Genomic DNA, 56,511 nt, shown 5'->3' on the forward strand with positions numbered 1-56,511 from the left:
TCGCCGCCCTCGGGGTGCGGCAGGTGACCCTGGCCTCCGCCTATCACTCCACCCGCGCGCTGACCCCCCGCCACCCGCGCCACCGCGTGGTCACCGCCGAGTACGCGGCCGTGCTGTACCCGCCGGGCGACCGCTGGGCGGGCCGTGCGCTGCGCCCCCACGCGTCCGGCGCCTGGGCGCCCGGCGACGCCTACGGCGAGGCCGCCGAGGCCCTGGCCGGGGCGGGCCTCGACGTGCACACCTGGGTCGTGCTCGCCCACAACTCCCGCCTGGGCGCCGAGCATCCGGACACCTCCGTGGTCAACGCCTACGGCGACCGCTACCCCTGGGCGCCCTGCATCGCCCAGCCCGCCACCCGCGCCCACCTGACCGACCTGGCCGCCGAGGCGGCGGTCCGGCCCGGCGCGCGCGGCACCGAACTGGAGTCCCTCGGCTGGTACGGCCTCGCCCATCTGCACGCCCACGACAAGACCGGCGGGGTCGGCCTCGGGGAGGCGGGCCAGTACCTGATGTCGCTGTGCTTCTGCCCGGCCTGCCGCCGGGGCTACGGCGATCAGGGCCTGGACGCGGACGGGCTGGCCGCGGCGGTGCGCGCCGCGCTGGAGCCGCTGTGGCGGGGCGAGGCCGCCGACGAGGGCTGGACGGGCGTGGAGAAGCTGCTCGGCGAGTCCGACGCCGCCGCCACCCTGGCCTGGCGCGGGGCGACCGCCCGCTCGCTCCAGGAGGACGCGGTCGCCGCGGTGCGGGCCGCGGCGCCGGCCGGTTTCCAGGTGCTCCTGCACGCAGATCCGGTGCCGTACCACTGCGGCGCCAACGCCGGTGTGGACGCGGCGCACATCCTGTCGGTCTCGGACGGTGTGGTCGTGCCCTGCACCGGCGGCCCGGGGCTGCTGACCCCGTTCGCGGAGCAGGGGCGCGGGGTCCTCGCCGCCAACTTCACCGTCGTCTCCGGGATGGGCGGCAACCCGGCCGGCCTGGCCGAGGACGCGGCCCGCGCCCGTGACCTCGGCGCCACGGAGCTGCGGCTCTACCACGCCGGGCTCGCGTCCGACGGCGACCTGGAACTGGTGCGGGAGGCGCTCGCCGGAGGCTGAGAGGGGTCACCGGAGTCATCGGCGGCGCGGATCGGGCCCCGCCGATGAGTTTCCGTGCCGCGGACGGTCCACCCTGCGAGACGACCGCCGCGGCACGGAGGAACAGCCCATGAGCGACCAGATCATCGACCTCGGACCCCAGACCCTGGTGCTGGCCCGCCTCGCCGAGGGCGTGGTGGACGAGCGGCTCGACGACGCGACGCCGTGCCCGCGGCTGCCGGTGCGCGCGATGCTCGGCCATCTCCTCGGCCTGTCCGTCGCCTTCCGTGACGCCGGGCTCAAGGACCTCGGCCCCACCACCGACACCGCGCCCACCGACGCCGAACCGCAGCTCGGGCCCGGCTGGCGCGAGGAACTGCCGAAGGTGCTCGGCGAACTCGCCGAGGCGTGGCGGGACCCGGCGGCCTGGACCGGTGCGACCCGGGCGGGCGGGGTCGACCTGCCCGGCGCGGTGGCCGGAGCCGTGGCCGTCGACGAGCTGGTCCTGCACGGCTGGGACCTGGCGCGGGCCACCGGGCAGCCGTACGAGCCCGATCCGGCCGCCCTGCGGGTCGCGTACGACTTCCAGTGCGCGTCCGTGGGCGATCCCATGCGCGGTGAGATCTTCGGGCCGGTCGTCCCGGTGCCGGACAGCTCGCCGCTGCTGGACCGGACGGTGGGGCTCAGCGGGCGTGCGCCGGGGTGGCGCCGGGGGTGAGATTGGCGTTCGCGATGTCGCGGGGCGTGCCGTTCCGGTGCGCCCCGCGACGCCGTTCCGGCGGGGTTGTCGTTCGGCCGCGGCCCGGTCGTGGCTGGTCGCGCAGTTCCCCGCGCCCCTGAGCGGCGCTGCCGGACCGCGGCGTTCGACGCACCGCGCGTCGCTTCGGCGAACACACAACGGCCGCACCCCGCGAGCCGAAGGCCGCGGCAGTAATCCCAACTTCCTTTGTCAGAAGCATTGACGAAACACAGAGGCGCTCCTACCTTCAACGCGTCGTACTTCGTACGTCATATATGAGACGCGATATGTGAGATCCGAGAGGCGCGCATGACCTCTGTGCCCACGCCGATCCCCTCCCGCACGCAGTACGTGCTGGAGGAGATCAAACGCCGCATCCTCACCGGGCGGTTGACGCCCGGCCAGGCCCTGGTGGAGACCGAGTTGGCCGCGCAGTTCGGGGTGTCCAAGACCCCCGTCCGCGAGGCCCTCAAGACCCTCGCCGGGACCGGGCTCGTGGTGATGAGCCAGTACAAGGGCGTCACGGTGCGCATGGTCGACGCGGACATGGCGCGCGAGGTCTACGACGTCCGCCTGCTCCTCGAACCCGAGGCGCTGAAGCGGGCCGTGCGACGGGGCGCCTCCCTGGACGACGCCCGCTCCGCGCTGACCCGGGCCGACGAGGCCACCGACACCGCCGAACGCTCCCTCGCCAACCGGGAGTTCCACCGCGCCCTGTACCTGCCCTGCGGCAACCCGCTGCTCGGCCGGATGCTCGACGAGGTCCGTGACCAGGCCGCCCTCGTCTCCGCCGTCGCCTGGGCCTCCTCGCCCTCCTGGGAGCGGGAGGCCGGCGAGCACCGGGAGATCCTGCGGCTCGCCCTGGCCGGCGACGCCGACGGGGCCGCGCGTGCGCTCCACGCCCACATCGCGTCCTTCGTCGAGCGGGCGTTCCCCGGGACGCCGGAACAGGAAGGTCAGGAATGAGCAGCGTGACGTTCGAGACCCAGCGGGCGGCCCTGGCCGACGTGGTGTCGATCCCGGTGACCCCGTTCGCCGAGGACGGCAGCATCGACCAGGACGTCCACCGGGCCCTGCTGCGTCGACTGCTCGACGGGGGGATCCGCACCCTCACCCCCAACGGCAACACCGGCGAGTTCTACGCCCTCAGCCCGGAGGAACGCCGACTGGTCACCGAGATGACCGTCGACGAGGCCGGGGACCGGGGGGTGATCCTGGTCGGCGTCGGCCACGACGTGCCGACCGCCGTGGCCTCCGCCCGGCACGCCCGGGAGCTGGGCGCGGCCATGGTGATGGTCCACCAGCCCGTCCACCCCTATGTCTCGCAGAGCGGCTGGATCGACTACCACCGCGCCATCGCCGAGGCCGTCCCCGAGCTGGGGGTCGTCCCGTACATCCGCAACGCCCAGCTCGGTGGCGAGCGGCTCGCCGAACTCGCCGACCACTGCCCGAACGTCATCGGCGTGAAGTACGCGGTCCCGGACGCCGCCAGGTTCGCCGGGTTCGCCCGGGACGCGGGCCTGGACCGCTTCGTGTGGGTCGCCGGACTCGCCGAGCCCTACGCCCCCTCCTACTTCTCCGCCGGCGCCACCGGATTCACCTCCGGACTGGTCAACGTCGCCCCGGCCGTCTCGCTGAACATGATCGAGGCGCTGCGCTCCGGGGACTACCCGGCCGCGATGAAGGTCTGGGCGCAGATCCGCCGCTTCGAGGAGCTGCGCGCCGCCAACGGCTCCGCCAACAACGTCACCGTGGTCAAGGAGGCGCTCTCCTCCCTCGGCCTGTGCCGCCGGGACGTCCGTCCGCCGAGCCGGACCCTGCCCGAGAGCGAGCGCGCCGAGGTCGCCGCCATCGCCGCGGGATGGTCCATATGAAGGCGCCCGAGCAGCTCAGGAGCCACCAGTGGTGGGGCACCGACGGACTGCGGTCCTTCAGCCACCGCGCCCGCACCCGCCAGCTCGGCTACCTGCCCGAGGAGCACCTCGGCAAGCCGGTCGTCGCGATCCTCAACACCTGGTCCGACATCAACCCCTGCCACGTCCACCTGCGCGACCGCGCGCAGGCGGTGAAGCGGGGCGTGTGGCAGGCCGGCGGTTTCCCGCTGGAGTTCCCGGTCGCCACGCTCTCCGAGACCTTCCAGAAGCCGACCCCGATGCTGTACCGCAACCTCCTCGCCATGGAGACCGAGGAACTGCTGCGGTCCTACCCCGTCGACGGCGCCGTCCTGATGGGCGGCTGCGACAAGTCCACGCCCGCGCTGCTGATGGGCGCGGCCTCGGTCGACCTGCCGGCGGTCTTCGTGCCCGCCGGCCCCATGCTCCCGGGCCACTGGCGCAACGAGGTCCTCGGCTCCGGCACCGACATGTGGAAGTACTGGGACGACAAGCGGGCCGGCCTCATCGGCGACTGCGAGATGACCGAGCTGGAGAGCGGGCTCGCCCGTTCCCCCGGCCACTGCATGACCATGGGCACCGCGTCCACGCTGACCGCCGCCGCGGAGGCCCTCGGGGTGACCGTGCCGGGCGCCTCCAGCATCCCGGCCGTCGACTCCGGGCACGACCGGATGGCCGCCAGGGCCGGGCTCGCCATCGTCGACCTCGTCCACCAGGGCCGTACGCTCGGCGACATCCTCACCCAGGAGGCGTTCGAGGACGCCGTCACCACCGTCCTCGGGCTCGGCGGCTCCACCAACGCCGTCATCCACCTGATCGCCATGGCCGGACGGGCCGGCGTACGGCTCACCCTCGACGACTTCGACCGCATCGCCCGTACCGTCCCGGTGCTCGCGAACGTCAGGCCCGGCGGACAGAAGTACCTGATGGAGGACTTCCACTTCGCCGGAGGCCTGCCCGGTTTCCTCTCCCGGATCCCGGACCTGCTCCACCTGGACCGGCCGACGGTCTGCCACGACAGCCTGCGCGAGCAGATCCGGGGCGCACAGGTCCACGACGACGACGTCATCCGGCCGCGCGACAACCCGGTCGCGAGCGAGGGCGGGGTCGCCGTGCTCCGCGGCAACCTCTGCCCGGACGGCGCCGTCATCAAGCACATCGCCGCCGAACCGCAGCTGCTCAAGCACACCGGTCCCGCGGTCGTCTTCGACGACTACCGGACCATGCAGCGCACCCTGAACGACCCGGCGCTGAACATCACCGCCGACAGCGTCCTGGTGCTGCGCAACGCCGGCCCCAAGGGCGGTCCGGGCATGCCCGAGTACGGCATGCTGCCCATCCCCGACCACCTGCTCAAGCAGGGCGTACGGGACATGGTCCGGATCTCCGACGCCCGGATGAGCGGCACCAGTTACGGCGCCTGCGTCCTGCACGTGGCGCCCGAGTCCTACATCGGCGGACCGCTCGCCCTGGTCCGCTCCGGTGACCCGATCACCCTCGACGTCGCCGCGCGCACCCTGCAACTCCACGTGGACGACGAGGAACTGGAGCGCCGCCGGGCCGAGTGGACTCCTCCGCCCACCCGTTACGAGCGGGGCTACGGCGCGCTCTACAACGACCAGATCACGCAGGCCGACACCGGCTGCGACTTCGAGTTCCTCGCTCGCCCCGGCCAGGTGCCGGACCCGTACGCGGGCTGAACCGCCGTATGCCCCGCCGCATCGCACCCCGCAAGGCCCAGCCGTATCGCACCCCGCAAGGCCGAACCCGTACCGCCCCCGCAAGGCCAAGAACGCATCGCGCAGTGAGAGAAAGCGCTTCACCGAGAACGGAGAACAGTCATGGCCCAAGCCGCAGCCGTGGCGAAACCGCCCGCGCCACCGAGGCGGCGCCGTGCCTCCGCGACCCCGCGCAGGTTGCCGTACCTGCTGATTTCCCCGGCCGCCCTGCTCATGCTGGGCTTCATCGCCTACCCGGTCATCAGCGTCTTCTACTACAGCCTTCAGGACTACAACCCCACGAAGCCCTGGCGGAACGGGTTCGCCGGCTTCGACAACTTCGTCCACGCCTTCACCGAGGACCCGCTGTTCTGGGACACCCTCGTCTTCAGCGCCAAGTGGGTCTTCGTCGAGGTCGGCCTCCAGCTGATGTTCGGCCTCGCGCTGGCGCTGATCGTGAACCAGACCTTCGTCGGCCGGGGGCTCGGCCGCGCGATGGTCTTCTCGCCCTGGGCCGTCTCCGGCGTGCTGACCTCCGCGATCTGGGTGCTCCTCTACAACTCCCAGACGGGCATCACCCGTTACCTCGCGGACATGGGCATCGGGTCCTACGGCACCAGCTGGCTCTCGGACACCTCCACCGTCTTCTCCGCCGCGATCGTCGCGGACCTGTGGAGAGGTGTCCCCTTCTTCGCCATCCTGATCCTCGCCGACCTCCAGTCCGTCTCCAGGGATCTGTACGAGGCCGCCGAGGTCGACGGGGCCGGCCGCTTCCAGCAGTTCTGGCACATCACCCTGCCCCATCTGAAGGACGCCATCATCCTGTCCACGCTGCTGCGCGCGGTCTGGGAGTTCAACAACGTCGACCTGCTCTACACCCTCACCGGCGGCGGACCCGCGGGCGAGACGACGACCCTCCCGCTGTACATCGCCAACACCAGCGTCGACGCCCACAACTTCGGTTACGCGTCCGCCCTGACCACCGTCGCGTTCGTGATCCTGCTCTTCTGCTCGATGGTCTATCTGCGGCTGAGCAAGTTCGGAGGTGAGAGCAAGTGAGCATCAAGGAAGCCACCCCCGTCGTGCCCGCCGCCCGGAGGACCCCTCCCGAGCCGCCCCGGCAGAAGAAGGCCCACCGCGCCTGGGACGAGGTCCCGCGCTGGCAGATCTACCTCCCGCTCGGCATCTACCTCCTCTTCACCCTGATCCCCTTCTACTGGATCCTGCTCTTCGCGCTCCGCCCGGCCGGCTCCACCTCGCTGGTGCCCTGGCCGATGACCTTCGACCACTTCGAGAAGGTCTGGAACGAGCGGAGCTTCGGCACCTACTTCCAGAACAGCGTCTGGGTCGGCGTCGCCACCCTGGTGATGACGACACTCGTCGCGCTGGCCGGCGGCTACGCCCTCGCCCGCTTCGACTTCAAGATCAAGCAGGCGTTCATGCTGGCCCTGCTCTGCTCCCAGTTCGTACCGGGCGCGCTGCTGCTGGTGCCGCTGTTCGAGATCTTCGCCGAACTCCAGATGATCAACTCGCTGGGCAGTGTCATCCTCGCCGAGACCGTCTTCCAGCTCCCCCTGTCGATCATCCTGATCAGCAACTTCATCAAGAACGTGCCGTACTCCCTGGAGGAGGCCGCCTGGGTCGACGGCTGCGGCCGGCTGAGGGCCTTCCGGGTCGTCGTCCTGCCGCTGCTGCGGCCCGGTCTGATCGCGGTCGGCTCCTTCGCCTTCGTGCACTCCTGGAACCACTTCCTGTTCGCCCTGATGTTCCTCAACAACCAGGACAAGCAGACCATCCCGGTCGGCCTGAACACCCTGATGAGCGCGGACAGCGTCGACCTCGGCGCCCTCGCCGCGGGCGGCATCATCGCCGCCGTGCCCGTGGTGATCGTGTTCGCCTTCATCCAGAAGTGGCTGATCACCGGCTTCAGCGCGGGGGCGGTGAAGGGGTGACCTCGTCCCTCGGCACGCAGGTGCCGATCGTCCTTGCGGGCGCCCGCGGCCACGGCCGCTGGCACCTGGAGAACATCCGACGGCTCCAGGAGCTGGGCACGGTCCGGCTCGCCGGGATCTGCGAACTGACGCCGCTGACCGCCGAGGAGATCCCCGACGGGCTCGGCACCCCCGAGCAGTCCTCCGACCTCGGCGCCCTCCTGGACTCCACCGGCGCCCGGATCGCGGTGATCTGCACCCCGATCCCGACCCACACCGACCTGGCCCTGACGGCCGCGGCGCGGGGTGTGCACCTGCTCCTGGAGAAGCCGCCCGCCCCCTCCTACACGGAGTTCCGGCGGATGGCCGACGGGGTCGCCGGGGCGGGCGTCGCCTGCCAGATCGGCTTCCAGTCGCTCGGCTCGCACGCACTCCCCGCGATCCGGCGGATGATCGCGGAGGGCACCATCGGCGACCTCGTCGGCATCGGCGGCGCCGGCGCCTGGTCGCGGCCCGAGTCCTACTTCCGGCGCGCCCCCTGGGCCGGCCGGCGGCGGCTGAACGGCGTCGACGTGATCGACGGGGCGCTCACCAACCCGCTCGCGCACGCCGTGGCCACCGCGCTCGCGCTCGGCGGCGCGACCCGCGCCGAGGACGTCACGGAGGTCGAGACCGAGCTGCTGCGCGCCAACGACATCGAGTCCGACGACACCTCGTGCGTCCGCGTCACCTCCGCCCGGGGACTCCCGGTCACCGTGGCCGCCACCCTGTGCGCCGAGCACCCGGACGACCCGTACGTGGTGGCGCACGGCAGCAGCGGCCGGATCACCTTCTGGTACAAGCAGGACCGGGTGCTGCTCCAGCGCGCGGGCCATGGCCCGCAGGAGTTCGAGTACGGCCGCACCGACCTGCTGGAGAACCTCGTCCGGCACCTCGCCGACGGCACCGCCCTGCTGGTCACGCCCGACCTGACCGGTGGCTTCATGAAGGTCGTCGAGGCGGTACGGCTGGCCCCCGACCCCGCTCCGCTGCCCGCGGAGTCCTGGCACCGGCCGCCCGGCGAGCAGCGCCGGGTGGTGCCCGGGGTGGACGGTCTGGTCGCCGCCTCCGCCGACACCCTCGCCCTCTACTCCGAACTCGGCGCCCCCTGGGCGCTGCCCCGCGGACTCCGTACGGAGGCGAGGACATGACGACCACCCACGACAGCCCGGTCCTGCGCGTCGCGGGCCGCCCGGTCGGCCGGTACGTCACCCGGCCCGAACTGCCCGAGCGGCTCTCCCCGCGCCCCTACCTGCACCCCGTCACCACGCTGGCCGGCACCGCCGTCACCGAGCTGAGCCCGGCCGACCACGCACACCACCTCGGCGTCGGTGTCGCCGTTCCCGACGTCGAGGGGCACAACTTCTGGGGCGGACGGACCTACGTCCGCGACCGGGGGCCGACCGAACTCGCCAACCACGGCGCCCAGCGCCACACCGGCTTCCAGCTGCGCGACCCCGACGGCTTCGTCGAGGAACTGCGCTGGACGGCCGGCGGTACCGAACTGCTGCGGGAGCGCCGTACCGTCGCGGCGACCGGACTCACCGACACCGCCTGGGCGCTGGACCTCACCTTCTCGCTCACCAACGTCACCGCGGGCGGGCTGACCATCGGCAGCCCCGCCACCAACGGACGCCCCGGCGCGGCCTACGGCGGGTTCTTCTGGCGGGCCCGCAAGGAGCGGGACGCCCCGGACGTCCTCACCCCCGACGGTGACGGCGAGGAGCGGGCGCACGGCAGCCGGGCCGACTGGGTCGCCCTGGCCGGCGCCACCTGGACGCTGGTCTTCGCGGGCGCCACCGACCGCACCCGCGAGGACCCGTGGTTCGTGCGCACCGCCGAGTACCCGGGCGTCGGCTCCTCCCTCGCCCACGACCGGCGGCTGCCGGTGCCGCCCGGCGAGACCGTGGTCCGGCGGATCGTCACCGTGGTCGCCGACGGGCGGCTCGACCGGGACGCGGCGGCCCAGCTGGTGCGCAAGGCGGTGACCTCGTGAACGCCGGGAACACCTCGCAGCCTGTGAACACCGGGAACACCCGGAACGCAGGGAGCACCTACGTCAACCCCGTCCTCGACGCCGACTGGTCCGACCCCGACGTGCTGTGCGTCGGCGACGACTTCTACCTCACCGCTTCCAGCTTCGGCCGGGTGCCGGGCCTGCCGCTGCTGCACTCCCGGGACCTGGTCAACTGGACCCTCGTCGGCCACGCCCTCGAACGCCTGGAACCGGACGCCGAGTTCCGCACGCCTCGGCACGACTGCGGGGTGTGGGCGCCCTCCCTGCGCCACCACGCCGACCGGTTCTGGATCTTCTGGGGCGACCCGGACCAGGGGATCTTCCAGGTCAACGCCCCGGGTATCCGGGGCCCCTGGACCCGGCCGCACCTGGTCAAGGCCGGGAAGGGGCTGATCGACGCCTGCCCCCTGTGGGACGAGGAGACCGGCGAGGCGTACCTGGTGCACGCCTGGGCGAAGTCGCGCTCCGGCGTCAAGAACCGGCTCACCGGCCACCGGATGAGCCCGGACGGCACCGAACTCCTCGACGAGGGCAAGGTGATCGTCGACGGCGACCGGATCCCGGGCTGGTTCACCCTGGAGGGCCCCAAGCTCTATCTGCACGACGGCCGGTTCTGGATCCTCGCCCCCGCCGGGGGAGTGGAGACCGGCTGGCAGGGCGCCTTCCGCTCGCGGGGCTTCTTCGGCCCGTACGAGGAACGGATCGTGCTGGAGCAGAAGGACACCGACGTCAACGGCCCCCACCAGGGCGGCTGGGTGCGCACGGGGGCCGGGGAGGACTGGTTCCTGCACTTCCAGCAGCGCGGCGCCCACGGCCGGGTGGTGCACCTCCAGCCGATGCGCTGGGGCACCGACGGCTGGCCGGTGATCGGCGCGGACGGCGCGCCCGTCGCCACGCACCGCAGGCCCGCGCTGCCGCCGCAGCCGCCAGCCGCGCCCGCCGCCGACGACCGTTTCCCCGGCGGCCGGCACGGCCGGCAGTGGCAGTGGACGGCCAACCCGCGCGAGGGCTGGACCACCCAGCACTCCGCCGACGGACTCCGGTTGGCCTGCGTCCGCTCGGCCGACGCGCACGACCTGCGCCGAGTGCCGAACGTGCTCACCCAGCGGCTGCCCGGGAAGCCGGCCACCGTCGAGGTCGGGCTGCGCCTGGACAGCGAGGAGCCGGGCGCGCGGGCCGGACTCGCGGTGCTCGGGGACGCGTTCTGCTGGATCGGTCTGGAGCGGGCCGCCGACGGCACCGTCCAGGTCGTGCACCGGTTCGCCGAGGCCGTGGCCGAACGCGAACGGGACGCGGCACACCCCCGTCCCGCGCCCGAGGGACGGGTCCGGCTGAGGATCGGGATCGGTCCCGGCGCCCGCTGCCGCTTCCAGTACGACACCGGGGACGGCTGGACCCCGTCCGGGCCCGTCTTCGCCGCCACCCCCTGGCGCTGGGTCGGTGCCCTGCTCGGTCTGTTCGCCCTCGCACCGGACGGCCAGGGGCACGCGGGCTCCGCCGACCTCACGCACTTCCAGGTCCTTCCCGCGTAACCCGCCCGCTCCACCCGCCTGTTGGGAGACGCAATGACGCACCCCCGGGGCAAGCGCTTACCGGACGCAGGCGGAGTGGCGCGCGAACCGCACGACCATCACTGACCCCCCACAACTTCACATATCGCTGGATCCAGAAGAAGAGAGCCGACCAATGAAGATCAGCATCCGTAGAAGCAGGCGTGCCGCCCTGGCCGTCGCCCTGGGTTCCGTCCTCGCCCTGACCGCCACCGCCTGCGGTGACGACGGCAGCGGCGGCGGGGACAAGGGGGCCGAGGGGTCCGGCAAGGGCAAGATCGTCTTCTGGGACAACAACGGCGGTGTGCGCACCGACATCTGGAAGGAGATCATCGCCGACTTCGAGAAGGCGAACCCGGACATCGACGTCGAGTACGTCGGCATCGCCTCCACCGAGTACCAGTCCAAGGTCGACACGGCCATCCAGGGCGGCGGCCTGCCGGACGTCGGCGGGGTGGGCGCGGCGATGCTCGCCGGGTTCTCCGCGCAGAACGCGCTGGAGCCGCTCGACGAGCGCCTGGCCGGGTCCTCCCTCAACGGCAAGCTCAACGCGGACATGGTCGCCTCGCTCAAGGCGGCCGGCGGCGGCGAGGACGCGCTGTACTCGATCCCCACCTCCGCCAACAACGGTGTCCTGTACTACCGGACCGACCTGTTCGACAAGGCCGGCCTGGAGGAGCCGTCCACCTGGGACGCGTTCTACACGGCGGCGGAGAAGCTCACCGCGGCGAAGAAGAACGAGTTCGGCTACACCATCCGCGGCGGCGCCGGTTCCATCGCGCAGGCGCTGGACGCCATGTACGGGCAGAGCGGGATCACCGAGTTCTGGGACGGCGACAAGACCACCGTCAACGACCCGAAGAACGTGGCGGCGCTGGAGAAGTACGCGGCGCTGTTCAAGAGGGTCACCCCGGCCGCCGACCTCAACAACGACTTCACCAAGATGGTCGCGCAGTGGGACTCCGGCACCATCGGGATGCTCAACCACAACCTGGGCTCCTACCAGGACCATGTGAAGGCGTTCGGCGCGGACAAGTTCCGCGGCATCCCGCAGCCGGTCGGCGACAGCGGCAAGCGGGTCCAGGTCTCCAACCCGGTCGACGGGCTCGGCGTGTTCCAGAGCTCCAAGAACAAGGACGCGGCCTGGAAGTTCATCGAGTACGCGGTGTCGCACGAGGCGAACTCCAAGTTCAACGAGTCGGCGGGCCAGGTCCCGGCCAACAACGACGCGGCGAAGGACGCCTGGGTGTCCGCGGCCGAGCCGACCAAGCTGGCCGCCGAGGCGCTGACCGACGGCTCCACCACCATCGTGCAGCTGCCGTACTACCTGCCGGACTGGAACACCATCTCCAAGGCCGAGAACGAGCCGAACTTCCAGAAGGTGCTCCTCGGCGACCTGGAGGCCAAGGACTTCCTGGACACGCTGGCCGAGCAGCTGAACGAGGCGCAGGCCGAGTGGAACGAGCAGAACGCCTGAGCGACGGGGGTGCTCGTCCGCGGGGGGACCGCAGGTCCGTGCTGACGGACCGCGCGGCTCCCCGCGCCCCTCGGGAGTCCTTCCTTCCCCTCGGACGAAAGGCCCAGCATGACGCTCTCCCGCAGACAGGTCGCCGGTGCCGCCGTCGCCGCCGCCCTGCCGCTCACCTTCGGCACCGCCCACGCCGGTGAACACCGGCGCCCCCGGACCCTGTTCATCGCCGGGGACTCCACCGCCGCCCAGAAGTACGCGGACGCCGCCCCCGAGACCGGCTGGGGAATGGCCCTGCCGTTCTTCCTCCGCAAGGGGCTCGCCGTCTCCAACCACGCGGTGAACGGCCGCAGTTCCAAGAGTTTCGTCGACGAGGGCCGGCTCGACGCCCTGCTCGCGGACGTCCGGCCCGGTGACTTCCTGCTCGTCCAGTTCGCGCACAACGACGAGAAGACCACCGACCCCACCCGGTACACCGAGCCCTGGACCACGTACCTCGACCACTTGCGGTTGTACATCGACGGCGCCCGCCGTCGCGGGGCCCGGCCGGTGCTCGCCACCGCGGTCGAGCGCCGCCGGTTCGACGCCGACGGCAACGCCCTGCCCAGCCACGGCGACTATCCGGCAGCGATGCGTTCGCTCGCCGAGCAGGACCGGGTCCCGCTCCTGGACGTGCAGGCGCTGTCGCTGGCGCTGTGGCAGTCGCTGGGCGTCGAGGAGACGAAGAAGTACTTCAACTGGACCGCGACCGAGCAGGACAACACGCACTTCAACCCGCCCGGCGCCATCGCGGTGGCCCGGCTCGTGGCACGTGAGCTGCTGCGGACCCGGGTACTGCGCCCGCAGGACCTCAGGCGGCTGGACGAGGAGATCCCGGAGTCCTGGATCACCTGGCCCCCAGCCGCGGCCTGACCGAAACCACCTGACACGCAAGAGAAGAGAGCCGCACCATGAACACACAGAAGTGGCATGGGCATGCCACAGGTAGAACGTTCGCGCTGGCCGGCTGCGCCGCCCTCGTCCTCGGGGTCACCGGTGCCGGTGTCGCCCAGGCAGGGAACTCCCGGGACCTCGGCCGGCAGGTCCTCGGCGCCGGGGACGGCTGGGCCTCCCAGGGCACCGGCACCACCGGCGGATCCGCCGCGGCCGCCGCGAACGTCTACACCGTGACCACCTGGGCGGAGTTCAAGGCCGCCCTCGCCGACAGCCCCGGCGCGCCCCGGATCATCAAGGTCAAGGGCATGGTCGACGCCGTCTCCGAGGGCTGCGACGCGCTCGCCGCCGAGGGCTACGACTTCCAGCAGTACCTCGCCGACTACGACCCCGCGGTCTGGGGCAACGACACCGTCGTCAGCGGCGAACAGGAGGACCTGCGGGCCGCGTCCGCCGCCAACCAGGACCAGATGATCAAGGCGAACGTGCCCGCGAACACCACCATCGTGGGCGTCGGCCGCGACTCCGGCATCCGCGGCGGCAGCCTCCAGATCAAGGCCGTCGACAACGTCATCGTCCGCAACCTCACCATCGAGGCCCCGGTCGACTGCTTCCCGCAGTGGGACCCGACCGACGACAGCAAGACGGGTGCCTGGAACTCCGAGTACGACGGCGTCGTCGTCTACGGCTCCACCCACGTCTGGGTCGACCACAACACGCTCACCGACGGCCGCTACCCGGACAGTTCCCTGCCCGAGTACTTCGGCAAGGTCTACCAGCAGCACGACGGCCTGCTGGACGTCGTCCGGGGCGCCGACTACGTCACCGTGTCCTGGAACTCCTTCGAGGACCACGACAAGACCATGCTGATCGGCAACAGCGACAGCGCGGGCTCCACCGACTCCGGCAAGCTCAAGGTCACCCTGCACCACAACCGCTTCGAGGGCATCGTGGAGCGGGCGCCGCGCGTCCGGTTCGGCCAGGTCGACTCGTACAACAACCACTTCGTGGTCACCGCCGGGCAGAAGTTCGGGTACGTCTTCGGCATCGGCGCCTCCTCCCAGCTCTACGCCACCGACAACGCCTTCTCGCTGGGTTCCGGGGTGAGCACCGGCAAGGTGCTGAAGAAGTGGAGCGAGGCGCCCCTGACCGCGGCGAACAACTACGTCAACGGCAGGCTCACGGACCTGATCGCCGTGCACAACGCGGAGATCCCCGCCGAGACCCTCCAGTCCGGCGCCGGCTGGACGCCCACCCTGCGCACCAAGGTCGACCACCCCCGCGCCGTCCCCGGCATCGTCGACCGGGGCGCCGGCGCCGGCCGCGGCTGCTGAACCACCCCTGGGGGCCGGGGTGTTCACCCCGGCCCCGCCCGCACACCGCCCCCCTTGGAGCACCCGCATGCCCTCTCCCCACTTCCAGCTGCCCCTGTCCAGAAGGGGATTCCTGATGGCGAGCGCCGGCGCCGGCGTCGCCCTCGGTCTCTCCTCCGTCCCCGCGCAGGCCGGCGGGGCCCGTCCGTTCGGCCGCTACGGATCACCGGCCGCCCGTCTCGACGCGACCACCCTCTACGTGGACGCCCGGGGCCGCGGCGACCACACCACCGTCCAGGCGGCCGTGAACGCCGTCACCGCGGCCGGCTGGACCCTGGTCATCGCTCCCGGCACCTACCGGGAGACCGTCTCCGTCGACGCCACCCGCACCGACCTGACCTGGCTCGGCGCCGGCGACGACCCGCGTGACGTCGTCATCGTCTTCGACAACGCCGCCGGCACCCCCAAGCCCGACGGCTCCGGCACCTACGGCACCACCGGCTCGGCCACCACCACCGTGCGCGCCGACGGCTTCACGGCCCGCCGGATCACCTTCGCCAACGACTGGCTGCGCGCCGACCACCCGGGGATCACCGGCACCCAGGCCGTCGCCCTCAAGGTCATGGGCGACCGCTCCGCCTTCCACGACTGCCGCTTCCTCGGCCACCAGGACACCCTGTACGCCGACACCACCTCGCTGACCGTCCTCGCCCGGCAGTACTTCGCCGACTGCTACATCGAGGGCGACGTGGACTTCGTGTTCGGACGGGCCACGGCCGTCTTCGAGCACTGCCACTTCCGCACCCTCACCCGCACCGACCTGGCCGCCGCCCCCTACGGCTTCGTCTTCGCGCCCTCGACGGCTGCCGCCAACCCCTACGGCTACCTGGTCACCGACGGCCGGGTGACCAGCCAGGCCCCGGACGCGTACTACAAACTGGCCCGCCCCTGGGTGCCCAGCTCCGACACCACGGCCCGGCCGATGCTCACCGTCCGGGAGACCTGGCTCGGTCCGGGCATCGACGCGGTGTCGCCGTACGCCAACATGTCCGCCTCCTACCCCTGGCAGAACCAGCGGTTCGCCGAGTACCGCAACAGCGGCCCCGGCGCCGAGATCACCGTCGCCGAGAACCGGCCCCAACTCACCCGCGCCCAGGCCGCGTCCGCGACCCGCGCCGCGTACCTCGGGGACTGGCGGCCCTGGCGGGAGGAGTGCTGACATGCGCCGACGCACCCTGCTGGCGGGACTGACCGCCGGGCTCGCGGCGGCGGGCGCCCCACCCGCGCTCGCCGGCGGCCACCGTGTCCTGCACGTCCGCCCCGGTGACTCCGTGCAGGCCGCCGTGGACGCGGTCACCGGACCCGGCCGGACGATCGTGGTGCACCCGGGGACTTATCGAGAAGTCGTCAAAGTCCCCGCCGAGGCGGCCGGGTTGACCCTGCGCGGCGCCACCCGCGATCCCCGCGACACGGTCATCGTCTTCGACCGCGCCAACGGCACCCCGAAACCCGACGGTTCGGGCACCTACGGCACGGCCGGCTCCGCCACCTTCACCTCCGAGGCCCCCGGACTGACCGTCCGCGACCTCACCCTCGCCAACGACTGGCTGCGCGCCGACCACCCGGAGATCACCGGCACCCAGGCCGTCGCCGCCTGCACCTACGGCGACCGCACCCACTTCGACAACGTCCGGCTCCTCGCCCACCAGGACACCCTCTTCGTCGAGACCACCGCCCTGGACGCCTTCGACCGGCAGTACTTCCACCGCTGCTACATCGAGGGCGACGTCGACTTCGTCTTCGGCCGCGCCACCGCCGTCTTCGACCACTGCCACTTCCACACCCTGCAACGGCAGGTGGACTTCGTCCCCAAGGGCATGGTCTTCGCGCCGTCCACGGCCCGCGCCAACCCCCACGGCATCCTCGCGGTCCGCTCCCGCGTCACCTCCGGCGCCGAGGACGGGGCGTACAAACTGGCCAGGCCCTGGGTGCCCTCGTACGAGACGACCGCGTGGCCCTCCCTGGTCGTGCGGGACACCTGGATCGGCCCCGGCATCGACCCCGTGACCCCCTACACCAACATGCGGGAGGCGTACCCCTGGCAGACCATGCGGTTCGCGGAGTACGCCAACACCGGCCCCGGCGCCGCGGTCACGGTCCCGGAGAACCGGCCGCAGCTCTCCGCCGAGCAGGCCGGCTCGCACACCGCACGCGCCTACCTGGGCGACTGGCGGCCCCATGGGCACCCCTGAGGCGCCGTACCCGGCCCCGTACCCGGCGCTGTACTCGGCGCTGGCCGAGGAGCTGACCTTCCCCCTGGCCTGGGGAACCTCCCCGGTCCGTGACTTCGGGCGGTGGCGGGCGACCGCCCGCGCCAAGGTCGAGGAGTGCCTGCTCGTGCCGGACCAGGACGGGACGCCGTATGCGCCCGAGTACGCCGAGCCGTCCCCGGCCGACGGCTACACCCGGCAGCTCGTGACGCTCTCCCTGACCCGGTACGAACGCGTCCGGGGCGCCCTGCTCACCCCGGACGGCCCCGGCCCCTTCCCCGCCGTCCTGCTCCTGCACGACCACGGGGCCCGCTTCGACATCGGCAAGGAGAAGTGCGTCCGGCCCTGGTACGACGGCACCCGGCTCGCCTCCGCCCAGGACTGGGCCGACCGGCACTTCAGCGGCCGCTTCCCCGGTGACGAACTGGCCCGGCGTGGCCATGTCGTGCTGTGCCTGGACGCCCCGGGCTGGGGCGACCGGGGCCCGATCACCTACGACCGACAGCAGGCGCTCGCCGCCGGCTTCTACCAGCTCGGCTCCTCGCTCGCCGGACTCATGGCCCGGGAGGACGTCCGGGCCGCCCGGTTCCTGGCGGGACTGCGCCGGGTGCGCCGGGTCGCCGCCGTCGGCTTCTCGATGGGCGCCCACCGCGCCTGGCAGACCGCCGCGCTCACCGACGACGTCGCCGCCTGCGCCGCCGTCGGCTGGATGACCGGGCTGAGGGCCATGATGACGCCCGGCCACAACGCCCTGCGCGGGCAGTCGGCGTACTACCTGTTCCACCCCGGGCTCGCCCGGCATCTCGACTTCCCCGACGTGGCGAGCATCGCCGCCCCCAGGCCGATGCTGCTGCTCAACGGTGCGCTGGACCCCCTGTTCCCCGCCGACGGAGTACGGGTGGCCCACGACAAGCTGCGCGCCGTCTGGCGTTCGCGCCACGCCGAGGAGCGGCTCCGCGTGCTGACCTGGCCCGACCTCGGCCATGTCTTCACCGACCGTATGCAGGACGAGGTCTTCCGCTGGCTCGACTCCGTCCTGTGACCCCTCCCCTCCCCACCGACCGGACGAAAGGACCCGCACTCCATGTCTCGTCGAACCGCCCTGTCCCTCGGCGCCGCACTCGCGGTCGGCGCCTCGCTCGCCGTCCTGCCCACCCAGGCCCAGGCCGCGACCGTCGTCGTCGACACCACCGCCGAACTGACCAGCGCCCTCTCCTCGGCCACCGCCGGCACCGTCATCCAGGTGCGCGGCGGCACCTACTACCCGACGGCCACGCTCCAGTCGACCGCCAACGGCACCTCCGCGAGCCCGGTCACGCTCACCGCGTACGGCTCCGAGACCGTGAAGATCGACGGGTCGTCCCTGCCCGACGGCGACTGGATCTTCAAGCTCACCGCCGACTACTGGAACGTCTCCAACCTCACCTTCCAGAACTCCCCGGACAGCGCCGTCGTCTGCCAGTCCTGCACCGGCACGGTGTGGAACAACGTGAAGACCATCAACGGCGGCGACTCCGGCTTCACCCTCACCGGCGACGGAACGGTCAACAACACCGTCCGCAACCTGGACAGTTACGGCCACTACGACGCCGCCAACCACGGCGAGAACGCCGACGGGATCGCCGTGAAGTACGGCTCCGGCTCCGGGAACCTGATCACCGGGGCGCGCCTGTTCAACAACTCCGACGACGGCCTGGACTTCTGGTCCTTCTCCTCCCCGGTCACCGTCGAGCACACCTGGGCCTTCGGCAACGGTGTCAACCGCTGGTCCGACTCCGCCTTCGCGGGCGACGGCAACGGCTACAAGCTGGGCGGCGACGGCGAGGTCGTCGCGCACGTCGTCAACAACTCCGCCGCCTGGGGCAACGCCGGGAACGGGTTCACCGAGAACTCCAACACCGGGGCGATCGTGATCAACCGCACCACGGCGTACGCCAACTCCAAGTGGGGCTACTACTTCGCGACCGGTTCCGCGAGGCTCGGCAAGAACCTCGCCGTCGGCAACGGCAGCGGCCTGGTCAGCAAGGGCTCCTCGGTCGTCTCGGCCGGCAACAACTGGGACTCCGGGATCTCCACCCCGTCCTTCGTCTCGACCAACGCCGCCACCACGTACAACGCCCGGAGTTCCAGCGGCACCCTGCCCGCGACCACGTTCCTGACCACGGGCTCCACCACCATCGGCGCGACGATGGACTGAGTCAGCGCCCCACCGGGCCGACCGACTCCAGGGTCGGCACCACCGGCACGATCGTGCCGTCCGCCGCGAACCGCAGGCGGTCGACCGTCGTCTCCCGGTGCGTGCCGTCCCCGCCCGGCCGGCCCGGCCCGTCCAGGGCGAAGCGGTGGTAGACGATGTACCAGTCGTCGGTGCCGGGCGCGTTGACCACCGCGTGGTGGCCGGTGCCGAGGATGCCGTACTCGGGCCGCTTGGACAGGATCGTGCCCCGCTCGGTCCACGGCCCGAGCGGGGACGGGCCGGTGGCGTACGCGACGTGGTAGTCCTCGCTGCGGGTGTCGTCCTCGGACCACATCAGGTAGTAGGTGCCGTGCCGTTCGATCACGAAGAACGCCTCACGGAAGTTCTCCGGGGTGATCTCGCGGACCAGCGCCGGGTCGAAGGACACCATGTCGGCGTGGAGCGGCACGACATAGCCGTGGGTGTTGCCCCAGTAGAAGTACGACGTGCCGTCCGCGTCGGTGAACACGGCCGGGTCGATCATCTGGCCCGGGTAGGCGTCCCTCGCCACCAGCGGTTCGCCCAGCGCGTCCGTGAACGGTCCGGCGGGGGAGTCGGCCACCGCCACGCCGATCTGCTGCTCGGCGCAGAAGTACAGGTAGTACCGGCCGTCGCGCTCGGCGATCGCCGGCGCCCAGGCGTGCCGGTCCGCCCAGGTCACGTCCCGGCCCAGGTCGAGCACCACCCCGTGACCGGTCCAGTGCACGAGGTCCGCGGAGGAGTACGCCGAGAACCGGGTCCCGCCCCAGCCGGGGAAGCCGTCGGTCGTCGGGTAGACCCAGTACGCGCCGTCCAGGTGACGGACATCGGGATCGGCGGTCAGTCCCGGCAGGACCGGGCTGCGGGTGGGCACCGCCTCGACCGTCCAGGTGCGGGCGGTGCCGTCCGCCGCCGTGACGGTGTACGTCCGCGGAGCGCGGAAGTCGCCCGGCGTGCCCGAGGCGGGGCTGACCGTGGCGCCCTCGCCGGTCCACAGGGCCGGGGCGAGGCGCTCCAGGTCCGTGTCCGGTTCCATCGGCAGGACGACCTCGGCCGTCGCCTCCGTCACGACGGCGTACCCCCGCTGTCCGGGCACCGTCGCGTCGACGATCGAGGCGGGGCCCGCGGGGCGGGCGGCGAGCAGCCGGTCGTACTCCTCCCGGGTCAGCGGCAGGACGCTGCCGTGCCGCGGGTTCGCCGGCAGCCGGTGGTCCGCGCACGGGGTCCACCGGCCGGAGTCCAGGTCGTCGGTCTCGAAGGGCAGGTGGCCCCGCCCGCCGTACTCGTCGATGAACAGGTACCACCGGTCCTCGGTGTTCGACCGGAACACCGTCGGCCCCTCGCCGCGCTCCATCGCGCCGGCACCGATCCGGTCGGCGACCAACTCCCAGGACGTGGACGTCAGTTCACCCGACTTCTCGCAGGTGATGAACTTCGAGCCGGGGGCGCCGGAGCCGGGCTCGCGCTCGTCCTTGGTGAAGCGGTAGTAGGTGCCCCGGTGCTCGACGACCGTGGAGTCGATGACGGAGTGACCCGGGTCGTGCCACACCACGGGCTCGGTGAAGGTACGGAAGTCCCGGGTCGTCGCGTACAGCATCCGGTTGTAGGACGCGCCGGTGTGCCCCGGGTCGTCCTCCGCGTACAGCCGGGACGCCCAGTGGACGACGTACGCGCCGAGCGCCGGGTCCCAGTGCGCCTTGGGGGCCCAGGCGTTGCCCGCGCGGTCGGGGGCGATCCGCACCAGGCGCCGGTCGGTCCAGTGGACGAGGTCGGTGGAGTCCCAGACCACGACGGACCGGCTGCCGTGCCGCTGCACCTCCTCCCAGCTCCCGCCCGGCTCCCCGTGCATGCGCAGGTCGCTGGCGATCAGGAAGAAGCGGTCCCCCTCGGGCGAGCGGACCAGGAACGGGTCGCGCAGGCCCCGGGTGCCGACGTCGGAGGTCAGCACCGGCCGGCCCGCGTCGAGTTCGCGCCAGTGCAGCGGGTCCTCGCCGCGGCTGAGGGCGAAGCGGATCCGCTCGCCGTCGGCGCTGTCCTCACCGGTGAAGTAGGCGAAGAGATAGCCGGCGTACTGGGGTTCGGTCACGGGTGGTGCTCCTGGCTGCTCGATGCCGGACGGTCGGCCCTCGGAGTGTCACCAGCGCGGAAACAGCACGTCAATCGGGATCGGCCGGATCCGGGCGAGCGAAAGTTTCGGTTGTTTTCGCGCCCGCGCGGCAACCTCCCGGCCCTCGGCGGCGACTGCCGGATGTTCCCCGTCCCCCAGGAAAGGAGCGTTCCGTGCGGCAGAGCACCGGACGCCATCGCAGGACCCGCACGCTCGCCGTCGCCGCCGCCGTGGCCGTCGCCGCGGGAGCGGGCGGTGTGTATCTCGGCCTGACGAACGGCGGCGCCGAGGCCGCCTCCGCGACGGTCACCGTCACCAGCACGGCCCAGCTGGAGTCGGCCGTGAAGAACGCGGTCGCCGGCACCGTCATCCAGGTCCGGGCCGGCACCTACACGCCCGCGGCGACCCTGAAGTCCACGGCGAACGGCACCACTTCGGCCCGCATCACGCTCAAGGCGTACAGCGGCGAGAAGGTCAAGATCGACGGCTCGAAGCTGCCCGACGGATCCTGGCTGGCCGGTATCTACGGCGACTACTGGACCGTTCAGGACCTCACCTTCCAGAACTCCCCGGCGCAGGGCTTCGTCGCCACCTCCTCGGTCGGCGGAGTCTTCAAGAACCTCGTCACCGCGAACAACGGCGACTCCGGGTTCACCCTGCGCGGCGACGGCACCACCGGCAACCTCGTGCAGAACCTGGACAGTCACGGCAACTACGACGCCGCCGGGCACGGGCAGAACGCCGACGGCATCGCGGTGAAGTTCGGCTCCGGGACGGGCAACCGGATCACCGGGGCCCGCCTGTACAACAACTCGGATGACGGGCTCGATCTCTGGCAGTTCTCCTCGCCGGTGACCATCGACCACTCCTGGGCCTTCGGCAACGGCAAGAACCGCTGGGGCGACACTGCCTTCGAGGGCAACGGCAACGGCTACAAGCTGGGCGGCGGGGGCGTCACCGTCGCGCACGTCGTCAACAACAACGCGGCCTGGGACAACACCCTGAACGGGTTCACCGAGAACTCCAACCCGGGCGCGATCGTGCTGAACCGCAACACCGCCTACTCCAACGCCGAGTCCGGCTTCTACTTCGCCACCGGCAAGGCGCGGCTCGCACGGAACCTGGCGGTGAGCAACAAGGGCGGTCTGTCGAAGCTGGGTTCGTCCACGGTCTCCGCCGCGAACAACTGGGACAGCGGGGTGACGACGCCATCCTTCAAGTCGGTGGACGCGACCACCGCCTACGGCGCGCGCGCCGCGGACGGCTCGCTGCCCGCGACCACCTTCCTGACCACCGGCTCCACCGCCATCGGCGCCACCATGGACTGATCCACGGGTCACGAGGAAAACGCCCCCGCCGGTCGTCACCGGCGGGGGCGCCTCTCTGCTGACCGAGGGGGGCTCAGGTCAGCAGGCTCTGGGATTACTCGTACGTGATGTCAGACGCACTGAAGAGGCACGACGTTCCGTCCGCGCCCACACCGAGCTGAGTCGGCTCGGCGCCGGTGTTGTTGCCCTTGAACCGGACGCACGTCTTGATCTTCTTGCCGCTGTCCCCGTGGATGCGGACCTTGCGCAGCGAGGCGGTGTCCCCGTAGTTGGAGTTGATGCCCACGATCGAGTTCATCGGCGCGGTGACGTCCACGTCGTTGATGATGACCGTGCGCTTGTACTGCGTGGAGCAGTTCCCGCAGGTGCGCACCAGCTTGCCGGAGTTGGCGACCTGGAACTTGCTCACGACCAGCTTGCCCGCGCCGTTGAACTGGAGGACCTTGTCCGAGCCGTTCTTCGCGCCGCCGCCGTAGACCGTGTACACGGACGAGGCGGACTTGCCCTTGAAGGTCGCCGCGTCCTCGCCGACGTCCAGCCACCACACGTTCTGGAGCGTGCAGGAGCCCAGGCAGTGCACTCCGTCGGCGGCCGGGGTCCCGATGATCACGTTCTTCAGGACCGCGCCGTCGGCGAGCTGGAAGACCGGGTCCTGGCCCTCGTCCTGGCTGTCGCCGCCGAGGGCGCCGCTGCCGTAGAACTTCTTGTAGCCGCCGTCGTAGGTGCCCGACACCTTGATGGTGCTGGACACGGCCTTGCTGCCGGTCGCGGTCGGCCAGCTGGAGGCGGCGCCGGCGGTGGACAGCATCGACGTGGTGACGATCGCCGCTCCGGTGATGCCGAGGGCCGAGGCGCCCGCGATCACCGCGCGCCGCTTGGTGACCCGGCGGCGGTGGCGGACGCGCTGTTCGGCTGGTGCAGTCATGCCCATTCCTTGCGTGGGGAGTTGTGGCTTGCGCTACCTGGTCGCCACGGAACGGGAAAGGGTTGCCGCCGTCCGGAGAATTTTTCTTCCGCGCCTCTTCCGCGGGTTCTACGAGTCGCCGTCGTCGCTGTCGCCGTCCTTGTGGCGGGCGAAGCCGCCCGCCACGGAGAGGTCGTCGCCGTCCGCGCGGGCCGTCGCGGAGTAGCCGTCGGCCGCCGCGTCCCGGCCGCCGCGCTCGTGGTCGTACTGCCCGGCGAACACCCACTCGCCCTCGGGGACCGTACGGTCCTCCTTGAGCACCCAGGTGTAGACGAGGAAGCCGTCGTGCTCCTCGACCGTCACCGTGAAGTCGTCCTCGGGCAGCGAGCGCCAGGCGCCGGTGGAGGTCACCCCGCCGGTCTGCGCGATCCTCAACTCGACCGTCAGCTGCTTGAGTTCTTCGTCGGTCTTCAGGGTCACATTGCTCTGCGCCCAGAACTCGTTGCTGTGCGGGTCGACCGAGCCGTCCGACCACAGCGGCCCGTCCTCCTCGCCGGCGGCGGGCGGCCGCACGGTCTGCGAGGGCCGCGCGGCCGACGGGGACTCACTCGCCTCCCGGGACGGCCCGGAGGCCTCCGGTGTCGGATCCGCCGGGGGAGCGGAGGGCCGGGGCGGGCGGCTCGTCGCGTCCGGCGAGGGCGCGGTGGGCGTCGGAGAGGTGGCCACCGTCCGCTGCGGGGTGTCCTCCTTCACGGCCGAGGCCACCGCGTACCCGCCGACCGCCAGCACGCTCGCCACCGCGGCGGTCGCGCCGGCCACCCGCGCCCAGGCGAACACCGAGGACCGGGTGGCCCGGTGGCCGGTGCGGGCCTCCTCGGCCCTACCCCGCTCGATCCGCGCCAGCATGCGCTCACGGTGGGGCTCGTGCGCCTCGGCCGCCTCGTGCAGCCGGGCGCGCAGCTCGTCGTGCACGTCCCGCCGCCTCGTCATCGGTCCCTCCCCGTGGCGTCACCGGTGGGCGCCATCGCCGCGTGCATCCTCAGCGGTGCCGCCTTCGGGCCGAGCAGTCGCTGCAGTTCCGCCATCCCCTTGGAGGTCTGGCTCTTCACCGTACCCACCGAGACGCCGAGGGCGAGCGCGGTGTCCTTCTCCGAGAGGTCGAAGGCGTGCCGCAGCACCACGCAGGCCCGCTTGCGGAACGGCAGTCTACGCAGCGCCTCCTGTACGTCCACCACGCCCGCTATGTCCGGGTTCTCGGTCTTCTCCTCGCGCTGCGACCAGAACAGGGTGATCCGGCGCCGCTCGCGGACCGCGCTGCGGATCCGGGTGCGGGCGAGGTTGGCGACCACGCCCCGGGCGTAGGCGACGGGGTGGTCGGCGGCACGGACCCGGTCCCAGCGGTTCCACAGGGCCAGCAGCGCGTCCGCGGCCAGGTCGTCGGCCGCGTCCGCCTCACCGGTCAACAGGTGCGCGAAGCGGGAGAGTTCCGCGTAGTGACGTTCGAAGAAGGCGTGGAACTCCACGGAGGCGGCGTCGTCGACGGCTGTGCCCACGGGCGACCTCTCCTGCCTGTGATTGGCATGTGAATGACATGTGAGGGTCCGGCGATCTTGGTGCCGAGGAGCGGAAGCGTAGCAGTGGGCGCGGTCAGGGTTCGTACGGGGCTTCGAACAACGTATGGCCCGCCGCACCTCAGCAGCCCTGATTCCGTAACACGGGGAAAACCTGAGACGAGTTCAACAAGGGAACAATCCAGCCAGCATCCGCACACTGATCCCCCAGGCACCAAGGAGCCGCAGGCATGTCCGAGACGCAAGAGAAGGTCGACCGGCCGGGCGGTCCGGCCCCGGCCGTGAACAGCGTGGACCGCTTCTTCAAGATCTCCGAACGCGGGTCCACCTACGGCCGTGAGATACGCGGCGGCTTCGCCACGTTCTTCACCATGGCCTACATCCTTGTCCTGAATCCCATCATCCTCGGCAGCGCCAAGGACAAGTTCGGCGAGACGCTCGACCCGGTCCAACTCACCACCGCCACCGCCCTGGTGGCCGCGGTCATGACCGTCATCATGGGCATCGGCGGCAACCTGCCGCTCGCGCTCGCCGCCGGTCTCGGCCTGAACGCCGTCGTCGCCTTCCAGATAGCCCCGCTGATGAGCTGGGACGACGCGATGGGTCTGGTGGTCCTGGAGGGCCTGCTGATCTGCGCCTTGGTCCTCACCGGGCTGCGCGAGGCCGTCATGCACGCGATCCCGCAGGCGCTGAAGCAGGCGATCAGTGTCGGCATCGGTCTGTTCATCGCCTTCATCGGCTTCGTCGACGCCGGCTTCGTCACCCGGATCCCGGACGCGGCCAACACCACCGTCCCGGTGCAGCTCGGGGGCACCGGAAGCCTCACCGGCTGGCCGATCCTGGTGTTCTGCCTCGGGGTGCTGCTGACGATCGGGCTGCTGGCCCGCAAGGTCAAGGGCGCGATCCTGATCAGCATCGTCGTGATGACCGTCGTCGCCCTCGTCATCAACTCGATCGCCGACGTGAAGTCCTGGGGCCTGACCACGCCCGAGTGGCCCGAGAAGCTGGTCGACACCCCCGACTTCGGACTGATCGGCCAGTTCAGCCTGTTCGGCGCGTTCGGCGAGACCACCTTCATCACGGTCGTGCTGCTCGTCTTCACCCTGGTGCTGTCCGACTTCTTCGACACCATGGGCACCGTCGTCGGCATCAGCGCCGAGGCGAAGCTGCTGGACGAGGAGGGCAAGGTCCCCAACCTCGGCCGGGTGCTGCTCATCGACGGCGCGGCGGCGGTCGCGGGCGGTGCCTCGTCCTCGTCCTCGGCCACCTCCTACATCGAGTCGGCGGCGGGCGTGGGCGAGGGCTCGCGCACCGGCTTCTCCAACCTGGTGACCGGCGGCCTGTTCGCCCTCGCCCTCTTCCTCACCCCGCTGCTCACCATCGTCCCGCTCCAGGCCGCGGCGCCCGCCCTGGTCGCGGTCGGGTTCCTGATGATGACCCAGGTCAAGCACATCGACTGGGACAAGTACGAGATCGCCATCCCGGCGTTCCTGACGATCGCCGTGATGCCGTTCACGTACTCCATCACCAACGGCATCGGCGCCGGCTTCGTCGCCTTCGTCCTCATCAAGACCGTGCTGGGCAAGGCCAAGGAGGTCCACTGGCTGCTCTGGGGGACCTCGGCGCTCTTCCTGGTCTACTTCGCCATCGACCCGATCGAGCAGCTCCTCGGCGTGTAGGGACCCTCAGCCGGCCAGGGCCGCCTGCATCATCGCCCTGGCCACCGGCGCCGCCAGCCCGTTGCCACTGACCTCGGAGCGGGCGGCGCCGGACTGCTCGACCATCACCGCGACCGCCACCTGCCGGTCCCCGGACTTCGCGTACGAGGTGAACCAGGCGTACGGCGTCTTGCTGTTGTTCTCGCCGTGCTGGGCCGTGCCGGTCTTACCGCCCACCGTCGCGCCGTCGATCCGGGCGTTGGTGCCGGTGCCCTCCGACACCACCGTCTCCATCGCGGACTGCAACTCCCCGGCCGTCGCGGAGCTGACGATCCGCTCGGTGTCCGGGTCGGAGTCGTAGTCCTGGAGGACCTCCCCGCCGCCGTCGGTCACCTGCGCGACCATGTGCGGCGAGACCAGCTTCCCGTCGTTGGCGATGGCCGCGGAGACCATGGCCATCTGCAGCGGCGTCGCCGTGACGTCGAACTGGCCGATGCCGGTCAGCGCCGTCTGCGCCCGGTCCATGTCGGAGGGGTACACGCTGGCGTAGGCCCGCACCGGCACGTCCTGCTCGGTGTCGTTGAAGCCGAACTTCTCGGCCATGCCCCGCACCTTGTCCTGTCCGAGGTCGACGGCCATCTTCGCGAACACGTTGTTGCACGAGTACTGGAGGGCCGTACGGATCGTGGCGTTCTCGCACGGAGCGGACCTGTTCTCGTTCTCCAGCACGGTCGTGGTGTCCGGCAGCGTGTACGGGTCCGGGCTGTCCGTCCGCTCGTCCACCGAGGAGTACAGCCCGTCCTCCAGCGCGGCCGCCGCCACGACCAGCTTGAACGTGGAGCCCGGCGGCAGCGGCTGGCGCAGCGCGCGGTTGGTCAGCGGCTTGTCGGAGTCCGCCTTCAGCTCCTTCCAGGCCGTCCCCGCGGTGTTGGCGTCGGTGAGCGCCGCGGGGTCGTACGACGGCGTCGAGACCACCGCGAGGATCCGGCCGGTCGCCGGGTCGATCGCGACGGCCGCGCCCTTGGTGTCGCCGAGCGCCTCGTAGGCGGCCTTCTGTACGTCCGGGTCGATCGTGGTGACCACGTTGCCCGGCTCCGTCCGCTCACCGGTGACGGTGTCCAGCGGGGACTTCAGCCGGTTGTCGGTGCCGTTGAGGACGTCCTGGTAGATCCCTTCCAGCTGGGTGGCCGAGTACGTCTGCGAGGCGTAGCCCGTCACCGCGGCGTACAGCTCGCCGTCGGTGTAGGTGCGCTTGTACGCGAGGTCTCCGTCCTCGGTCCGTGCCGAGCCGGTGATCGCTTCACCGGCCACGACGATGTTCCCGAGCGGTGCCGCGTACGTCTGTATCGCGTTCCGCCGGTTGTCCTTGTCGTCCGCGAGTGCCCGGCCCTCGTAGAACTGCACCCAGGTGGCCCTGACCAGCAGGGACAGCACCAGGAGCAGCGAGAAGACCGAGGCGCGCCTGATCGTCTTGTTCATCCCACCCGGCAGGACGAGCGGGCCGGGGCGAATCGTTCCTTCTCGTGACGTTTCTCATCGAGTGTTCATGAAGTGCCGCGCGTCCGCGCGGGCCCCGGCGTCAGAGCCGCCGGGTGGCCAGGGTCAGCCGGTCCCGGGCGTCGAACAGGGCGTCCTTGACCATCTGCTCGTGGGCCGGGGTCAGCCGGGCCACCGGCACCGAACAGCTGATCGCGTCCCGGGCCGGGGTCCGGTACGGGATCGCCACGCCGAAGCAGCGCAGACCGAGGGTGTTCTCCTCGCGGTCCACGGCGAAGCCCTGCTCCCGGACCTGCTGGAGTTCCTCGATGAGCCGCTCGCGGTCGGTGATGGTGTTCTCGGTGAGCGCCGGGAGCGTCTCCGGGAGCAGCTTGCGGACCATTTCGTCCGAGTAGGTGCTCAGCAGCGCCTTGCCCAGGGAGGTCGAGTGGGCGGGCAGCCGGCGGCCGACCCGGGTAAAGGGGCGCAGGTAGTGCTGGGACTGGCGGGTGGCCAGGTAGACGACGTTCGTGCCGTCCAGCCGCGCCAGGTGGATGGTCTCGGTGGTGTCGTCCGAGAGCCGGTCCAGCGTCGGCCGCGCCGCCGCGACCACCTCGTCGCCGTCGATGTAGGAGGTGCCGACCAGCAGCGCCCGCACCCCGATGCCGTACCGCGTGCCCGTCGCGTCGGTCTCCACCCAGCCCAGCTCGACCAGGGTGCGCAGCAGCATGTACAGGCTGGACTTGGGATAGCCGACGGCCTCCTGGACCGCCGCGAGGGAGTGCATACCGGGGCGTCCGGCGAAGTATTCGAGCAGTTCAACCGTCCGTACCGCGGACTTGACCTGCGCTCCGCCCCCCGTCTCGCCAGCCGACATCGCCCTTGACCCCTTCGTTCGGCGGGAAATAGTCTCCAACAGCATATTCACCATGAGAGACAGCGTTCAGTATATCGAACGACCTGGTGGATGACCCCGTACTGCGGCAATACATGTGTGGAGGGACCCGCGGTGGCAGCAGCACCAGTCTGGAGTGTCGACCCCCGTACCGGGAAGCAGCGCGAGCAGGTTGCGGTGGAGGCCACAGCCCAGGAGGTGGACACCGCCGTCCGCGCCGCGCACGAGGCGCGCGGCGCCCTGACCGACCGGTCCGTGCGCGCCGCCTTCCTGCGCACCGCGGCCGAGCGTCTGGAGGCCGCCAAGGACCAGCTGATCGAGGCCGCCGACGCCGAGACCGCGCTCGGACCGGTCCGGCTCACCGGCGAACTCGCCCGCACCTGCTACCAGCTGAGGGCCTTCGCCGGCATCGTCGACGAGGGCGCCTTCCTCGACGTCGTCATCAACCACCCCGACGGCACCGCCACCCCGCCCGTCCCCGACCTGCGCCGCTACAAGGTGCCGCTCGGCGTGGTCGCCGTCTACTCGGCCTCCAACTTCCCCTTCGCCTTCTCCGTCGCGGGCGGCGACACCGCGAGCGCGCTGGCCGCGGGCTGCCCCGTGGTCGTCAAGGCCCACCCCGACCACCCGGCCCTGTCCGAGCTGGTCGCCAAGGTGCTGCGCACGGCCGCCGCCGAGCACGGCGTCCCCGCGGGCGTCGTCGGCCTGGTCCACGGCTTCACCGCGGGCGTCGAGCTGATCGAGCACCCGCTGGTCTCCGCGGCCGGCTTCACCGGCTCCGTACGCGGCGGGCGCGCCCTCTTCGACGCGGCGGCGGCCCGCCCCGTGCCGATCCCCTTCCACGGCGAACTGGGCTCGCTGAACCCGGTGCTGGTCACCGAGGCCGCCGCGGCCGAGCGGGCGGAGGCCATCGGCGCCGGGCTCGCCGGGTCGATGACCCTCGGCGTCGGCCAGTTCTGCGTGAAGCCCGGACTGGTGCTCGCGCCGGCCGGTGACGCGGGCGACCGGCTGGTCAAGTCGCTGACGGACGCGGTGAGCGACGTCGACGCCGGGGTCCTGCTCGACCACCGGATGCGGGACAACTTCGTCGCCGGGGTCGCCGAGCGCGCCGAACTGCCCGAGGTCGAGTCCCCGGTGACGCCGGGGGCGGGCGGCGAGCACACGGTGAGCGCGGGCTTCCTGACGGTACCGGCGGCGAAGCTGGCCGAGGAGGGCGCGCACGACCTGCTGCTGGAGGAGTGCTTCGGGCCGGTCACGGTCGTCGTCCGCTACACCGACGAGGCCGAGGCCAAGGCGGTCCTCTCGCGGCTCCCGGGCAACCTGACCGCCACGGTCCAGCTCTCCACCGAGGAGGCCGCGGGCCAGGGCCGCGGACCCGAACTGCTCGCGGAACTGACCCCGCTGGCCGGCCGGGTGCTGGTCAACGGCTGGCCCACGGGTGTCGCGGTCGCCCCGGCCCAGCACCACGGCGGCCCCTACCCGGCGACCACGTCCACCTCGACCTCCGTCGGCGGCACGGCCATCGAGCGCTGGCTCAGGCCGGTGACGTACCAGGGCGCGCCCGAGGCGCTGCTGCCCGCGGAACTGAGGGACGACAATCCGCTGGGTCTGCCGCGCCGCTTCAACGGCCGTCTGGAACGCTAGGCGGATGGACCTCGAACTCCCCGAACTGCCCTTCCCGCTGCGCACCTACGGACCCGACGGCCACTGGTCCCACGAGGACGGTGTGCTCACCGGATGGGCCGGGCCCCGGCAGGACCGCTTCGTCCCGCCGACCGGCGAGAACCTGGACTCCGCCTCGGACGCGCCCCGGCTGCTCGGGGCGCCCGAGGGGGACTTCCAGCTGATCGCCCGGGTCACCGTCGGTTTCGCGGGAGCCTTCGACGCGGGGGTCCTCTACGTCCATGTCGGTGAACGGGCCTGGGCGAAGCTCTGCCTGGAGTACTCCCCGGACGTGCCCACCGTCTGCACGGTGGTCACCCGGGGACACTCCGACGACGCCAACTCCTTCACCGTGGAAGGCAGTTCGGTGTGGCTGCGGGTGAGCCGCACCGGGCGGGCCTTCGCCTTCCACGCCTCCCGGGACGGCGAGCGGTGGACCTTCGTCCGGCTGTTCACCCTCGGCGAGGAGAAGGAGACCTCCGCCGCCCTGGTCGGTTTCCTGGCCCAGTCGCCGCTCGGCGAGGGCTGCGTCGTCACCTACGACCACCTGGAGTTCCGGCCCACCTGGCCCGACGACCTCCGAGACGGAAGCTGAGCAGCCCGGGTCACCGCCGGCCGTCCCGGAGGCGTTCCGGACCCGCTCTCCGGGGCCGTCCGGTCCGCCGCACCGGACCGACCCCGAGCGCCTGCCGGACCCGGTTCGGCCGGATGGGAATGAACCCCGCCGCTTGAACGTTCATGCAGTTTTGCGGAGGGAGTCTCCGTATACGTCCGAGCGGGAGAGAGCCGAGAGAACATGCGCGTCGAGATCTGGAGCGACATCGCCTGCCCCTGGTGCTACGTGGGCAAGGCCCGCTTCGAGAAGGCGCTCGCGGCCTTCCCGCACCACGACGAGGTCGAGGTCGTGCACCGCTCCTTCGAGCTGGACCCCGGCCGAGCCAAGGACGACACCGGACCGGTCGTCCCCATGCTCGCCAAGAAGTACGGCATGAGCGAGGCGCAGGCCCAGGCCGCCGAGGACAACGTGGGCGCCCAGGCCAACGCGGAGGGCCTCGCCTACCGCACCCGCGGCCGGGACCACGGCAGCACCTTCGACATGCACCGCCTGCTGCACTTCGCCAAGGAGCAGGGCCGCCAGGGCGAACTGGTGCAGGCCCTGTACGAGGCGAACTTCGCCGAGGAGGAGTCCGTCTTCGGCGACCACGAGCGGCTCGTCCGGCTGGCCGCCGCCGTCGGCCTCGACGCGGCCGCCGCCCGCGCGGTGCTCACCGACCCCGACGCGTACGCCGACGAGGTCCGCGCCGACGAGCGCGAGGCCGCCGAGCTGGGCGCGACCGGCGTGCCGTTCTTCGTCATCGACCGCAAGTACGGCGTCTCCGGCGCCCAGCCCGCCGACCTGTTCGCCCAGGCCCTCACCCAGGCGTGGGGCGAGCGCTCCCCGCTCACCCTGATCGACCAGGGCGCCGGCGACACCTGCGGCCCCGACGGGTGCGCCGTGCCGCAGCCGTAAAGCCGCAGGTCGGAGCGGACGTATAAGGGCTGCTTAGCGAAACCACGTAATAAATCGCAATGGACGGGGAGTACCGGGCGGCGCAGAGTGGTCCCATGGAGACCTTCGAGAGCCTCGTCCAGGCCGAGTTCGCCCCGGAGACCGTCTACCTCAACACCGCGAGCAACGGCCTGCTGCCGGCCCGCACCGTCGCCGCCGTCGAGCGGGCCGCGCGGCTGCGGGCCGAGGGCCGGCCGCTCGGCTCCCTCTACGAGGACGTGGAGGCCGCCCGCGCCTCCTTCGCCCGGCTGGCGGGCGTGCCGGTCCGGCGGGTGGCGACCGGGGGCTCGGTCGCCGAGTACGGCGGGCTGATCGCCGCCTCGCTGCCCGCCGGAGCCGAAGTCCTCACCGCCGAGGCCGACTTCTCCTCCCTGGTCAACCCCTTCCACATGCGCGGCGACCTCAAGGTGCGGGCCGTCCCGCTGGAGCGGCTCGCCGAGTCCGTCCGCCCCGGCACCGCGCTCGTCGCGGTCAGCGTCGTCCAGTCCGCCGACGGCCGCCTCGCCGACCTGACCGCGGTGCGCGAGGCGGCCCGCGCGCACGGCGCCCGGACCTATCTCGACGCCTCCCAGTCGGCGGGCTGGCTCCCCATGGAGTGCGGCCCCGACGACTTCCTCGCCTCCGTCGGCTTCAAGTGGCTCCTGGGCCCGCACGGCGGCGCCTTCTTCGTCGCCCCCGAGGACTTCGGCGGACTCACCCCGCTGCTGGCCGGCTGGGTCGCCGGCGAGATCCCCTGGGAGAGCTGCTACGGCCCGGTCGCGGAACTCGCCCACTCCGCACGGCGGTTCGACGTGAGCCCCGCCCTCTTCACCTACGCGGGACTGCGCGCCTCCCTGGCCCTGATCGAGGAACTCGGCGTGGAGGCCGTACACGCCCACGACCTCGCCCTCGCCGACCGCTTCCGCGCCGGACTCGCCCGCCTCGGCCACGAACCCCTCCCGGCCCCCGGCTCGGCGACCGTCTCCGTGCCGGGGCTCGGCCACCGCCAGCCCGCACTGAGCGGGGCCGGCATCGAGGTCTCCGACCGGGCCGGCAACCTGCGCGCCGCGTTCCACTTGTACAACACCCCCACGGACGTCGACCGGTTGCTCGACGCCCTCTCGGCCTGAACCCCTGGCGCGGGCCCCGCCGGGACGCTAGGAAGGGAAGGAGGCCGCGGGTGACCGACCACGAGGACCTGCGCGAACTGCTGGCAGCCTGGGCCTTCGGGGTCCTGGAACCGGGCGGGACGGCGCGGGTGTCCGCACACCTGGCCGACTGCACGGGCTGCGCGGCCGAGGCACGGCGGCTGCGCGAGACGGTACGGCTGCTCGACGGACCGCCCCTCGCGGGACTGCCCGCCCGGCCCGCCGCCCGCGCTGTTCGCCCGCCGCCCGGCGCCGCCCCTCACCGCCGGGCACGCCGCGCCCTACGCCGCCGCGGTCCGGGGCCTGACGGTCCTGCTCGCCGAGGCCGACGGCCGCTGGGCCACCCCGGTGGTGCACGACTGGGACGTGCACGCCACCGTCGCCCATCTGCTCGCCGCCGACGAGGCGCTGGCCGGTCGGCTCGGCATCGCCGCGCGCGTGCCGGCGGGCGCGCCGCCCCGGGACACCGGCTGGGAGGACGTCTGGGACCGGCGCACCGCCGAGGTCATCGCCCACGAGTACGGCCGTGCGCCCGAGGAGACCCTCGCGTCCTGGTCGGCGCAGGCCGCCGCGCTGCTCGCCACGCCCGAGGCGCGGGACACCGAACGCGCCGCGCGGGCCGAGACGTTGATGGGGATGCGGCTGCCGGTCGCCGACCACTTCGTGGTGCGCGCCTTCGAGACCTGGATCCACACCGACGACATCGGTCGCGCCCTGGGACGCGCGGTCCCGCCGCCGCCCGAGGGGCACTTGGGGCGCATGGTCCGGCTGGCCGTCCGGGTCCTCGGCCTGGCGCTCGGGCGGGAGACGGCGCCGGTCCTGCTCTCGGTCACCGGCGTGGAGCAGTGGGTGCTGGGCTCCGCGGACGACCCGGTCCGGGCCGAACTCGCCCTGGACCCGGTCGACCTGTGCCTGCTCCTGGGCGGGCGGCGTACGCCGGAGGAGGTGCCGAGGCACACCACGGGCGACGCGGCCGCCGTACGGAACGTACTGGAGCGGGCCGCGTCGCTGGCGTGGCTGTGAGGTGCGCCGGGATCACTTCACCGGGGTGAAGTCCCTGGCCCCGATGAACGAGGGCCGCCGTACCGGAGCCGCGAACGGCTCGACCGCCTCGTTCTCCACGCTGTTGAACACGATGAAGACGTTGCTGCGGGGGAACGGCGTGATGTTGTCGCCGGAACCGTGCATGCAGTTGCAGTCGAACCAGGTCGCCGAACCGGCCCGCCCGGTGAACAGCCGGATGCCGTGCCGGCCGGCCATCTCGGTCAGCGCCTCGTCCGAGGGCGTGCCCGCGTCCTGCATCTGGAGCGACTTCTTGTAGTTGTCCTTCGGCGTGGCTCCCGCACAGCCGAGGAACGTCCGGTGCGAGCCCGGCATGATCATGAGCCCGCCGTTGGTGTCGTGGTTCTCGGTGAGCGCGATCGACACGGACACCGTCCGCATGTTCGGCAGACCGTCCTCGGCGTGCCAGGTCTCGAAGTCCGAGTGCCAGTAGAAGCCACTGGCCCCGAAGCCCGGCTTGACGTTGATCCGGGACTGGTGGACGTACACGTCCGAGCCGAGCAGCTGGCGAGCCCGCCCGACCACGCGCTCGTCACGCACCAGGGCCGCGAAGACCTCGCTGATCCGGTGCACCTCGAAGACCGAGCGGATCTCCTTGGACTGCGGCTCGATGATCGAGCGGTCGTCCGCCCGGATCTCCGGGTCGGTGACCAGCCGCTCCAGCTCCCGCCGGTAGACCGCCACCTCGTCGTCGGTGAGGAGTTCCTCCATCGCGAGGAAGCCGTCGCGTTCGTACGACTCCAGGTCCAGGGCGGTGATCGGGCCCGCCGCGCCGGGCGGGGACCACACCACGGGGTCCTTGCGAGAGGTCGACACCTCGGTGGCGCCGCGGCTGGGGTACAGATCAGTCATCGTCATGATGCCTCACACCTCCTCGGGTTCGGTGAGCAACGGGTAGACGCCGTTGTCGTCGTGGTCCTCCCGGCCGGTCACGGGCGGGTTGAAGACACAGATGCAGCGGAAGTCCTGCTTCACGCGCAGCGTGTGCCGCTCGTGGCCGTCCAGGAGGTACATGGTCCCGGGCGTGATCGTGTGGGTCAGCCCGGTCTCGTGATCGGTCAGTTCGGCCTCACCCTCGACACAGACGACCGCCTCGATGTGGTTCGCGTACCACATGGACGTCTCCGTACCCGCGTACAGAATCGTCTCGTGCAGGGAGAACCCGACCCGCTCCTTGGCGAGGACGATGCGTTTGCTCTCCCAGGTGCCGGATGCGGCCTTCACATGCCGGTCGGTGCCTTCGATCTCCTTGAACGAACGGACGATCACGGTATTGCACGCCTCCTGATCAGACGGTCTCTCGTACGGCGCGGGCGAGGACGCTGAGGCCCTCGTCCAGCTCTTCGGGGGTGATGGTCAGCGCGGGCAGCAGTTTCACGACCTCGCTCTCCGGGCCGGACGTCTCGATGAGCAGCCCGAGTTCGAAGGCGCGCTGCGCCACGCGCGCGGCACGGGCCTTCTCGTGGAACTCCAGGCCCCACACCAGACCGCGGCCGCGGTACTCCTTCACGTCGGCGAGGTTCTCCTCGGTGATGGAGATCAGCTCCTGCTCGACCTGCTCCCCGCGGGTGCGGGTCTGCTTCTCCATCGCCGAGCCGTCGGCCCAGTAGGTCTCCAGGGCGGCGGTGGCGGTGACGAAGGCCGGGTTGTTGCCGCGGAAGGTGCCGTTGTGCTCGCCCGGCTCCCAGATGTCCAGCTCCGGCATGAACAGGCAGAGCGACATGGGCAGTCCGTAGCCGCTGATGGACTTGGACACGGTGACGATGTCCGGGGTGACGCCCGCCTCCTCGAAGGAGAAGAAGGCGCCGGTGCGGCCGCAGCCCATCTGGATGTCGTCGACGATCAGCAGCATGTCCTGCCGCTTGCACAGCTCGGAGAGCGCGCGCAGCCACTCGGGGCGGGCCACGTTGATGCCGCCCTCGCCCTGCACGGTCTCCACGATCACCGCGGCGGGCTTGTTGAGCCCGGACCCCTGGTCCTCCAGCAGCCGCTCGAACCACAGGAAGTCCGGGACCTGGCCGTCGAAGTAGTTGTCGAACGGCATCGGCGTGCCGTGCACCAGCGGGATGCCGGCGCCGGCCCGCTTGAAGGCGTTGCCGGTCACCGCGAGCGAGCCCAGCGACATCCCGTGGAAGGCGTTGGTGAACGACACGATCGCCTCGCGCCCCTTCACCTTCCGCGCCAGTTTCAGCGCGGACTCCACGGCGTTGGTGCCCGTCGGGCCCGGGAACATGACCTTGTACGGCAGGTCACGCGGCCGCAGCACCAGGTCCTGGAAGGTCTGCAGGAAGCCGCGCTTGGCGGTGGTCGACATGTCGAGCCCGTGCGTGACGCCGTCCCGCTCCAGGTAGTCGATCAACGCCCGTTTCAGGACCGGGTTGTTGTGCCCGTAGTTCAGTGAGCCGGCCCCGGCGAAGAGGTCCAGGTACTCGTGGCCGTCCTCGTCGTACATACGGCTGCCCCGGGCCCGGTCGAAGACGGTGGGCCAGCTGCGGCAGTAGCTGCGCACCTCGGACTCCAGGGTCTGGAAGACGCTGAGGTCGGGCTGGGTGATGGTCACGGCGATTCGCTCCTCGATACGTGGGGTTCAGTGGGGGAGGGGACCGATGCGGTGGAGGACCTCGGGGTCGTGCGGCCCGTCGGGGAACTGGCCCGTGTCGAAGAGCACCTCGCGCTCCAGGGCGGCACCGTGCCGCTCGGCGAACGAGGCGAACAGCCGCTCGGAGGCGGTGTTGCCCGGTGAGACGGTGGTCTCGACATGCGTGACGCCGTACGCGTCGCCGACCCGCGCGACGAGCCCGTCGAGCAGCGCGGCGGCGATGCCGCGGCCGCGGTGGGCGTCGTCCACGGCCACCTGCCAGACGAGCAGGGTGTGCGGGCGGTCCGGGCGTACGTAGCCGGTGACGAAGCCGACCGGCTCCCCGTGCTCGTCACGGGCGACGGCCGAGGTTCCGGCGAAGTCCCGGCACCACAGCAGATAGCTGTAGGACGAGTTCAGGTCGAGGGCCTCGGAGTCCTTGGCGATGCGCCAGAGCGCGGCACCGTCGGAAACGTTCGGCCGGTCGATGTGCAGGTCTGCTTGTGCGGCAGTCATGCGAAATGAACTTACCGACGGAATTTGAAAAATGCATCGCCGCTCGGGGTTACGCGAGCGGCGGCACTGTGTTATCCGCGCGAGCGGCGGAACGTCCGTTTTTGGGCTGTATTTATGCCGCAAAACGGGCGCATTGTGTAACGCGTCACAACCGTGTAACGCATTCGATTCCCGCCCGAATTACTCCGGTTGGCGTTTACGGAATCGCTGTGTTTAGGGCGAGAAAAAGCGGGCAGAAGCAGATGGGAGGCTGCCGTCGGAATGGAATTCTTCCATTACATTGAATTCAGAATTCGGTAACCCTGTCGACGCCCTCGATGTCCACCGCCGCACCGGACTCCGTGAGCACGGCACCCAGGGCGGTCAGGCAGCGCCGTACCGTCTCCGGGTCGGCGCCGGTGCCGTAGTGGTTGACCCGGATCATCTCCTTGGCCAGCGCGCCGCCGCCCGCGGCCAGCGGCAGGGTCGGGTCCTCCGCCAGGGCCTTGGCGACCACCTCGGCCGCGACCACGCCCGCCGGGGTCCTGAGGGTCGTGGCGACCGGCGCCGCGTCCCGGGCCTCGTGCACGTAGGGCTCCAGACCCCCGCCCAGCGCCACCGCGCCCGCGCGCGTCGCCGCCGCCGCGGAGGCGTGCCGCGCCATCACCGTCTCCAGGCCCTCCGCCTCGATCCGCGCCACACAGGCGTCCAGCGCCTCCATCTCCAGCTGGGCCGGCGCGTGCAGCAGCGCGCGGCGACCGCCGTCGATCCAGCGCTCCTTCCAGTCCAGCAGGGAGAGGTAGGAGCGGCGCGGCGCCCGCGGGTTCGCCGCCATCCGGGTCCAGGCCCGCTCGCTCACCGACACCGCCGACACGCCCGCCGGTCCGCCCATCGCCTTCTGCGCGCCGATCACGCACAGGTCGACGCCCCAGGCGTCCGGCAGTACCGGCTCGGCGCCGATGGACGCGACCGCGTCCAGGTAGAACAGGGCGCCGTGGGCGCGCACGACCTCGCCGATCTCCGCCACTGGGTTGGTGTTGCCGGTCGCCGCCTCCGCGTGGACCAGGGAGACGAAGTCGATCTCCGGGTGCCCGGCGAACGCCTCGCGGATCTGCCCGGCCGTCACCGCGGTGTGGAACGGCACCGCGAGGTCGATCACCGTCGCCCCGCAGTCCCGCAGCCAGTCGCCGAAGGTCTGCCCGTAGGGGCCGGTGATCACGTTCAGCGCGGTCGTGCCGGGGCCCGCCGTGCCGCGGATCGCGCCCTCCAGGGGCAGCAGCGCCTCGCCCTGCATGATCACCACGTCCTGCGAGGTGCTCAGCAGCCGCGCCACCCGGTCCTCGATCGAGGCGAACCGGCTTGCGTCCATCGGGGCGAGGTCCAGGAAGGGGTGGGTCACGGCGGTGCTCTCTTCACTCACGAGGGTCGACCTGTCGAGAGTAGCCGCCACCCTTCCGCTCACCCTCACTCCCGACTTCTTAGGCCGAACGCCCCGACAGCCATGGGTTTGATTTGAGGAACCCAAACTTCTCCTTATAATCGGAACGCACAGTTCCCCCACAGGAGGCTCCCCCTTGAAGACGACCCTCGGGCGCCGGACCCGCATCCTGGCCGCCACCACCGCTACCGCAGGGCTGGTGCTCGTGGCCGGCTGCTCCTCGGACGACGACGGCGGCAGCGGCAGCAAGACCGCCGCCGGCGGTGTCGAGCTCGTCAAGGGCGGCCGGCTGACCACCTGCACCCACCTGCCCTACCCGCCCTTCCAGTCGGAGATCGACGGCGAGGTGCAGGGCTTCGACGTCTCCCTGGTCGACCTGGTCGCCGAGAACCTGGGTGTCGAGCAGGAGATCCTCGACACCCCGTTCGAGAACTTCAAGACCGGTGCCTTCCTCAACTCCGGCGAGTGCGACCTGGCCGCCGCCGGTATGACGATCACCGAGGAGCGCAAGAAGAACGTCGACTTCTCGGACCCCTACTTCGAGGCCACCCAGGCCGTGCTGGCCGACAAGGACAGCGGCATCACGTCCTTCGCCGACCTCAAGGGCGAGAAGGTCGGCGCCCAGGCGCAGACCACCGGCGAGGACTACGCCAAGAGCCAGGGCCTCGACCCGGTCTCCTTCGAGTCCTCCGACGCCGTCCTCAACGGTCTGCGCACCGGCCAGGTCGACGCCGTGGTCATCGACTACCCGGTCGTCCAGGGCTGGCTGAAGGACCAGGCCAACGCCGACGCCTTCGAGGTCGCCGAGCAGATCAACACCGGCGAGCAGTACGGGTTCACGGTGAAGAAGGGCAACACCGAGCTGCTCGCCGCCGTCAACAAGGCGCTCGCCGACGCCAAGGCCGACGGCACGTACCAGGAGATCTACGAGAAGTGGATCGGCCCGTACGACGAGTCCGCCGCCTCCCCGGCCGCGTCCTGACCCCATGACCGACACGGACGCACAGCTCCAGCCGAAGAAGAAGGGCCTGACCCGGCGCCAGAAACGGCGCCTGTCACGCGGGGCGCAGTACGTCGTCTTCGTCGCGGCCGTGGTCGCCTTCGCGGCCTCGGCCGACTGGGACCGGCTCCAGAACCAGTTCGCCCAGGCGGACATCGCCGAGCAGATGTTCCCGGACGTCATCACGCTGGCGCTGAAGAACACCGTGCTGTACACGCTGTCCGGCTTCGTCTTCGGCCTCGTGCTCGGCATGGTCATCGCGCTGATGCGGCTGTCCTCGGTGGGCCCCTACCGCTGGTTCGCCGGGGTCTACATCGAGATCTTCCGCGGACTGCCGGCCCTGCTGATCTTCATCTTCATCGGGGTGGCGGTCCCGCTGGCCTTCCCGGGCACGGAGATCCCCGGCGGCACCTACGGCAAGGTCGCGCTCGCGCTCGGTCTGGTGGCCGCCGCGTACATGGCCGAGACCATCCGCGCGGGCATCCAGGCGGTGCCCAAGGGGCAGATGGAGGCGGCCCGTTCGCTGGGCTTCTCGCCCGCCCGTGCCATGGTCTCCGTGATCATTCCGCAGGCGTTCCGCATCATCCTGCCGCCGCTGACCAACGAACTCGTCCTGCTCTTCAAGGACTCCTCGCTGGTGCTCTTCCTCGGCGTCACCCTGGAGGAGCGCGAACTGTCCAAGTACGGCCGCGACCTGGCCAGCACCACCGCCAACTCCACGCCGATCCTCGTCGCCGGCCTGTGCTACCTGCTGGTCACGATCCCGCTCGGCTTCGTCGTGCGCCGCATGGAGGCCAAGGCCCAGGAGGCCGTGAAGTGAGCCGTCCCGAGATCCACGTCCAGGGCCTGCACAAGTCCTTCGGCGACAACGAGGTGCTGCGCGGCATCGACCTGGAGATCCGGCAGGGCGAGGTGGTCTGTGTCATCGGCCCGTCCGGCTCCGGCAAGTCCACGCTGCTGCGCTGCGTGAACCTGCTGGAGGAACCCACCCGGGGGCAGGTCTTCGTCGGCGGCACCGAACTCACCGACCCCGACGTCGACATCGACGCCGTGCGCCGCCGGATCGGCATGGTCTTCCAGCAGTTCAACCTCTTCCCGCATCTGACGGTGACCGAGAACCTCACGCTGCCGCAGCGGCGGGTGCTCAAGCGCGGCAAGGCCGAGGCGGCGAAGGTGGCCGCCGAGAACCTGGAGCGGGTGGGGCTCGCGGAGAAGGCGGGTGCCTACCCGGCCTCCCTCTCCGGCGGCCAGCAGCAGCGGGTGGCCATCGCCCGGTCCCTGGCCATGGGCCCGGAGGTGATGCTCTTCGACGAGCCGACCTCCGCCCTGGACCCGGAACTGGTCGGCGACGTCCTCGCCGTCATGCGGATGCTGGCGGACGAGGGCATGACGATGATGGTCGTCACCCACGAGATGACCTTCGCCCGGGAGGTCGCCGACCGGGTCGTCTTCATGGACGGCGGACTGATCGTCGAGGACGGCACCCCCGACCAGGTCATCGGCAGCCCCCGCCACGAACGCACCCGCCACTTCCTGTCCCGGCTGCTGGACCCGGCGATGGCTGAGGTGGAAGAGGGGAACCCGGACCGGGTGGGCGGGTCCGAGCAGCCACTTGACTAGGGTGCGGGCATGAGCGATCACGCGGTGCTGCACGTGCGAGGCCGGATCCTGGTCGGTCCCGAGGACGTCCGGGACGAGCTGTGGGTCGTCGGCGGCCGGATCACCTACGGCCGCCCGGCCGGCGCCCGGGACGTCCGCACCGTCGACGGCTGGGCCCTGCCCGGCCTCGTCGACGCGCACTGCCACGTCGGGCTCGGCGCCCACGGTCCCGTGGACCGGGACGTCGCCGAGCAGCAGGCGCTGACCGACCGGGAGGCCGGCACCCTGCTCATCCGGGACGCCGGTTCCCCCTCCGACACCCGCTGGGTCGACGACCGCGAGGACCTCCCGAAGATCATCCGGGCCGGCCGGCACATCGCCCGCACCCGCCGTTACATCCGCGGCTACGCCCACGAGATCGAGCCCGCCGACCTCGTGGAGTACGTCGCCCAGGAGGCCCGCCGCGGCGACGGCTGGGTCAAGCTCGTCGGCGACTGGATCGACCGCGACCTCGGCGACCTGGCCCCCACCTGGCCCCGCGACGCGGTCGAGGCCGCCATCGCCGAGGCCCACCGGCTCGGCGCCCGGGTCACCGCGCACTGCTTCGCCGAGAACTCCCTGCGGGACCTGGTGGAGGCGGGCATCGACTGCATCGAGCACGCCACCGGCCTCACCGACGACCTGATCCCGCTGTTCGCCGAGCGGGGCGTCGCGATCGTGCCGACCCTGGTCAACATCGCGACCTTCCCGAAGCTCGCCAAGGGCGGCGAGGCCAAGTTCCCGCGCTGGTCGGAGCACATGCGCCGGCTCCACGAACGCCGCTACGACACCGTCCGGGGCGCCTACGACGCGGGCATCCCCGTCTTCGTCGGCACCGACGCGGGCGGCACCCTGCCGCACGGCCTGGTCGCCGCCGAGGTCGCGGAACTGGTCACCGCGGGGCTGCCCGCCCAGGACGCCCTCGCGGCGGCCACCTGGTCCGCCCGCGCCTGGCTCGGGCGCCCCGGCCTGGAGGAGGGCGCCCCGGCCGACCTGGTGGTCTACGGGACGGACCCCCGGGCCGACGTCCGGGTCCTCGCCGCGCCCCGCCGGATCGTGCTCGACGGACGCGTCGTGGGTTGACCGGGCGTGACCTGCCGGGCCGGCGGATCGTTTCGCACTCCGGCTCGCGGGACCCCGGCCGGGGCGGTGCGCCGGTGTGGCGGGAAACAGCGGGGGACGGAGGGAACACCCGTGCCGCTCGATTCGAAAGGGTTCACGGAAACACCACGTTGGAGTGAAGTGGCGCCGGAACGCCACCTGTTCACTCCGTGTGCGTAATTCTGTCCGGGTCCCAAGCAAGTCTCTCTGGGGGTCCCACACCTTGAACGGCCATCACTTCCGCATGCCCGCACGCCGTTTCGCCACCGTCGCGGCGGCCACCGCCCTCGCCGCCGGACCGGTGGCGCTGACCGGAGCGGGCTCCGCGCACGCCACCGACGACCAGGGCCGCGCGAGCGCCGTGGTCCTGCGCACCGGGCTCGACGTGTCCCTGCTCAACAAGACCGTGAACGTCCCGCTCGCGGTCTCCCTCAACGAGGTCGAGGCACCCGGGAGCGCCGAGAAGACCGCGCTCTCCGCCACCCTGGACGGCGTCGACGGCGGCCGGCCGTTCAACGTCCTGAGCGCCGACGTGGCCTCGGCGAAGGCGACTGTCACCGACACCGCGGCCGAGGGGTACACCAACCTCGCCCACGCCAGGATCCAGGTGCCGGGGCTGCCCCTGCTCTCCCTGATCGAACTGGAGGGCGTCACCTCCAAGGCGACCTGCGAGGCCGGCAAGGCCCCCGCGGCCACCTCCAACCTGCTCGGCGCCGTGACCGTCCTCGGCAAGAAGGTCACGCTCACGACCGGCGGCCCCACCGACGTCGAGGTCCCGGGCGTGGGCGAGGTCCGCCTGGACCTGTCGAAGACGGAGACCGGCACCCGCACGGCCGTCGCCACGGCCCTCGAACTGACCGTGTCCGTCAACCCGTTGAAGCTGAACGTGGCCGAGGTGACCGGTACGGTGACGCTGGCGAAGGCCACCTGCGAGACCCCGGCCGCCCCGGCCGCCGCCCCGAGCGAGGAGGAGCCGGAGATCCGGACCCAGGGCGGCCCCGTCGAGGAGGCGGGCCTCGCCGAGACCGGCGGCAGCTCGACGACCCCGTACATCGCGGGCGGCGCCCTGGCCCTGCTCCTCGCGGGCGGCGGAGCGGTGGCCCTGGCCCGCCGCGGCAAGAGCTGACGCCCCGGCCGACGCGCGGATGCCCTGGTGGGTGCGCGGGGCCGCCGACCCGCCCCGGCCCCTGCGGAACGCGGTGGTCCCGGGTCCGTCCCGGCGGGGCGGCACCGTACGGGGGTGCGGGTCTCGCTCCGGCCGGTGCCGCCGTTCGCGATGGTGCGGGCCCGGCCTCGTGGTTGCCGTGGCGCGGTGGTCCCGGTTCCGTGCCGGCGGGGCCTGCCGCGTACGGGGGTGCGGGTCTCGGTCCGGCCGGTGCCGCCGTTCGCGATGGTGCGGGCCCGTCCTCGTGGTTGCCGTGGCGCGGTGATCCTGGTTCCGTGCCGGCGGGGCCTGTCGCGTACGGCAGCGCGCGCTCCGCGTCCGGCCCGGACGGGCCGCGCACCGCGGCTCGGGTTCCGCCGCGTCCGCGCCGTCAGGCCGTCGCTCAGCCCAGCGCGTGCTCCAGGGCCCGCAGGAACCGGTCGATCGTCGAGCGGTCCCGGACCGCCAGGCGCAGCCACTGTTCGTCGAGGCCGGGGAAGGTGTCCCCGCGGCGGACGGCGAACCCCAGGTCGCGCAGCCGCCGCCGGACCCCGGCCGCGTCCGGCAGCCGGACGAGCACGAAGGGGCCCTCCGCCGGTTCCGCCACCCGCAGGCCCTTCGGGGCGAACTCCTCCAGGCCCGCGAGGAGATGGGCCCGGTCGGCGGCGATGCGGTGGGCGGCGTGGGCCGCCTCGGCCAGCGCCCGAGGCTCCACGCAGGCCGCCGCCGCGGCCAGCGCGGGCGTGGACACCGGCCACAGCGGCTGGGCCCGCTCCAGCTCCGCGATCGTCTCCGGGGCGGCGAGGACGTAGCCGATGCGCAGCCCGGCCAGGCCCCAGGTCTTGGTCAGGCTGCGCAGGACGACCAGTCCGGGTACGTCGGTGCGGCCGGCCAGCGCCTCCCGCTCGCCCGGGACCGCGTCCATGAACGCCTCGTCCACCACCAGCGTCCGCCCCGGCCGGGCCAGCGCGGCGATCCCGGCCGCCGGGTGCAGCACCGAGGTCGGGTTGGTGGGGTTGCCGATCACCACCAGGTCCGCCTCCTCGGGCACGGCCGCCGGGTCGAGCCGGAAGCCGTCCGCCTCCCGCAGCAGGACCCGGTCCACGGTGTGCCCGGCGTCCCGCAGCGCCGCCTCCGGCTCGGTGAACTGCGGGTGCACCACCACCGGGCGGCGCACCTTCAGGGCGCGCGCCAGCAGCACGAACGCCTCGGCGGCGCCCGCCGTCAGCAGCACCCGCTCCGCCGGCAGCCCGTGCCGGGCCGCGACCGCCGCCCGTTCCGCCCGCCCGTCCGGGTAGGCGGCCAGCGTGCCGAGGGAGCCGGCGATGCGCTCCCGCAGCCACGGCGGGGGAGTCTCCGCGCGGACGTTCACCGCGAGGTCGACCAGGTCCGCGCCGTCGTCCCGCATCTCGGCGTCACCGTGGTGCCGCAGGTCGTGTCCCTCAGTGCTCATCGCCGTGTCCTCTCGTGCGCGGTTCACCCGCGACCGCCTCCCGGTACCGCTCCATCACCAGCTCCAGCAGCTCGGGCTCCGCACCGATCACCCCGGCCGTGACCACCTCGGTCTCCGGACGCGCCTCGGCCCATCCCTCGGCCTGCTGCCGCATCCGGTCCGGCAGCACCCCGGGGAACAGGAAGTACGGCAGCACCGCGATCCGTCGCGCGCCGAGCCGTACGCACCGGTCCAGGCCGCTCGGCACGTCCGGTGCCGCGAGCGACACGAACGCCGTCTCCACACCCGCGTACCCGCGCCCCTCCCACAGCAGCCGGGCCGCCGCGTGCACCTCGGCGTTGGCGGCGGGATCGGTGGATCCGGGGCCGGTGAGCAGTACGGTGACGTCCGCGCGGCTCCCGGGGTCCCGCCCGCCGAGCGCCTCGTCGAGCCGTCGCTCCAGCACGTCCAGGAGCGCGGGGCGCGGCCCCAGGGGGCGGCCGTAGGAGCAGGAGAGCCCGGGGTGGCGCTCCCGCTCGCGGTCCAGCGCCGCCCGGATGCCGTCCCGGGCCTGCCCGGCGGACAGCAGTGTCAGCGGCACCGCGGCGACGCTGCGGGCGCCGCGCTCCACGAGTTCGGCGACCGCGGCGCCGAGCGGCGGCTCGGCCCGTTCCACGAAGCCGCCCGCGACGGACAGCTCCGGGTGCCGGCGGGCCAGCTCCCGGACGAGGCCCCGGAAGGCCTCGGCGCCCGCCTCGTCGCGAGTGCCGTGGCCTGCGACGAGCAGGGCGGGCGGTGGGCTGGTCACGGCTTCTCCTCAAGGCGGGCGGGGTGGTGGTGCGGGACGGCGGTGGAGCCGGGCCCGGGACGTCGTACCACGGCGCAGGTGGCCAGGGCCGACTTCCGCTTGGGCACGAGGAGTTCACCGCCGTGCCGGAGGGCCGAGGCCTCGGCGACCGACGGGGTGCCCACGGCCGCGAGCGCGGCGGCGGAGGGGTTCGGCACGGCCACGGAAGCCAGTTCGGCGGCGGCGTACGTCACCAGCGGCACCCCCAGCCGCCGTGCCGCCTCCACGATGCCGGGTTCCTCCGACTTGGCGTCCACGGTGGCGAGTTCGGCGACCGACCGGACCGGCAGGCCCGCCAGCGCGCCGTGGATCAGCGTCAGCAACTCCTCGGCGGACACTCCCGTCGAGGCGCCGACGCCGACGACCAGGCCCGGCTCGGGTGGAGTCCTGCCGTCGGGGGCGTCGGCCATGGGGTCGGTCCTCTTCTTGCGGAGCGTGGGCGGGGTCTGCGGGGCGTGGGTGGGGTCTGCGGGGAAAAGTCAGTGGGCACGCGGGCGTCGGACACGCGCGGACGCCCGCCGATCCGATAGCAAGGCACCATGGCGGTCCTTGTCGCGCTCGGCGCGTTCCTGATGACGCTGGCCGGCGGCTGGACGGCCCAGCGGGTGACCGACCGTCGCCATCTGGTGCTGGGCCTCGCGGGGGGCCTGATGCTGGGCGTGGTCGGGCTCGACCTGCTGCCCGAGGCGCTGGAGGCGGCGGGCGAGGAGATCTACGGCGTCCCGGCCGCGCTGCTGCTGTTCGTGGCCGGGTTCCTCCTGGCCCACCTGGTGGAGCGGCTGCTGGCGGTCCGTCAGGCGGCGCACGGCGCCGAGGAGTCGGACGGGCGGACCCCCGAGGTCGGCCTCACGGCGGCCGCGGCGATGGTCGGCCACAGCGCGATGGACGGGGTCGCGATCGGCGCGGCCTTCCAGGTCGGCGGCGGCATGGGCGCGGCCGTCGCGCTCGCGGTGGTCGCGCACGACTTCGCGGACGGCTTCAACACGTACACGATCACCAGCCTGTACGGGAACGCCCGCAAGCGGGCGCTCGCCATGCTGTACGCGGACGCGTTCGCGCCCGTGGTGGGTGCGGCCCTGACTACCTTCGTGACCATTCCCGAGGGACTGCTCGGCGGCTATCTGGGCCTGTTCGGCGGCGCGCTGCTCTACCTCGCGGCGGCGGAGATCCTGCCCGAGGCCCACCATCAGCACCCGGCCCGCTCCACGGTGCTGTGCACGATCGCCGGGGCGGCGTTCATCTGGCTGGTGGTGGGCACGGCCGGCGGCTGACCGCCCCGCGGCGACGTTCGTCGGCCTGCCTCTCACGGCCTGGCGCACCTCTCCACGAACCGGCCGGCCACCTCGGGCCGGGCCGCCCAGTGAGTGTGCAGATAGCTCGCGTGCACGCCCTGTTGCACGAAGCCCTCCACCCGCCGGTGCGGGGTGTGCATGCCCCAGGCGGGAGCCGCCCCGGCGCCCGGCTCCACCACGGTCCGGTGGAACTCGTGCCCGCGCATCCGGGTCCCGGCGGCGGCGAGCGAGCTGTCGCCGACGGCCACCGCGTCCCGGTAGCCGAGCGTGAGCCGCCCGCTCATGCGCGCGCTCGCGTCGAGGACCCCGCACATCGGCTGCCCGTCCAGCTCGCGGCAGAGATAGAGCAGCCCGGCGCACTCCGCGGCGATCGGGGCGCCGTCCGCGGCGAGCGTCGCGACGGCCTTGCGCAGCGGCTCGTTGGCGGACAGCTCGGCGGCGTACATCTCCGGGAACCCGCCCCCGATCACCAGACCGCCGGTGCCCTCGGGCAGCGACTCGTCGCGCAGCGGGTCGAACGGCACGACCTCGGCGCCCGCGGCGGTGAGCAGCTCGGTGTGTTCGGCGTAGGAGAAGGTGAAGGCGGGGCCCGCGGCGAGCGCGACCCGCGCCCGTGCCCCCGCCGGCGAGGCCGGCGGCGGCTCCCAGGTCTCGCAGGACAGCGGGCCCGCGCTCCGCGCCAGCGCCAGCAGCGCCTCCAGGTCGCAGCCCGCGCGCACCTGCTCCGCCATCGCCGCGACGGCGTCCAGGGCCTCCGCCCGCCGCTCCGCGACCGGGATGAGCCCCAGGTGCCGGGAGGGCGTGTCCACCCGGGCGGCCCGCCGTACGACCCCGAGCACGGGCAGCCCGGTCTCGTCCAGGGCGTCCCGCAGCAGCTCCTCGTGCCGGTCGGAGGCGACCTTGTTCAGGATGACGCCGCCGAGCCGCACCTCGGGATCCCAGGAGGCGAACCCGTGCACGAGCGCCGCCACCGAACGGGACTGCGAGGAGGCGTCCACCACCAGCACCACCGGCGCCCGCAGCAGCTTCGCCACCTGCGCCGTGGACGCCAATTCACCCTGCCCGGCGGCCCCGTCGTACAGGCCCATCACGCCCTCGACCAGGGCGAGGTCGCAGCCGCGCGCCCCGTGCCGGAACAGCGGCCCGACCCGTTCGGGCCCGCACATGTACGCGTCGAGGTTGCGTCCCACCCGCCCGGTCGCGAGCGCGTGGTAACCGGGGTCGATGTAGTCCGGCCCCACCTTGTGCGGGGACACGGCGAGGCCCCGCTCGGTGAAGGCGGCCATCAGCCCCGTGGTGATGGTGGTCTTGCCGCTGCCCGAGGCGGGCGCGGCGACGACCAGCCGGGGGACCTGGGACATCACCACTCGATGCCCCTCTGCCCCTTCTGCCCGGCGTCCATCGGGTGCTTGACCTTGGACATGTCGGTCACCAGGTCGGCGAAGTCCACCAGCTGCGCGGGCGCGTTCCGCCCGGTGATCACGACGTGCTGGGTGCCGGGCCGGTCGCGCAGCACCTGGACGACCTCGTCCGGGTCGACCCAGCCCCAGTGCATCGGGTAGGCGAACTCGTCGAGGACGTACAGCTTGTAGCGCTCGGCCGCGAGGTCCCGCTTGACCTGCTCCCAGCCCTCCTTGGCCTTCTCCTCGTTGTCGAGCTGCGCGTCGCGCTGCACCCAGGACCAGCCCTCGCCCATCTTGTGCCAGTCGACCGTGCCGCCCTCGCCACAGGCGCCGAGCACCCGCAGCGCGTTCTCCTCGCCGACCTTCCACTTCGCCGACTTGACGAACTGGAACACCCCGATGGGCCACCCCTGGTTCCAGGCGCGCAGCGCCATGCCGAACGCGGCGGTCGACTTGCCCTTCCCCACGCCCGTGTGCACCATCACCAGCGGCCGGTTCCGACGCTGACGCGTCGTCAGTCCGTCCTGCGGCACCACACTCGGCTGCCCCTGAGGCATTACGCGGCCCTCCTCTGTACGTCCTTCACCAGACCGGCGATGCTGTCCGCCCGCAGCTCGTCGAGGGTCACCGCCGTACCCCCCAGTTCGCCCGCGAGCTGCCCCGCGAGCCCCAGGCGCACCATCCCCGACTCGCAGTCGACGACCACCGAGGCGACCTGCTCGGCCGCGAACAGCCGGGCCGCCCGGCCGGCCAGCGCGACCGGCTCGGGGCCGCCGGTGGCCCGCCCGTCGGTCACCAGGACCAGCAGCGGACGCCGCGCCGGGTCCCTGAGCCGCTCGATCCGCAGCACCTCGTGGGCCTTCAGCAGCCCGGCCGCCAGCGGTGTGCGCCCACCGGCCGGCAGCGACTCCAGCCGGGCCGCGGCGGCGTCCACCGACGAGGTCGGCGGCAGCGCCACGTCCGCGGCCGTCCCCCGGAACGTCACCAGCCCCACCTTGTCCCGCCGCTGGTAGGCGTCGAGCAGCAGCGACAGCACCGCGCCCTTCACGGCACTCATCCGCTGCCGCGCGGCCATCGACCCGGAGGCGTCCACGACGAACAGCACGAGATTGCCCTCGCGCCCCTCCCGGACCGCCTGCCGCAGATCGTCCCGCCGTACGACGAGCCCCGGCCCGGACCGGCCGCGCGCCCGCTGCTGCGGGGCCGCCGCCTGCACGGTCGCCGCCAGGTGCAGCTTCGTCAGCGTGCCGCGCGGCCTGCGGGCCCCGGTGGTCCGCCCGTGCTCGGTCCGCGCCCGGGACCGCCGCCCGGCGGCACCCTGGCCGATCCCGGGCACGCTCAGCACCTTGGTGCGGAACGGCTCGGCGGCCCGTACGGCGGACTGCTCGCCCGCGCCGGCCGGCCGGGGCCGGCCGTTCTCGCCGTCCTCGGGCGGTGCCCCCGTCTCCCCGCCCTGGGGACCGGTCTCGGGCGCGGGTGCCCCGCCGCCCCCGCCCCCGCCGGGGCCCTGCGGACCGGGACCGGGACCGGGGTCGGGGTCCTCGGGGCCGGGATCGTCGTCGCCGGAGAACTCCTCCAGCGTCCGGTCGAGCTTGTCCTCGTCCAGACCCGGCGCGTCGAAGGGGTTGCGGCGCCGGCGGTGCGGCAGCGCCAGCAGCGCGGCCTGCCGTACGTCCTCGGCCAGCACGTCCGTCCGCCCGGCCCAGGCCGCCAGCGCGGTCGCGGTGCGCGCCATCACGATGTCGGCCCGCATGCCGTCCACCTCGAAGGCGGCGCAGGTCGCCGCGATCTGCCGCAGCGCCTCGTCGCCGAGCTCCACCGAGGGCAGCAACTCCCGCGCCGTGACGATGCGTTGGCGCACCGCTGCCTCCTCGTCGGCCCATCGGGCGGCGAAGCCCGAGGGATCGTCGTCGTAGGCGAGCCGCCGCCGGACCACCTCCACCCGCTGGTCGGGCTCGCGCGAGGCCGAGACCTCCACGGTCAGCCCGAACCGGTCGAGCAACTGCGGCCGCAGCTCGCCCTCCTCGGGGTTCATCGTCCCGACGAGCAGGAACCGCGCGGCGTGCCGCACCGAGACGCCCTCGCGCTCGACGTAGGACGCGCCCATCGCGGCCGCGTCCAGCAGCAGGTCGACCAGGTGGTCGTGGAGGAGGTTGACCTCGTCCACGTAGAGCAGACCCCGGTGGGCGTCGGCCAGCAGGCCGGGCTCGAACGCCTTCACGCCCTCCGCGAGGGCCCGCTCGATGTCCAGCGCGCCGACCAGCCGGTCCTCGGAGGCGCCGACGGGCAGCTCCACCATCCGGGCGGCGCGGGCACCGCCGCTGCCGGGCTCATGGGGTCCGTCCGGGCAGGCCGGATCGGGCCGCTCGGGGTCGCAGGAGAAGCGGCAGCCGGGGACGACGGACACCTCGGGCAGCAGCGCCGACAGGGCGCGTACCGCCGTCGACTTGGCGGTGCCCTTCTCGCCCCGCACGAGGACACCGCCGACCGCCGGCGACACCGCGTTCAGCAGCAGCGCCAGGCGCAGGTCGTCCTGGCCGACCACGGCCGTGAACGGGAAAGGGGTGGTCACTGTCGGCCCTCCGAGTCGCCTTGCGCCTGCGGACGTATGACGTCGCCTCGCGCTTCCGTATGGATGACACCCGCCGGCGCGCTCACGCGGGCGCTCCCGGCGGCACGAACGGCAGTCCGGCCGGCGCGCCCGACTCGATGAGCCGCCACAGCGCGTCGGTGTCCGCGTGCTGCTCGATCAGATCCCCGAGCCGGTCCAGCTGCTCCTCGCGCAGCGCGGCGAAGGAGGTGCCGGCGGCCGGTACGAACCGGCGCCCCGAGGCCGCCGCCACCTCGCGCAGGAACGCGCGCCGGAAGCCGTCCGACTCCAGCGAGCCGTGCCAGTGAGTGCCCCAGGTCTGCCCGACCCGGCAGCCGTCCAGGGCGTGCCCCTCGGCATCGGTCATGAACGCCTCCCCACCGGTGACGTCGGCGACCCCGTGATGGATCTCGTACCCCTCGACCGGCTCGCCCAGGGCCTCGCCGGACGGACGGGTGAGGGTCTTCTCGCGGGCGAACCGCACCCGCACCGGCAGCACGCCCAACGCCTCGACCACGCCCTCGCGGCTCTCCACCTCGTCCTCGATCCGCTCGCCGAGGATCTGGTAGCCGCCGCAGATCCCGAGCACCGGCAGCCCCTCGGCGGCCCTTCGGCGCAGGGCGTCGGCGAGCCCCCGCTCGCGCAGCCACGCCAGCGCTCGGACCGTGCCCCGGGTGCCGGGCACCACGACCAGGTCGGCGTCGGCCAGTTCCTCGGGCCGGTCCACGAACCGCACCACGACGCCCGGTTCGGCGGCCAGCGCGTCGACGTCGGTGAAGTTCGACATCAGCGGGATCGCGCAGACCGCGACCCGCAGCACGTCCGCCCCGACGGGCGGCGCGACCGACGACTCCCGGACCGTGCCGCGCAGCGACACCCGCAGTCCGTCCTCCTCGTCGATCCCGAGCCCGTGCCGGAAGGGCAGCACCCCGAACGTCGGCCGTCCGGTGAGCCCGAGCAGCATGTCCAGGCCCGGCTCCAGCAGGGAGACGTCGCCGCGGAACTTGTTCACCAGGAACCCGGCGATCAGCGCCTGGTCCTCGGGGGAGAGCAGCGCGACGGTACCGAAGAACGAGGCGAACACCCCGCCGCGGTCGATGTCGCCGACCACGACCACGGGCAGCCCCGCGTTGCGCGCTATGCCCATGTTCACGATGTCGGTGCGCCGTAGATTGATCTCGGCCGGCGATCCGGCACCCTCGCAGATCACCGCGTCGTAGTCGGCACGCAGCTCGGCCAGACAGTCCAGCACCGTGCCGAGGAGCCGCTGCTGCCGTCCGCCGTGGTAGCCGCGCGCGCTCAACTCGCCCACGGGCTTGCCCATCAGGACGACCTGACTGCTCTGCTCGCCGCCCGGCTTCAGCAGCACGGGATTCATCAGCGCGCTCGGCTCGATCCGGCAGGCCTGGGCCTGCATGGCCTGCGCCCGCCCGATCTCGGCCCCCTCGCGGGTCACGAAGGAGTTCAGCGACATGTTCTGCGCCTTGAACGGGGCCACCTTGACGCCCTGGCGCACCAGCCACCGGCAGATCCCCGCGGTGACCACGCTCTTCCCCGCGTCGGAGGTCGTCCCGGCGACCAGCAGTCCGCCCCCACTCATGACGTGCCCCCCTTCAGCGCGGCACGCGCCGCGACGCTGACGCCCAGGGCCAGCCATCCCACCCGCCGGGACAGCCGGACGGCCCGCTCGATGTCCGTGACCGCCACGGCCCGCCCCGGGCCGTTCAGCACCGGCCGGTGCTCGACACGTCCCCCGTACGACAGGGTCCCGCCCAGGCGCACCCCCAGGGCGCCGGCGAACGACGCCTCCACCGGCCCGGCGTTGGGGCTCGGGTGCTTGCCGGCGTCGGCGCGCCAGGCGCGTAGCGCACCCCGGGGATTCCCCCCGGCGGCGGTGGCCAGGGCGGCGGTCAGCCGGGCCCCCGGCCAGCCGGCGACGTCGTCGAGGCGGGCCGAGGCCCAGCCGTAGCGCCGGTAGCGGGGCGACTTGTGGCCGACCATGGCGTCCAGGGTGTTGACGGCCCGGAAGCCCAGCAGGCCCGGCACCCCGCCGACGGCCCCCCAGACCAGGGCGCCCACCACCGCGTCGGAGGTGTTCTCGGCGACGGACTCCACGACCGCCCGCGCGATCCCGTCGGCGTCCAGGGCCTGCGGGTCCCGCCCGCACAGATGCGGCAGCCGCGCCCGCGCGGCCTCCACGTCGCCGGACTCCAGGGCGCGCCCGACGCCCCGCGCCTCCCGGGCCAGTGAGGTGCCCCCCACCACGGCCCAGGTGGCGGCGGCGGTCAGCGCGACGGAGGCGGCGGGGGAGCGGCGGGCGGCCGCGGCGGCCAGTGAGCCCACGGCCACGGCACCGCCCGCGCAGACGGCGGTGTGCAGCGCGCCGCGGCCCCGGTCGTCCCGCCACAGCAGCCGTTCCACGGCACCCGCGGCGCGGCCGAACACGGCGACCGGGTGCCCGCGGCGCGGATCGCCGAGGAGCAGGTCACCCAGGAGGCCGGTGGCGGCGCCGTACGCGAAGACGCGATCGGCCCGCATCGGCTCAGCCGGCCGAGCGGTCGTTCGGAACCCGGGCGTCGCGCCGGGCGGAGAACCGGTAGAACCGGGAGAACCGGTCCTTGCACCTCGGGGGGCAGCCGCGCATGGCGATACGTCCTCACTCAGGGTGTCCGCGCCCTGGCTCGACTGGATGGGCGGTGAGAGTTCCTGGCTCCCGGGGGATTGCTACCCCGGTGACAGTGGCGGGACCGCGCCGGAGTCGCACCGGCTTCCTCTTCTGCCGCCCTACATGGCCCGGGCAGTCCACCACGGGTCCCGAAGGGCCGTCAACTTGCCTTTGACCTGCGAAGGGAGAGTGTGCTGTGGCCCACATCGGCAGGTCAGAAACCCGCCCTGTGGGGACGGCGTCGGACGCCGTCCCCACAGGGCGGGTGGAGGAGTGCGGGCCGGGTCAGGCCACGATCAGATAGATGCCGTAGCCCACCGCCGCCGCGCACGCGGCGAAGCAGGCGTACGCGCCGGTGACCGCGAGGGCGGCGGAGCCGCCCTGTTCCGCCGCGCGCTCGCGACGGGACAGGCCCTGGATGCCGAGGGTGAACAGGGCCACCAGCGCCACGGTGACCACGAGGCTGACGCCGAAGACGGAGCCGAGAGCCGCCCAGTCGATCTTCATGATGCTTCTTCCTTAACCGGGTGGGGGGTCAGACGGTGGCCTGCGACGGCGCCGGATCGCCGGCCGGGGCCGGGATGGTCGCCGCGAGGTCCTCGGTCACCGGGCCGGCCGGCGGCGGGGTCACCGCGGCCATCGCCTGGGTCACGACGCCCACGGGCTCCTCGGTCTCGTTGACGTTGGTGTGGTCCACGACCTCACGGCGCGAGATCTTCCAGATCGCGGCGCTGGAGCCGATCAGGAACACCGCGACGAGGGCGGTGCCCCAGTCACCGAACCCGCAGACCCACTCGGCGAGCGCGGCGACCAGGGCCGCGGCCGGAAGCGTCAGGCCCCAGGCGACGAACATCCGGGTCGCGGTGGACCAGCGGACCACACCCCCCTTGCGGCCGAGGCCCGCGCCCATCACCGAACCGGAGACGGAGTGCGTGGTGGAGAGGGAGAAGCCGAGGTGGGAGGAGGCCAGGATGACCGTCGCCGCGCTGGTCTGGGCGGCGAAGCCCTGCTGCGGCTGGAGGTCGGTGAGGCCCTTGCCCATGGTGCGGATGATCCGCCAGCCACCGAGGTAGGTGCCGAGCGCGATGGCCACGCCCGCGGAGAGGATGACCCACATCGGCGGGTCGGAGTCGGGGGCGAGGGTGCCGCCGGCGACGAGGGCGAGGGTGATGATGCCCATCGTCTTCTGCGCGTCGTTGGTGCCGTGGGCCAGCGAGACCAGACCGGCGGAGGCGATCTGCCCGGCGCGGTAGCCCTTCTCGGAGGACTTGCTGCCCTCGGCCTTCTTGCCGAGCGAGTACATCAGCTTCGTCGCCAGCATCGCCGCGAGGCCCGCGACGATCGGGGCGGCGATGGCCGGGATCAGGACCTTGGTGACGAGCACGTCGCCGTGGACGGCACCGACGCCGGCCGAGGCGATGGTCGCGCCGATCAGACCGCCCATGAGGGCGTGCGAGGAGCTGGAGGGGAGTCCGACCAGCCAGGTCAGGAGGTTCCAGAGGATCGCACCGACCAGGGCGGCGAATATGACCTCGGGACGGATGCCGGTCTCGTCGACGAGACCCTTGGAGATCGTGTTGGCGACCTCCACCGACAGGAAGGCGCCGACAAGGTTCAGCACGGCGGACATGGCCACCGCGACCTTGGGCTTGAGCGCGCCGGTCGAGATGGTGGTGGCCATCGCGTTGGCGGTGTCGTGGAAACCGTTCGTGAAATCGAACGCGAGTGCGGTGACCACCACAATCGCGAGGATCAGCGAGAAGTTTTCCATTTACCCAGGCAATCGTTCGAGGTCATTGGCCGGACGAACGTAGGTAACCTGAATGAACGGAAGGTGAACTGAAGCGGGCCGCGTGGTGTCCGGAGGGAATGCTCCGTCTCATGTCGGCTCCGCGCGGCCCGGCGCGCCCCAGTTGCCCCAAGGATCAGGAGCCGCGGGCGAACCTCCGCAGCTGGTCCAGGGACCCGTTGAAGAGATTCTGGTCACCCGGCAGCCTGCCGCCGTTGTCGTACTGCCAGAAGGTCCACGTCGACCAGCCGGCCGGCAGGGTTCCCGGGCCCGCCGAGTCGTAGCGGGCCACCCACAGCGGGTGCCGCGCGGCGAAGGCCCGGCTGGATCCGGTGCAGCCGTTCCACCAGTGCGCGGTCGTGTAGATCGCCGGCCGGCGGCCGGTCAGCCGGTGCACCTCGGCGCTGAACGCCTTGATCCAGGCGGCCATCCCCGACCGGCTCAGCCCGTAGCACTTCTCGTCCCTGTCGTACGGGTTGTACTCGATGTCGAGCGCGGGCGGCAGCGTCCAGCCGTCCGCCGTCCAGCCACCGCCGTGGCGCACGAAGTGCGCGGCCTGGGTTTTGCCCGAGGACCGGTCCGGCAGCGCGAAATGGTACGCC

The 56,511-nt window shown here is 72.3% G+C and carries 51 protein-coding genes, 2 pseudogenes and 1 riboswitch (2 of these 54 only partly in view); of the genes and pseudogenes, 31 read left to right on the forward strand and 22 right to left on the reverse strand.

Annotated features, from left to right (window positions below):
• The 17 genes from AB0E07_RS19210 to AB0E07_RS19290 all read left to right on the forward strand — a co-directional run.
• Window positions 1–1,094: the 3' portion of a hypothetical protein gene (locus tag AB0E07_RS19210; RefSeq protein WP_362253003.1), read on the forward strand. Its footprint begins 64 nt before the window's first position; only the last 1,094 of its 1,158 coding nucleotides appear in the window; its start codon lies beyond the left edge, outside the window; the stop codon is at window positions 1,092–1,094.
• Between the two features lie 109 nt (window positions 1,095–1,203).
• Entirely contained in the window at window positions 1,204–1,791 is a 588-nt protein-coding gene (locus AB0E07_RS19215) for a TIGR03086 family metal-binding protein (RefSeq protein ID WP_362253006.1), read from the forward strand.
• A gap of 330 nt (window positions 1,792–2,121) precedes the next feature.
• On the forward strand, window positions 2,122–2,778 hold the full coding sequence (locus AB0E07_RS19220; protein WP_362253009.1) for a GntR family transcriptional regulator: 657 nt from the start codon (window positions 2,122–2,124) through the stop codon (window positions 2,776–2,778).
• Complete coding sequence (locus AB0E07_RS19225; RefSeq protein WP_362253012.1) at window positions 2,775–3,686, forward strand: dihydrodipicolinate synthase family protein; 912 nt, start codon at window positions 2,775–2,777, stop codon at window positions 3,684–3,686. The genes AB0E07_RS19220 and AB0E07_RS19225 overlap by 4 nt, the downstream gene beginning before the upstream one ends.
• Window positions 3,674–5,404 carry an L-arabinonate dehydratase gene (gene araD / locus AB0E07_RS19230; protein ID WP_362253015.1) on the forward strand — a complete coding sequence of 577 codons (1,731 nt, stop codon included), beginning with the start codon at window positions 3,674–3,676 and terminating at the stop codon, window positions 5,402–5,404. The genes AB0E07_RS19225 and araD overlap by 13 nt, the downstream gene beginning before the upstream one ends.
• A 141-nt stretch (window positions 5,405–5,545) precedes the next feature.
• A complete protein-coding gene (locus AB0E07_RS19235) occupies window positions 5,546–6,481 on the forward strand; it encodes a sugar ABC transporter permease (protein ID WP_362253018.1) in 936 nt (311 codons plus the stop codon).
• Between the two features lie 23 nt (window positions 6,482–6,504).
• Entirely contained in the window at window positions 6,505–7,374 is an 870-nt protein-coding gene (locus AB0E07_RS19240; protein WP_362253324.1) for a carbohydrate ABC transporter permease, read from the forward strand.
• Window positions 7,371–8,543 carry a Gfo/Idh/MocA family oxidoreductase gene (locus AB0E07_RS19245; RefSeq protein WP_362253021.1) on the forward strand — a complete coding sequence of 391 codons (1,173 nt, stop codon included), beginning with the start codon at window positions 7,371–7,373 and terminating at the stop codon, window positions 8,541–8,543. The genes AB0E07_RS19240 and AB0E07_RS19245 overlap by 4 nt, the downstream gene beginning before the upstream one ends.
• The gene (locus tag AB0E07_RS19250; protein ID WP_362253024.1) at window positions 8,540–9,388 is read left to right on the forward strand and encodes a PmoA family protein; all 849 of its coding nucleotides are present in this window, start codon (window positions 8,540–8,542) and stop codon (window positions 9,386–9,388) included. Before AB0E07_RS19245 ends, AB0E07_RS19250 begins: the two co-directional genes overlap by 4 nt.
• On the forward strand, window positions 9,385–10,941 hold the full coding sequence (locus tag AB0E07_RS19255) for a family 43 glycosylhydrolase (protein WP_362253027.1): 1,557 nt from the start codon (window positions 9,385–9,387) through the stop codon (window positions 10,939–10,941). Before AB0E07_RS19250 ends, AB0E07_RS19255 begins: the two co-directional genes overlap by 4 nt.
• A 154-nt stretch (window positions 10,942–11,095) precedes the next feature.
• On the forward strand, window positions 11,096–12,436 hold the full coding sequence (locus tag AB0E07_RS19260; RefSeq protein WP_362253030.1) for a sugar ABC transporter substrate-binding protein: 1,341 nt from the start codon (window positions 11,096–11,098) through the stop codon (window positions 12,434–12,436).
• A gap of 108 nt (window positions 12,437–12,544) precedes the next feature.
• On the forward strand, window positions 12,545–13,339 hold the full coding sequence (locus AB0E07_RS19265; protein WP_362253033.1) for a rhamnogalacturonan acetylesterase: 795 nt from the start codon (window positions 12,545–12,547) through the stop codon (window positions 13,337–13,339).
• Between the two features lie 38 nt (window positions 13,340–13,377).
• Window positions 13,378–14,694 (forward strand): pectate lyase, encoded by a 1,317-nt coding sequence (locus AB0E07_RS19270; protein WP_362253035.1) that lies wholly within the window; start codon window positions 13,378–13,380, stop codon window positions 14,692–14,694.
• Between the two features lie 67 nt (window positions 14,695–14,761).
• On the forward strand, window positions 14,762–15,892 hold the full coding sequence (locus AB0E07_RS19275; protein ID WP_362253038.1) for a pectinesterase family protein: 1,131 nt from the start codon (window positions 14,762–14,764) through the stop codon (window positions 15,890–15,892).
• Window position 15,893: 1 nt separating this feature from the next.
• A complete protein-coding gene (locus tag AB0E07_RS19280; RefSeq protein WP_362253040.1) occupies window positions 15,894–16,925 on the forward strand; it encodes a pectinesterase family protein in 1,032 nt (343 codons plus the stop codon).
• On the forward strand, window positions 16,912–17,985 hold the full coding sequence (locus AB0E07_RS19285; protein ID WP_362253043.1) for a hydrolase: 1,074 nt from the start codon (window positions 16,912–16,914) through the stop codon (window positions 17,983–17,985). Before AB0E07_RS19280 ends, AB0E07_RS19285 begins: the two co-directional genes overlap by 14 nt.
• 42 nt (window positions 17,986–18,027) lie before the next feature.
• Complete coding sequence (locus AB0E07_RS19290) at window positions 18,028–19,140, forward strand: chondroitinase-B domain-containing protein (RefSeq protein ID WP_362253046.1); 1,113 nt, start codon at window positions 18,028–18,030, stop codon at window positions 19,138–19,140.
• 1 nt (window position 19,141) lies between these two features.
• On the opposite strand, the gene AB0E07_RS19295 is transcribed toward AB0E07_RS19290, so the two are convergent.
• A complete protein-coding gene (locus AB0E07_RS19295) occupies window positions 19,142–21,244 on the reverse strand; it encodes a family 43 glycosylhydrolase (protein ID WP_362253049.1) in 2,103 nt (700 codons plus the stop codon).
• Between the two features lie 194 nt (window positions 21,245–21,438).
• On the opposite strand from AB0E07_RS19295, the gene AB0E07_RS19300 reads away from it, so the two are divergent.
• The gene (locus AB0E07_RS19300; protein WP_362253052.1) at window positions 21,439–22,593 is read left to right on the forward strand and encodes a right-handed parallel beta-helix repeat-containing protein; all 1,155 of its coding nucleotides are present in this window, start codon (window positions 21,439–21,441) and stop codon (window positions 22,591–22,593) included.
• Between the two features lie 94 nt (window positions 22,594–22,687).
• On the opposite strand, the gene AB0E07_RS19305 is transcribed toward AB0E07_RS19300, so the two are convergent.
• The 3 genes from AB0E07_RS19305 to AB0E07_RS19315 all read right to left on the reverse strand — a co-directional run bounded on the left by AB0E07_RS19305 (window position 22,688) and on the right by AB0E07_RS19315 (window position 25,050).
• A complete protein-coding gene (locus AB0E07_RS19305) occupies window positions 22,688–23,518 on the reverse strand; it encodes a pectate lyase (protein WP_362253055.1) in 831 nt (276 codons plus the stop codon).
• A 108-nt stretch (window positions 23,519–23,626) separates the two neighbouring features.
• On the reverse strand, window positions 23,627–24,487 hold the full coding sequence (locus AB0E07_RS19310) for a hypothetical protein (RefSeq protein ID WP_362253057.1): 861 nt from the start codon (window positions 24,485–24,487) through the stop codon (window positions 23,627–23,629).
• Complete coding sequence (locus tag AB0E07_RS19315; protein ID WP_362253060.1) at window positions 24,484–25,050, reverse strand: SigE family RNA polymerase sigma factor; 567 nt, start codon at window positions 25,048–25,050, stop codon at window positions 24,484–24,486. The genes AB0E07_RS19310 and AB0E07_RS19315 overlap by 4 nt, the downstream gene beginning before the upstream one ends.
• Before the next feature lie 248 nt (window positions 25,051–25,298).
• Between AB0E07_RS19315 and AB0E07_RS19320 the strand changes: the two genes are divergently transcribed.
• Window positions 25,299–26,747 carry an NCS2 family permease gene (locus tag AB0E07_RS19320; protein ID WP_362253063.1) on the forward strand — a complete coding sequence of 483 codons (1,449 nt, stop codon included), beginning with the start codon at window positions 25,299–25,301 and terminating at the stop codon, window positions 26,745–26,747.
• A 6-nt stretch (window positions 26,748–26,753) separates the two neighbouring features.
• Here the strand turns inward: AB0E07_RS19320 and AB0E07_RS19325 are convergent, their stop codons facing one another.
• On the reverse strand, window positions 26,754–28,205 hold the full coding sequence (locus tag AB0E07_RS19325) for a penicillin-binding transpeptidase domain-containing protein (RefSeq protein WP_362253066.1): 1,452 nt from the start codon (window positions 28,203–28,205) through the stop codon (window positions 26,754–26,756).
• A 100-nt stretch (window positions 28,206–28,305) separates the two neighbouring features.
• Window positions 28,306–29,079 carry an IclR family transcriptional regulator gene (locus AB0E07_RS19330; RefSeq protein ID WP_362253069.1) on the reverse strand — a complete coding sequence of 258 codons (774 nt, stop codon included), beginning with the start codon at window positions 29,077–29,079 and terminating at the stop codon, window positions 28,306–28,308.
• A 132-nt stretch (window positions 29,080–29,211) separates the two neighbouring features.
• Between AB0E07_RS19330 and AB0E07_RS19335 the strand changes: the two genes are divergently transcribed.
• The 6 genes and pseudogenes from AB0E07_RS19335 (at window position 29,212) to AB0E07_RS19360 (ending at window position 34,458) form a co-directional block, all read left to right on the forward strand.
• Window positions 29,212–30,741 carry an aldehyde dehydrogenase (NADP(+)) gene (locus AB0E07_RS19335; protein ID WP_362253072.1) on the forward strand — a complete coding sequence of 510 codons (1,530 nt, stop codon included), beginning with the start codon at window positions 29,212–29,214 and terminating at the stop codon, window positions 30,739–30,741.
• Window positions 30,742–30,745: 4 nt separating this feature from the next.
• Window positions 30,746–31,354, forward strand: coding sequence for a DUF1349 domain-containing protein (locus tag AB0E07_RS19340; RefSeq protein ID WP_362253075.1), 609 nt, complete (start codon window positions 30,746–30,748; stop codon window positions 31,352–31,354).
• Between the two features lie 201 nt (window positions 31,355–31,555).
• Window positions 31,556–32,269: a DsbA family oxidoreductase gene (locus tag AB0E07_RS19345; protein ID WP_362253078.1), complete on the forward strand. Its 714-nt coding sequence runs from the start codon at window positions 31,556–31,558 to the stop codon at window positions 32,267–32,269.
• A gap of 95 nt (window positions 32,270–32,364) precedes the next feature.
• Window positions 32,365–33,417 (forward strand): aminotransferase class V-fold PLP-dependent enzyme, encoded by a 1,053-nt coding sequence (locus AB0E07_RS19350; protein ID WP_362253081.1) that lies wholly within the window; start codon window positions 32,365–32,367, stop codon window positions 33,415–33,417.
• 50 nt (window positions 33,418–33,467) lie between these two features.
• Window positions 33,468–33,533, forward strand: a pseudogene (locus tag AB0E07_RS19355) (hypothetical protein); the annotation flags it as partial.
• Between the two features lie 214 nt (window positions 33,534–33,747).
• Window positions 33,748–34,458, forward strand: coding sequence for a maleylpyruvate isomerase family mycothiol-dependent enzyme (locus AB0E07_RS19360; RefSeq protein WP_362253327.1), 711 nt, complete (start codon window positions 33,748–33,750; stop codon window positions 34,456–34,458).
• 12 nt (window positions 34,459–34,470) lie between these two features.
• On the opposite strand, the gene thpD is transcribed toward AB0E07_RS19360, so the two are convergent.
• The 5 genes from thpD to AB0E07_RS19385 all read right to left on the reverse strand — a co-directional run bounded on the left by thpD (window position 34,471) and on the right by AB0E07_RS19385 (window position 38,969).
• Window positions 34,471–35,355, reverse strand: a complete 885-nt coding sequence (gene thpD, locus AB0E07_RS19365) for an ectoine hydroxylase (RefSeq protein WP_362253084.1) — start codon at window positions 35,353–35,355, stop codon at window positions 34,471–34,473.
• 6 nt (window positions 35,356–35,361) lie between these two features.
• Window positions 35,362–35,766 carry an ectoine synthase gene (locus AB0E07_RS19370; protein ID WP_362253086.1) on the reverse strand — a complete coding sequence of 135 codons (405 nt, stop codon included), beginning with the start codon at window positions 35,764–35,766 and terminating at the stop codon, window positions 35,362–35,364.
• 19 nt (window positions 35,767–35,785) lie between these two features.
• Complete coding sequence (ectB, locus tag AB0E07_RS19375; protein ID WP_362253089.1) at window positions 35,786–37,057, reverse strand: diaminobutyrate--2-oxoglutarate transaminase; 1,272 nt, start codon at window positions 37,055–37,057, stop codon at window positions 35,786–35,788.
• Between the two features lie 27 nt (window positions 37,058–37,084).
• Window positions 37,085–37,591 (reverse strand): diaminobutyrate acetyltransferase, encoded by a 507-nt coding sequence (ectA, locus tag AB0E07_RS19380; RefSeq protein WP_362253092.1) that lies wholly within the window; start codon window positions 37,589–37,591, stop codon window positions 37,085–37,087.
• 286 nt (window positions 37,592–37,877) lie between these two features.
• Complete coding sequence (locus tag AB0E07_RS19385; protein ID WP_362253330.1) at window positions 37,878–38,969, reverse strand: aminotransferase class V-fold PLP-dependent enzyme; 1,092 nt, start codon at window positions 38,967–38,969, stop codon at window positions 37,878–37,880.
• 175 nt (window positions 38,970–39,144) lie between these two features.
• Between AB0E07_RS19385 and AB0E07_RS19390 the strand changes: the two genes are divergently transcribed.
• From AB0E07_RS19390 to AB0E07_RS19410, 5 genes are all read left to right on the forward strand, one after another.
• The gene (locus AB0E07_RS19390; protein ID WP_362253095.1) at window positions 39,145–39,990 is read left to right on the forward strand and encodes a basic amino acid ABC transporter substrate-binding protein; all 846 of its coding nucleotides are present in this window, start codon (window positions 39,145–39,147) and stop codon (window positions 39,988–39,990) included.
• 4 nt (window positions 39,991–39,994) lie between these two features.
• Complete coding sequence (locus tag AB0E07_RS19395) at window positions 39,995–40,828, forward strand: amino acid ABC transporter permease (RefSeq protein WP_362253098.1); 834 nt, start codon at window positions 39,995–39,997, stop codon at window positions 40,826–40,828.
• Window positions 40,825–41,628: an amino acid ABC transporter ATP-binding protein gene (locus AB0E07_RS19400; RefSeq protein ID WP_362253101.1), complete on the forward strand. Its 804-nt coding sequence runs from the start codon at window positions 40,825–40,827 to the stop codon at window positions 41,626–41,628. Before AB0E07_RS19395 ends, AB0E07_RS19400 begins: the two co-directional genes overlap by 4 nt.
• Window positions 41,629–41,637: 9 nt before the next feature.
• Window positions 41,638–42,729 (forward strand): amidohydrolase family protein, encoded by a 1,092-nt coding sequence (locus tag AB0E07_RS19405; protein WP_362253104.1) that lies wholly within the window; start codon window positions 41,638–41,640, stop codon window positions 42,727–42,729.
• A 241-nt stretch (window positions 42,730–42,970) separates the two neighbouring features.
• Window positions 42,971–43,873, forward strand: coding sequence for an SCO1860 family LAETG-anchored protein (locus AB0E07_RS19410; RefSeq protein ID WP_362253106.1), 903 nt, complete (start codon window positions 42,971–42,973; stop codon window positions 43,871–43,873).
• Window positions 43,874–44,294: 421 nt separating this feature from the next.
• Here AB0E07_RS19410 and cobC read toward each other — a convergent pair whose 3' ends face one another.
• The 3 genes and pseudogenes from cobC to AB0E07_RS19425 all read right to left on the reverse strand — a co-directional run.
• The gene (gene cobC / locus AB0E07_RS19415; protein ID WP_362253109.1) at window positions 44,295–45,344 is read right to left on the reverse strand and encodes an Rv2231c family pyridoxal phosphate-dependent protein CobC; all 1,050 of its coding nucleotides are present in this window, start codon (window positions 45,342–45,344) and stop codon (window positions 44,295–44,297) included.
• Entirely contained in the window at window positions 45,334–46,131 is a 798-nt protein-coding gene (locus AB0E07_RS19420; RefSeq protein WP_362253112.1) for a sirohydrochlorin chelatase, read from the reverse strand. The genes cobC and AB0E07_RS19420 overlap by 11 nt, the downstream gene beginning before the upstream one ends.
• A gap of 35 nt (window positions 46,132–46,166) precedes the next feature.
• Window positions 46,167–46,544: pseudogene (locus AB0E07_RS19425) on the reverse strand (cobalamin biosynthesis protein); the annotation flags it as partial.
• Window positions 46,545–46,709: 165 nt separating this feature from the next.
• Here AB0E07_RS19425 and AB0E07_RS19430 point away from each other — a divergent pair.
• A complete protein-coding gene (locus tag AB0E07_RS19430; protein ID WP_362253115.1) occupies window positions 46,710–47,441 on the forward strand; it encodes a ZIP family metal transporter in 732 nt (243 codons plus the stop codon).
• A gap of 32 nt (window positions 47,442–47,473) precedes the next feature.
• Here AB0E07_RS19430 and AB0E07_RS19435 read toward each other — a convergent pair whose 3' ends face one another.
• From AB0E07_RS19435 to AB0E07_RS19470, 8 genes are all read right to left on the reverse strand, one after another.
• Window positions 47,474–48,823, reverse strand: a complete 1,350-nt coding sequence (locus AB0E07_RS19435) for a cobyrinate a,c-diamide synthase (RefSeq protein WP_362253119.1) — start codon at window positions 48,821–48,823, stop codon at window positions 47,474–47,476.
• Complete coding sequence (cobO, locus tag AB0E07_RS19440) at window positions 48,823–49,422, reverse strand: cob(I)yrinic acid a,c-diamide adenosyltransferase (protein ID WP_362253123.1); 600 nt, start codon at window positions 49,420–49,422, stop codon at window positions 48,823–48,825. Before cobO ends, AB0E07_RS19435 begins: the two co-directional genes overlap by 1 nt.
• Complete coding sequence (locus AB0E07_RS19445) at window positions 49,422–51,437, reverse strand: putative cobaltochelatase (RefSeq protein WP_362253126.1); 2,016 nt, start codon at window positions 51,435–51,437, stop codon at window positions 49,422–49,424. The genes cobO and AB0E07_RS19445 overlap by 1 nt, the downstream gene beginning before the upstream one ends.
• Window positions 51,438–51,519: 82 nt before the next feature.
• Window positions 51,520–53,055 (reverse strand): cobyric acid synthase, encoded by a 1,536-nt coding sequence (locus AB0E07_RS19450; protein WP_362253129.1) that lies wholly within the window; start codon window positions 53,053–53,055, stop codon window positions 51,520–51,522.
• Window positions 53,052–53,993: a cobalamin biosynthesis protein gene (locus AB0E07_RS19455; RefSeq protein WP_362253132.1), complete on the reverse strand. Its 942-nt coding sequence runs from the start codon at window positions 53,991–53,993 to the stop codon at window positions 53,052–53,054. The genes AB0E07_RS19450 and AB0E07_RS19455 overlap by 4 nt, the downstream gene beginning before the upstream one ends.
• Before the next feature lie 141 nt (window positions 53,994–54,134).
• A riboswitch (cobalamin riboswitch) is annotated at window positions 54,135–54,278 on the reverse strand.
• Between the two features lie 127 nt (window positions 54,279–54,405).
• Complete coding sequence (locus AB0E07_RS19460) at window positions 54,406–54,627, reverse strand: hypothetical protein (RefSeq protein WP_362253135.1); 222 nt, start codon at window positions 54,625–54,627, stop codon at window positions 54,406–54,408.
• A 28-nt stretch (window positions 54,628–54,655) separates the two neighbouring features.
• Window positions 54,656–55,891, reverse strand: coding sequence for an inorganic phosphate transporter (locus AB0E07_RS19465; RefSeq protein ID WP_362253138.1), 1,236 nt, complete (start codon window positions 55,889–55,891; stop codon window positions 54,656–54,658).
• Window positions 55,892–56,045: 154 nt separating this feature from the next.
• Window positions 56,046–56,511, reverse strand: the 3' portion of a protein-coding gene (locus tag AB0E07_RS19470; RefSeq protein ID WP_362253142.1) for a lysozyme. Its footprint extends 284 nt past the window's final position; the window shows 466 of its 750 coding nt (coding positions 285–750); its start codon lies beyond the right edge, outside the window; the stop codon is at window positions 56,046–56,048.

Source organism: Streptomyces sp. NPDC048002 (genome assembly GCF_040653275.1).
In the GTDB taxonomy this organism is placed as follows: Bacteria; Actinomycetota; Actinomycetes; order Streptomycetales; family Streptomycetaceae; genus Streptomyces.

Excerpts from the sequence above, each read along its gene's own strand:
- araD (WP_362253015.1), top strand. The coding sequence starts at position 3,674 with ATGGTCCATATGAAGGCGCCCGAGCAGCTCAGGAGCCACCAGTGGTGG.
- AB0E07_RS19350 (WP_362253081.1), top strand. The coding sequence starts at position 32,365 with ATGGAGACCTTCGAGAGCCTCGTCCAGGCCGAGTTCGCCCCGGAGACC.
- AB0E07_RS19345 (WP_362253078.1), top strand. The coding sequence starts at position 31,556 with ATGCGCGTCGAGATCTGGAGCGACATCGCCTGCCCCTGGTGCTACGTG.
- AB0E07_RS19235 (WP_362253018.1), top strand. The coding sequence starts at position 5,546 with ATGGCCCAAGCCGCAGCCGTGGCGAAACCGCCCGCGCCACCGAGGCGG.
- AB0E07_RS19455 (WP_362253132.1), bottom strand. The coding sequence starts at position 53,993 with ATGCGGGCCGATCGCGTCTTCGCGTACGGCGCCGCCACCGGCCTCCTG.
- AB0E07_RS19270 (WP_362253035.1), top strand. The coding sequence starts at position 13,378 with ATGAACACACAGAAGTGGCATGGGCATGCCACAGGTAGAACGTTCGCG.
- AB0E07_RS19290 (WP_362253046.1), top strand. The coding sequence starts at position 18,028 with ATGTCTCGTCGAACCGCCCTGTCCCTCGGCGCCGCACTCGCGGTCGGC.
- AB0E07_RS19280 (WP_362253040.1), top strand. The coding sequence starts at position 15,894 with ATGCGCCGACGCACCCTGCTGGCGGGACTGACCGCCGGGCTCGCGGCG.
- AB0E07_RS19465 (WP_362253138.1), bottom strand. The coding sequence starts at position 55,891 with ATGGAAAACTTCTCGCTGATCCTCGCGATTGTGGTGGTCACCGCACTC.
- thpD (WP_362253084.1), bottom strand. The coding sequence starts at position 35,355 with ATGACGATGACTGATCTGTACCCCAGCCGCGGCGCCACCGAGGTGTCG.
- AB0E07_RS19265 (WP_362253033.1), top strand. The coding sequence starts at position 12,545 with ATGACGCTCTCCCGCAGACAGGTCGCCGGTGCCGCCGTCGCCGCCGCC.
- AB0E07_RS19220 (WP_362253009.1), top strand. The coding sequence starts at position 2,122 with ATGACCTCTGTGCCCACGCCGATCCCCTCCCGCACGCAGTACGTGCTG.
- AB0E07_RS19285 (WP_362253043.1), top strand. The coding sequence starts at position 16,912 with ATGGGCACCCCTGAGGCGCCGTACCCGGCCCCGTACCCGGCGCTGTAC.
- AB0E07_RS19250 (WP_362253024.1), top strand. The coding sequence starts at position 8,540 with ATGACGACCACCCACGACAGCCCGGTCCTGCGCGTCGCGGGCCGCCCG.
- AB0E07_RS19460 (WP_362253135.1), bottom strand. The coding sequence starts at position 54,627 with ATGAAGATCGACTGGGCGGCTCTCGGCTCCGTCTTCGGCGTCAGCCTC.
- cobO (WP_362253123.1), bottom strand. The coding sequence starts at position 49,422 with ATGCCTCAGGGGCAGCCGAGTGTGGTGCCGCAGGACGGACTGACGACG.
- AB0E07_RS19405 (WP_362253104.1), top strand. The coding sequence starts at position 41,638 with ATGAGCGATCACGCGGTGCTGCACGTGCGAGGCCGGATCCTGGTCGGT.
- AB0E07_RS19435 (WP_362253119.1), bottom strand. The coding sequence starts at position 48,823 with ATGTCCCAGGTCCCCCGGCTGGTCGTCGCCGCGCCCGCCTCGGGCAGC.
- AB0E07_RS19305 (WP_362253055.1), bottom strand. The coding sequence starts at position 23,518 with ATGACTGCACCAGCCGAACAGCGCGTCCGCCACCGCCGCCGGGTCACC.
- AB0E07_RS19325 (WP_362253066.1), bottom strand. The coding sequence starts at position 28,205 with ATGAACAAGACGATCAGGCGCGCCTCGGTCTTCTCGCTGCTCCTGGTG.
- AB0E07_RS19320 (WP_362253063.1), top strand. The coding sequence starts at position 25,299 with ATGTCCGAGACGCAAGAGAAGGTCGACCGGCCGGGCGGTCCGGCCCCG.
- AB0E07_RS19330 (WP_362253069.1), bottom strand. The coding sequence starts at position 29,079 with ATGTCGGCTGGCGAGACGGGGGGCGGAGCGCAGGTCAAGTCCGCGGTA.
- AB0E07_RS19395 (WP_362253098.1), top strand. The coding sequence starts at position 39,995 with ATGACCGACACGGACGCACAGCTCCAGCCGAAGAAGAAGGGCCTGACC.
- cobC (WP_362253109.1), bottom strand. The coding sequence starts at position 45,344 with ATGAGCACTGAGGGACACGACCTGCGGCACCACGGTGACGCCGAGATG.
- AB0E07_RS19275 (WP_362253038.1), top strand. The coding sequence starts at position 14,762 with ATGCCCTCTCCCCACTTCCAGCTGCCCCTGTCCAGAAGGGGATTCCTG.
- AB0E07_RS19215 (WP_362253006.1), top strand. The coding sequence starts at position 1,204 with ATGAGCGACCAGATCATCGACCTCGGACCCCAGACCCTGGTGCTGGCC.
- AB0E07_RS19310 (WP_362253057.1), bottom strand. The coding sequence starts at position 24,487 with ATGACGAGGCGGCGGGACGTGCACGACGAGCTGCGCGCCCGGCTGCAC.
- AB0E07_RS19430 (WP_362253115.1), top strand. The coding sequence starts at position 46,710 with ATGGCGGTCCTTGTCGCGCTCGGCGCGTTCCTGATGACGCTGGCCGGC.
- AB0E07_RS19260 (WP_362253030.1), top strand. The coding sequence starts at position 11,096 with ATGAAGATCAGCATCCGTAGAAGCAGGCGTGCCGCCCTGGCCGTCGCC.
- AB0E07_RS19225 (WP_362253012.1), top strand. The coding sequence starts at position 2,775 with ATGAGCAGCGTGACGTTCGAGACCCAGCGGGCGGCCCTGGCCGACGTG.
- ectA (WP_362253092.1), bottom strand. The coding sequence starts at position 37,591 with ATGACTGCCGCACAAGCAGACCTGCACATCGACCGGCCGAACGTTTCC.
- AB0E07_RS19450 (WP_362253129.1), bottom strand. The coding sequence starts at position 53,055 with ATGAGTGGGGGCGGACTGCTGGTCGCCGGGACGACCTCCGACGCGGGG.
- AB0E07_RS19340 (WP_362253075.1), top strand. The coding sequence starts at position 30,746 with ATGGACCTCGAACTCCCCGAACTGCCCTTCCCGCTGCGCACCTACGGA.